We start from the raw sequence: 57,671 nt of genomic DNA, 5'->3' as shown, positions 1-57,671 counted from the left end.
CTTTCTGCTCATCCAGCCAGGCACGGAAGGCGCGCATAAAGCCCTGTTGCTGCCAGAGCTGGTGATAGCGCTCGGCCGCTTCGCGCTCAGCGTCCCAGGCGTGAGCATCTTCCGAGCAGGCGGCCAGATCGGCGGCGCTGCGACCCAGCAAGCGACTGGCCAGGGCATAACGCAACGCGCCTTCGCGCCCCGGCTCGGCGTAAGCGGCCAGCACCGCACTCAGCTCATCCGCTTCCTCGCTGTGCCAGACGTTCTCTTTACCGCGGCGCACACTGGGCACGCCGCGTGCTGCCAACTCTGCAGCGACTTCACTGGCTTGGCGGTGACTGGCGACCAGCACGGCAATATCGCCACCCTTGAGCGGCGTGCGCGTGCTGTCTTGGGCAAAGTACGCCTCGCCACGGCTGCTGGCCGCCAGCACAGAGGCAATCCGCCGTGCGGTATCGCGGGCGACTAAAGCGCCGGCTTCGCCTTTGCCGAGGTAATCGTTATCCAGCCAGACCAGCGCCAGCGGTGCGTCCTGCTCAGCCTCAACCGCCGGCAACACCAACTGTGGGCGCTCTTTATCGCTGGCGCCGACCTGTTGATAGGCCAGGCCCGGCTCGGCGAACGGCATGGGCCGGTTGAACAATTGATTGAGTGAGGCGATCAGCTCAGGGGTGGAGCGGTGGTTGGTGGTCAGGCTGTATTGGCGCGCGGCTTCGCTGCGGGCTTGCAGGTAGGTCGCTAGGTCGGCACCGCGAAACGCATAGATGGCCTGCTTCGGGTCGCCAACAAAACACAGATCACCCTCCTGGCTACTGCGCGCCGTGCTGACTGCGTCAGTTCCTCGCTCAGGGTCAGAGTAAATACGATGAAACACCCGGTACTGCACCGGGTCGGTGTCCTGAAATTCATCGATCAGCGCCACCGGGTATTGCGCGCGCAGGGTAGCCGCCAGGTGCTCGCCGCCCTCGCCCTGCAACGCCTGCTGCAGCTTGTTGAGCAAGTCATCGAAGGCCAGCAGTCGCTGGGCCGCCTTGCGCGCGGGCAGCTGCTCATTGAGCTGACCGATCAAGCGCACTTGCAGGTCGATCAGGCGTTGTTCGGCTTCTGGCTGCGCCGCATCGAGGGCATCACAGAGTTCCTGCAAGGCGGCGGCCAGTGGATTGGCCGGTGCTTCGCAACCTTTCTTGCTGGCCTTGTTCAACCCTTCGCGAGCCAGGCGGCGGTGCGCCTCAGTCTTGCTGAACAGCGCAGCGGCATCACTGAAATAGCCATCCAGCTCAGCCTGCCAGACGCTCAATTTGGCCGCGTTGCACATATTGCTCTTGAAACCGTCGAAGGCCTTGAGCTGTTCCAGCCAAGCGGCACTCTCGCCCAGCCAGAGGCGCTGCGCCTGTTGCCAGGCGGCACGCAGTGGCGCCATGTCGCTGTGTGTGCCCGGCTGTGGCTCGATACGCAGATAGGGCTTACCCAAGTGACTACGCAAACGCTTGCGCAGGCTTTGCGGGGTGATTTTCTGCTGCACCAGAAACGCTGCCCACTCCGGCTCTGCCGCCGCCAATTCATGTCGCCACAGGTCAGCCAGCAACGCGTCGATGATTTCACGATCATCGTGGGTCAGTTCGTTGTCGAAGTCACCGCCGGCCTCAAACGCGGCATCCTGCAAGGCGCGCTGGCAGAAGCCGTGAATGGTGAAAATCGCCGCCTCGTCAAAACCATGCACCGCCAGCAGCAACCGTCGATGGCTGGCGGCGTCCGGGTACTGCGCCTGCAGTTCATTGAGCAACTTATCCGCGCTCGGACCGTTGTCGTACACCGCCAGCAGTTCGGCCAAGCGCTTGCGAATACGCTCGCGCAGTTCGGCGGTGGCGGCGGTGGTAAAGGTCACCACCAGAATCTGGCTGACGCTGAGTTTTTTCTCCAGCAGCAGGCGGGCGTAGAGCGCGGTCAGGGTCCAGGTCTTGCCGGTACCAGCACTGGCCTCGATCAGCGAGCGGCCGCTGAAGCTGTCGTGCAATAGGTTTAACGCTGCGCCACTCATGCCTCGTCCTCGTCACTGCCTTGCAGGGCGTCCAGCGCCGGGCCGTAGAGCTGCTCGGCCAACGCCTCGAAACGCTCATCCAGCGCCTCGCGGTCGCGGAAGGCCAGGGCATTCCAGGAGTCTTGGCCTTCGCCCGTCATGTAGTCGTTGCCTTGCCACATCAGCCGCGCTTCGCTGCGGGCGGCATCAACTGGCTCCTTTTTGCCAGGCTTGCGCCATTTGCGGGCGAAGCCATAACTGCATTTGGCGAACAGCGGCAGCGGCTCGCACAAAGCACTTTTGTAGGCTTCCAGCCACGGCAACAGCAGGCCACGGGCATCAGCCAACGGCCCTAACCGCCATTCGCTTTTCGGCGACAGCAGGCGGCTCTCGCGGCTGATGCTCGGCGTCGCCGCGCAGTTGAGCAGCAGGTGGCGCAACCAGAACGGCGCCAGCTCCCATGCGCCAAGATCGCGCAGGCGATAGTCAAACAGCCCCTCACTCGTTACCCCATCCAGCCAGCCGTGAATGCGCACGCCGGCCAGTTCGATATCCACCAGCAGCGGTTGCGCGGCATCCTCGGGGCGCTCGTCGAACAGGGTCGGGGCGAAGGCGCGGATTGGCCCACGGATCTGCCCCCAGTGCGCCTGACCCAACTCGCCCACCGGCAACCAACCGGATGCCGCCGCCACGGCACGTTCTTCACGCTCACTCCAGCCGCGCTCAACAGCCTGCAAGGCTAACTGACGCAAGCCATGTTGGCTGGTCCACTCGACACTGAACGGCTCATCACCGGCCAAGGCTTCGTCACTCTGGGCCAGGCGCAGACCGAGGCGCTGCTCCAGCAGGTAGCGCGCCGGGTGTTTAAAGCAGTGGATCAGTTGGCTGGGTTCGATAGTGAGCGGAACGCCGCCCGGCAAATCTTCATCCGGCTTATCCAACGGACTGGCAAAGGGCGCTGGCGTTTCCACCGCCTGACTCAAACGCTGCGCCGCATGAAACCAGGGCGCGGCGAAGCCAGCATGCCGCGCACCGGCGAAGTTGCCGGGGGCAAAGGGCTGCAACGGATGGTGGTGAGTGATATGGGCGCTAGCCGGGCCGCTGCTGTCGACCGCAGTGAGATCGACCACATCCAGCAGCTCGCTGACCAGCACCGAGGGCGGCAGCTCGGCATTGCTGCGCGGGTCGCGACCGACATAGCTGAGGTACAGGCCGCCGCGCGCCGAAAGCAGGATTTCCAGCAACAGATAACGGTCATCCAGCCGCCGCGCCCGGTCGCCACGCCGGGGCTTCTGCCCGATCAGGTCGAAGCCGGCGGCCGGGGTGCGCCGTGGCAGTGCACCGTCATCCAAACCCAGCAAACAGACCAGGCGAAACGGCAGGCTACGCATCGGCACCATGGTGCAGAAGGTCACCGCCCCGGTGAGAAAGCCCGAGGCCGCACTGCCTTGCTCCAATGCCGCCGTGAGTTGCTGTCGGATCAACGCCAGCTCAATCGGGCGCTCGACGCCGGAGGCCGTGGCCTGCTCCTGCAAGGCGGCGCAGGCCTTGGACAACAGCAATAAGGTGTCACCGGCTTCCCGCTCGTCAAACAGCTGATCGATCAGCACTTGCAGCGATTGCGCCCACTCGGCCAAAGGCCGGGGCCGTTGCAGGCTCTGCGCCAGTGCAGCCAGGCCCTCGACAAAGCCGGACAGCCGCCCCAGCAGTTGCGCACGGCCACCCTCCAGCGCATCCAGCGGCCAACTGCTGCCGAGCAACGGCGCATTCAAACCCGCAAGCTGCGGCGGCGCGGCAAAGCCCAGTAGCAGGCGGTCCAGCCCTTGGCGCCAGGTGAACGCGGCATCCGCTGGTAAACCTAGCTGCTCGCGGTGCGCGTCATCCCGCCCCCAGCGCACACCCGCCTCACGCAGCCAGTCGCGCAGCAGGGTCAGGTCTTCGGCCTCGATCCCGGCACGACGGGCGAGCGCCGGTTGCTCCAACAGGGTGAGCACTTCTTCGGCGGTAAAGCGGCTGTCTGGCAGCGCCAGCAAACTGAGGAAGGCTTCGATCAGCGGGATTTCTGCACGCAGGCTGCGGTCGGCCAGGCTGTACGGGATATACGGCGTGCTACTGCGCCCCACACCTTCACGCGGGGCGCCCGTTTTGGCAGAGAAAATCGCTTCGATATAGGGCGCATACCGCTCGATATCCGGGGTCAGCACCACCACTTGATCAGGGGTCAATTCAGGGTCGGCAGCAAAGCGAGCGAGCAGTTGGTCATGCAGAATTTCCACTTCGCGCAGCGGCGAGTGAGCGATGTGCAGCTCCAGCGAACGGTCATCCTCACGCAGTTGCAGGCGCTCATCCGGCTGCCGGGTGTGCAGACGCAGGATGTCGTTCTGCAGCGCGTGCAGCAGGCTGTCGTCGTGCAGGGCGTCATCTTCGGAATACAGGCCGAGTTCTTGGCTGCCTTCACTGGACGCCAGGCTGAACAGGCTGTCGAAGAAGTCACGCCCCTGCTTGCCCAGACTCGCCAGCAGCGGGTGGCCAACGTCCAGATACCAATCCTCGGGGCTCGCCTCCGGCTGCCGCGCCAGCTCGCGAATGTCGCGAATTTCCCCCCAGGCCTCGCGGCACGGGTTGAGGGCGAAAATCACCACCTCGGTGTGCCGCGCCAGCCCTTCCAGCACGCGCATATGGTGCGGTGGCAGACTGCTGATGCCGAATACCAGCACCCGCTCAGGCAGGTCATTCAGAGGGGCGGGGTCATACAGGCGGGTCAGCAAGTCTTCAAGCAGGCGCGCGCGGTGCGGGTGGCCGTCCTTGGTCAGCTCGCGCCAGAGCAGCGCCTGCCAGGCTTCATCGGGGCCGAGGTCGAGCAGCTCGTTGCGCTCCCAAGCCGCCAGCCAGTCGTCGCGATACAGCAAGTACTGGTCGAAAACGTCGGCGATCTTCAGCGCCAGCGACAGCCTTCTGCGCTCGTCACCACCGTCCAGGTAATGCGCCAGACGCGGTGCCTCGGCCAAGTTGGCCTGCTCGCACAGCCAGTCATACAGACGCCAGCTCAGGCTGCTGGGGCTGAAGGCCGATTGCTCCGGTAGTTGGCCGAGCGCCAGGCGCGATAAGTCCCAGACAAACTTGGCCGGCAGCTGCACTTCCAGCTGCATGGCAATGCCCTGCTTGCGCGCCAGTTCCAGCGTCAGCCAGCGACCCATGCCCTGGCTCGGCACCACCACCAATGCCGGGGCAAACGGCTCGCGCATCGGCGTGGCCAGCAAGCGGGTGGCCAGCTCGCCAAGGGTTTCCAGATCTGCTGCGTGGTAGAGGGTGAGCATGGGCAGGGTCGCATTCGTTCAATCGGTTTAGGTTACCAGTTCGATCAGCCTGACGGCATGTCGCGACAGCGGGTGTCGCAGCAGCCCAACTGTGCCGGCTGCGACCAAAGCCCTAGTGTTCAGCCTTGCGCTTCCTGCCATCCTGCAACGTCATCAGCGCACCGAGGAAAACCCATGCCCGCCACTCTGGCCTTCGATGTGTACGGCACCCTGATCGACCCCAGCGATGTGGTGCGTCAGTTGCGCCAATGGCTGGGCCCCAAGGCCGAGGACTTCTACCGGCACTGGCGCGACAAGCAGCTGGAGTACAGCTTCCGCCGTGGCCTGATGGGTGCTTATGTAGACTTCTCCCAGTGCACCCGCGAGGCCCTGGCTTACACCTGCGCTGCCGAGCAAGCGCCGCTTGATGCGCAAGCTCAACAACAGCTACTCGACGCCTGGGCGCACTTGCCCGCATTTGCCGACAGTGCTGCAGCACTGACCTTGCTACGAGCGCAGGGCGCGCGGCTGTATGCCTTCTCCAATGGCAGTCGCAGTGCTGTGCGTGCGCTGTTGGCACAGGCTGGTTTGCTCGATGTGTTTCACGAGGTGATCAGCGTTGAGGATGTGCGCAGCTTCAAGCCGGCCCCAGCTGTGTACCAACACCTGCTCAGCTGCACCCAAAGTCCCCCTGCCGAGACCTGGCTGATCTCCAGCAACCCCTTCGACGTACTCGGCGCTGCGCATGCCGGCCTGCGTTGTGCCTGGATCAAACGCAGCGCGAACAGCGTGCTTGATCCCTGGGGTATTGAACCGGATTTACAGACCGCCAGCCTGCTGGAGTTGGCCGAACGGCTCGCACGCTAACACCTGCCAGAGCGCTAACGCAGCGCGTGCGGCTGGCGCCAATGGCATATCGCAGCTAAAAATAAAGTGAGCCTCGGTAAAAAATATCCAACCAGGCCATCCACTTACCCGCGACACCTACTCTACGGATTCACGGCCAAAGCCTAGGCGTCGCATCCTGTTGCTGCCCCTCGGGGCGGCCCGCGTCAGGGAGATGCGCGATGCTGACCCTGCTGAATCTACTGTCTGCCATTGCCCTGCTGATCTGGGGCACTCATATCGTCCGTACCGGCATTCTGCGGGTGTACGGCTCACACCTGCGCAAGGTGCTCAGCCACAACGTCAGCAAGCGGCCCATGGCATTTGCCGCCGGTATTGGCGTGACCGCACTGGTACAAAGCAGCAACGCCACCGCGCTGCTGGTCACCTCCTTCGTCGCCCAGGGGCTGATGGCACTGACGCCAGCGCTGGCAATCATGCTCGGTGCGGATGTCGGCACCGCGTTGATGGCCCGCGTGCTGACCTTCGACCTGAGTTGGCTGAGCCCGCTGCTGATCTTTCTCGGGGTGATCTTCTTTCTCTCACGCAAGCAAACCCGCGCCGGACAGCTCGGCCGTGTCGCCATTGGTCTGGGTTTGATGCTGCTGGCACTGGAGCTGATCGTGGCCGCCGCCACGCCGATCACCCAGGAGCAGGGCATTCGTGTGCTATTCGCCTCCTTGACCGGCGACTTGCTGTTGGATGCCTTGGTCGGCGCGCTGTTTGCGTTGATCTCCTATTCCAGCCTGGCCGCCGTACTGCTCACCGCCATGCTCACCGGCGCAGGGCTGATCAGCCTGCCGGTGGCTATCGGCCTGGTGATCGGTGCGAATATCGGCAGCGGCGTGCTGGCCTTTCTTACCAGCAGCCTGCAAACCCCCGCCGGGCGACGCGTAGCCTTGGGCAGCCTGCTGTACAAGTTGATTGGCCTGCTGCTGGTGATGCCCTTTCTCACCCCGCTGGCCAACTGGCTGGACAGCTTTAACTGGCGCCCCGAAGAACTGGTGATCGGCTTTCATGTGCTCTACAACAGCCTGCGCTGCCTGCTGATGCTGCCCAGCGTTGGGCTGATGGCGCGCTTCTGTAATTGGCTGCTGCCGGATCGCCCGGATGAAAACGGCGTGGCTCGCCCGCGTCATCTCGACCCCACCGCGCTGTCCACGCCGAGCCTGGCACTGGCCAATGCGGTGCGCGAAACCCTGCGTATCGGCGACCTGATCGAGACCATGCTCAGCCATCTACTAGAGGTGCTGCAGGGCGGGCAGACGGCACTGAGCAAGGAGCTGCGCCGCCTCGATGATGATGTCGATGCACTCTACAGCGCGGTAAAACTCTACTTGGCGCAAATCCAGCGCGAAGCCCTAAGCGACCACGACAACCGACGCTGGGCAGAGATCATCGAACTGGCGGTCAACCTGGAGCAGGCCGGCGACATCATCGAGCGCATGCTCGGCAAGGTGCAGGATCAGAAAACCGCGCAACGTCACTCCTTCTCCGACAGCGGCCTGGCAGAGCTGGCCAGCCTGCATCAGCAGCTCACCGCCAACCTGCGTTTGGGTCTATCGGTATTTCTTTCGGGCGACCAGGAGAGCGCCCGCCAGCTGCTGCGCGAAAAACGCCGCTTCCGCGCCCAGGAACGTCGTTTGGCACACTCGCATGTAGGCCGTTTGCATCACCAAGTGGTGCAGAGCATCGAAACCAGCGGCCTGCACATGGAGCTGATCGCCGATATGAAGCGCCTTAACTCGTTGTTCTGCTCAAGCGCCTATGCGGTGCTGGAAAGCAACGAAACCGGTGCCCTGCATAGCCAGGAAGCGGCCGATGAGTAGTCTGCGAGTGGTTGTAGACGGGGCTGCTAGAGGAGAGCCTGGCGGGGATAAAGCCTGAAACCGATGGGGCCGCTACTGCGGCCCCGTCGTCGATCACTTCTCGGCAGAGATGCGCTGGCGAATATGCGCGGCGCGTTCAGCCGAGCCTGGGTGGGAGTCGAACATGCTGCTTTCGCCGCCGCCCTGCTGGGCCAACTTGTCGAAGGCGCTGGCCAGACCTTGCAGCGGAACGTTGCGTTTCTTCAGCAGATCAAAGGAGAAGTCATCGGCAGCGCCTTCCTGAGACTGGGAGAACTGCGCGTTGATCAGCGCCTCACCCAAATCACCCAGTTGCGAGCTGGACAGTGCCATGGCAGCGCTGTTGCCGGAGGAGGCAATCGCGCCACGAGCGACCGAGGTGGCGTAGGCCGCCTGCATGGCCTTCTTGGTGTGGCCGAGGGCAACGTGGCCCATCTCGTGGCCCAACACGCCTTCCACTTCGTTGTCGGTCATCAGGTCCATCAGGCCGCTGTATACGCGCACGCAACCGTTGGCCATGGCCCAGGCGTTCACTTCATCGGTCAGGTAAACCTTGTAGGTGACTGGCGTGCCATTGACCTGGCTGCCTAGGTTGCTGGCGATCGTCGCCAGGCGCTTGCTGTAGGTGCTATCGGCCGGCGCGATGGGCGACTGGGCGTCCATCTGCACGCAGGCTTCATCGGCCATGGTCTTCACTTCAGCATCGCTGAGCGTGGCGGCCTGCATGGCTTGCAGCCCAGTATTGAGCATGGCGTCAGGGCTCATGTTCTGGCAGCCGGACAGCAAGGTAGCGAGCGCAAGGGCGCAAAGGGAGAACTGCAGTTTCATGGTCATCGTCCTTGAGGATTGAGGCAATGGGGTAGCCAGGAGGAGGCGGCGGCCTGGCCGGCGCGGCATTGTCGGTGATATGCGCCGCAGCAATACGAGACACCGCTCACACTCTGCAGCTTGGTTCAGGTCGCCAATGCCTCAGTATCCAGGCGGCTTTGCACCATAGAAACAGCGGCGCGGCACAAGGCGCGCAATGAAATTGGTCTATACCACCAAACCTTAGTTGGGTTGAGCCAACCCGGTGCATAGGCTTTAAGTTGGCGTGCGGCATTGCAACAGTTTTGCCATCAATGCCCGCTAATACTGCTCAACTCCAACAACAAAAGAGCGCCTTCCCTATGAAAACCCTCACCTCCCTGGTCGTTGGTCTAGGCCTGGCTTTTAGTGCCAGTCATGCCAGCGCCTGGTCGCAACCTACGCACAAGAACATCGTCAAAGACGCCCTGGCCTTCCTCAACTCGGCGCACGCCACGCCCGAGATGAAACGTGCCTACCAGTTCTACGTCGGTGCCGCCGGCAGCGAAGCCCGCGCTGGCGAAATACTCGGCCAAGCAGCCTATGACGTCGATGATTTCCAGGACACCCGCCTGGGTGGCTGGTGGGTCGGTTACGAGCATGCGCCGGTGTATGGCGCCGCCGCATCGTTGGTCAATTACACCTCCTACTGGCACTTCATCAACATGGCCCGCCAGGGCGACGCCCATGGCAATGACCACGGCGGTTACGACTACCGCTATCGCAAGGTGGATGGCAGCTGGAGCGGTGACGTCGACTGGTATGCCATGGTCTACCTGTACAACCGCGAGCTGAAGAAGAGTGACTTCGACACCACTGAGGCGCACTACCGCCAGGGCACCAGTTCCAACTGGCAGACGCACTACGGTGACTTTCAGACGGCGGCTTTCCAGCCCATCGATAACCTGGCCAAGTACTGGTTCGATCAGTTCAAGAACGCCCCATCCCTGCAAACCATCGGTTACTCGCTGCACACCACCGGTGATGTCGCGCAGCCGCACCACGCCTGGGTCACCTCGGGCAACGGTCACTCCGGCTGGGAAGGCTGGGTGGACGACCACTACTTCAGCGAAGGCCTGAACAATATCGCCGCCGTGGCCAACAGGGTTGGCAGCTATGACCCGCAGAAGCCGATCCGCGACCTGCTGACCCAGACCGCCCAGGTTGCCTACCAGCGCCCCGAACCGCTCTACGACACCAGCTACGCCACCCGCCTGCAGGTTGCCAAGGAGCTGATTCCCGAGTCCATCGCCCTCACCGTCAGCGTGCTGACCAAAGGTGCCAATACCTTCTACGGCCAGGGTGGCCTGTAAGGTGCGCGCGATCATCCAGCGCAGTTTGCTGATACTGGGGCTGACCGGCATTTGCCTGTCAGCCCTGGGCAGCCAGGACATACGCATCAACGGTGAACGCCTGCCCGGCAAAAGCATTGGCCTGCTGGAGCAGGCCATGACCCGGGTCAAATTCAATACCGACCTGCGCCTGCTACGCACGGGGCTGGCAGAAAACCACCTGCTGGCCCGCGAGGTGGAAGCCGAGCTGAGCAGCAAATACCGCAGCGATCTGGATGCGCTGGTCGAGCGCGAGGCGGCCAACCTGATCGAGCAAGTTTATGGTCGTCAATTCGACCACGATGTACGGCCCTTTCTGCGCCAGCCACAGGCTCTGAGCAGCGCGCGCCTGCGCCAGGTGCTGACTACCCAAACGCAGGGCGTAGTGCTCGATAGCCTGCAATTGAGCCCCCAACAGCAGGCAGACGCCGCGCAGGTACAGCTCATCAGCTGGCAGTTCCCCAGTCAGACCGAACAGCGTCTGAACCTGCTGGAGCTGTATCAGGGCGACAACGTACAAGGTCGAGTGGAGCTGCAACAGGGCAACCTGGTGTACCTGGCCGAACAGGTGCGCCAACAGGCCCTGCGTGACTACCTCTGGTATCAACTCGGAGAGAAAGGCTTTAGCGCGGACGAACAGGCCGGCATCCGCCAGCTGGTGCGCGACAAACTCATCCGCCACAAGTACCTGCACCAGCTTGGTCTGCACAACGACTTCCACCATGAAACCGCCAGCCTGCGCGAACGCGCCAGCCAGGTCAGTGATGCGGATGCCGAGGCCTACTACCAGCGCAACCTGCAGCTCTACCTCAACGTTGCCCAAGTGCAGGCCAGCCATATCCGCCTGGCCGATCAAGCCAGTGCCGACCGGGTGTATGCCGAACTGCAAAAGGGCCTTAGCTTCGATGAAGCCGTGCGCCGCTACTCACTGGCCGATACCAAGAGCCACACGCCGCCCGGCGACCTCGGCCTGATTCGTCCGCAGGATGCGCAACTGGATTTTCTGCGCAAGACCGCCCTGCTGCAGAAGGCGGACAGCATTTCCCAGCCGATGCTGATCGACGGCGCATTCGAGATCGTCCAGGTACGCAGCCGTGAGGATCGACAGCTGCCACTCAGCGATCCCAGCGTGCGCTATGAGGTCAACCAGGCCGTCGCCAAGGAACAGCTGACTCAAGCCTTCCAGGCCCGCGTCGACGCTCTGCTGGCCAACGCCAAGGTAGAAGGACTATGAAGGCCTGGCTCGGCATCGGCCTGCTCGGCGTGATCACCGCGGTGACCATCGTAGTTGTGCGCACGCCCCTGGCCGACACTTCGCCAACCGTTGCAGCACAGGCTGCAACGCCGGCCAACCCGGCCATCCACTTGCCCGAAATGCCCGCCGCGCTGCCAACACAGCAGCCAGCAGCAATCCCAACGCCTACAGGAAAACCTGTGGAAGCACCGCCCAGCGAACCGCAACTGAATGCCCAGGAAGCGCAAATGCTGATCCAGCTAATGGCCGACCAAGGCGACCCACGCAGCCCGGCCGTCGGCCAACTCAAACCCCGCCAGCCCGCATCCGCCGCACAGCTGGCCGATCCGGCGCAGTACAGCGCCTTCGAAGAACAACAAACCCGCGACCAACTTATGGCTTTTGCCGGCGGCGTGCAGCAGATCCCCGCCATCCGCGAACGTATCGAACAAGCCGCGCAGTCCGGCGAACGCAACGCCAACGAAATCGACGAAGCTCGCGCAGCGCTGGAGCAACTGGAAATGTTGCAGAGCAAACTGCAGAGGGAGAAGCCGGAGTTGTTGCAGGGAGGGGAAAGGCCTTAAACAGCCACGCTAGAAGTACAAAACCTGTAGCTCGCTGCGGCGATACTCAACCACCATGAGGGCGAGGCTAGACTCAGAACAGGACGGTATTGAGCAGAACCGGAACACTCCAGATTGCTTATCGCAAGTTTCTTCTTTGGAGCATTTAATCGCGGCGTGAAGAAGAGCGGCTGGCTTGAACTGGCCAGCCCTTACCCACTGTCATCTCCAATTATTCTTCCGCGCCATGCCCGGATCAGTCGGTATAACGCACATGCTGAGTCCTCAGATTCAGGCGGCCAGTGATGTCATAGGCATTGACCCGAGCCAGGTTTCCCATCACAAGAGCTTCCCAGGTGGCATCGTCCATATCACGCCAGTAACGCGCTTTACGCCCAGTGCGGCGGTCGTACTCGGCGGTCACCGGGTCCTGGGCGCGGTGCTGTTCGAACAGCGGGATATCCGGCAGCGGGCGGCTGGTGTCCATGTAGTTCTGCAAAAAGTCCCAGGCGGCGAACTGCGGCGCCATGCTGGAGTCCTTGGACACGATGGGGCTGAGGTCGATGGCCAGGTCGTGATAGCGATGCACCAGATGCAGTTGATGCCAGATCAACCCCTGGCGGTCTGGGCCGCTGCTGATATAGGCATCGAACTCATGGAAGGGACTGACACTCACCTTAGGTAAAGTCGAGAAACCGACGACGAGACGGCCTCTATTACCAGTCTGCCTTTCAAAATTTTTGAATTGAAATGCCAAGTAAAACTCAGATTACAGCTATTGCTGCTCTGGTTGGAGACACTGGGACTAAAGTGGAAAATCGCGCCGGGCCGAAACAAATAACCGGCGTCGCCAACATTAAATTTTTCTGTTTTACATGAAAAGCTCGTAATGCCGCGCAAGTGAATTTTTATCTTTGAGATGTCATATCCATCCTCTCGTATATGCATGGCCTCCATATATATATCATCACTTTCTCGTGAGAAATTTATTATTTTGACATGACGACTATGTTCTAACACAAAAAATAGCCTGCCAGGTAACGGCTTTAAATACTCTCGCACCACAGCATAAATTATGCGAACAGACACCCAGCTAAACAGCAGCCCAATTATTACCTGATAAAAAGCGTGCTCTGCTACCACCCCCTCGCCGCAAAGCGAGATACCCCTCATGTTCAGGCACGCGTGCGATGGTTTGATGAGCTTCGCTACCCCACTCCACACAATCGCAAAAGGGGCAAAACAAAACAGGCTGCCCACAATTAAGTTCAAGCAGCCAATTTCCAACCTATCCCATCGATCTCTGAACCTGAGTTCCGGCATTTTACGTTTCTCAATCCGCGTAGCGGGGAAATAGGGAAATAGGGGACAGACCACGGTTTCAGTCAACCTCAGCAACTTGTTTTGGTCGCCCCGGCTTCCCGCGGGTCACCCTCCGACCCAGCACTCGCTCCACCTCTGCCGTAAATCTTGGACTGCCAAGTGCATAGTTCCCGTTGGTAGCCGAACGGATCTAATCTACCAAGCCAGGATCAAGCTGATGCCGAAACAGCTCACGATAGGCCTCCGCACGCGCCCCATCCGCCTCGCCCAACGCTTGGTACAAAGAATGTCGCGTGATCAATGCCGATTGCTCCGCCTGGGCATTCGCCCGATAACTCGACCAACGATATTCCGCCGGATGCTCCACCATTCCAGCCCGCACCGGGTTCATCTCAATGTATCGATAGCAAGCCAGGACATAACTGTCCTCCTGCATCAAGCAGGAGCGGAAGCGACCTTCCCATAAAGTGCCGCTGCGACGATAAGTACGATTGATGTATTGCACATAGCGCTGTCCAAGCTCCTTCATCAGCATTCCGGCGCTTTCTGGCTTGGCCGGGGTCAACAGCAGATGAACATGATTGGTCATCAGACACCACGCATGGATCGCGCAGCCATGCTTTCTTGCCTGATCCGCAAGGTGCTCCAGATAGAACAGGTAATCTTCCTCCGCGAAGAAACAGGCCGAACGATTGTTCCCCCGCTGAATCAAGTGCAACGTGACTCCCGGCAACAGCACACGCGCTCGACGCGGCATATGGAAACTCCTTTTCCATAGAATGGCGCTAGAAGATTAGACCAGACTGGAATAATCGTGGTCTGTCCCCTATTTCCCTATTTCCCTATATCTTGTCCTTTGGATGCTCAGTTTGAGACCCCTATCGCACCTATCCACTGGCGCGGCATGGCCGGGCTCAGGGCTGAAAACGGCGCAGCTTGTCCAGGGAATAACCCAATGGCTCCAGGGACGTTTGGAGTGTCTGGCTGTACCGCTCCAGCTCCGCCCTCGATAGCTTCAACGCCAAGCGCCATTGTTTGCCTTCGTGGTCCTCGATCACCAGGCCGCAATCGCGACTGAATAACCAACCTTGCTGCTGATAAGGAGCCACCGATGCAATCTGCTTACGCGGCAGCTTTTCCTGCCAGATAGGCTGGTTATCGCACAGCATGCGCAGGTGCAGAGCATTGCGCTGGAATTCGATATACGGATCACCGCTGCGCAGAGGGTCTTTCGGAGCGCTCAACCAGTAAATCAGCCCCCCCACAAAAAAGCTGACGACCAATATCAACAGCAGATCCTGCCCTCCATTGAGTTTGAGCAACCCCGTAAAGGTCAAACCGAATGTCATCAGAGTCGAACTCCAGCGCATGGCACTGGAGTAACTGGAAAGACCGTGACGGTAAATACGCGCCAGCATTTGCTTGTCGAGACGTAGAGTCATACCTGTTCCTTGGTGTGTGTGTCATGTGAAAAAGCTGGTGTTGAGTGTTGGGCCGATATTGCTTACCGGAGCGGAAAGCGAGCCTATTTATTTTCGGCTGTCGTTCAACTCCCATAGCTCACATGCTGGGCCATCAGGTTGGGGCGGCTGAAGGTATCGATCTGTGGGATGCGTTCGGTCATTTCGCGCTCCTTGGCCTTGAAGGTCGCATCGTCCATGTCGCGCCAGTAGCGTGGCTCGCGGCCGATTTGGCGGTCGTGTTCGGCGGTGGTGGGGTCGAGGTGGCGGAAGGCTTCCAGCTCCGGGGTGTCCGGCAGGGGTTTGCTGATATCCATATAGTTCTGCAGGTAGTCCCAGAGCGCACAGGGCACGGAGGTGCTGCCGCTGGCACCAACGAAGTTAGCCATATTGATCCAGATATCCTGGTAGCGATGGACAATGCACAGCACATTGTTGGGCAGGCCCTGGCGATCCGGTGTAACGGTGATATAGGCATCGAACTCGTAGAACGGCGCGACCTTTTCGCCGATGCTGCCGCTCTTTTTGTATTCGCCGTTATTGTCGTAATCGAAGACGGTGACTAGCCCAGTACGGCGGTTAAATTCCCAGAGTGGGCCTTTGGAGGGTTTTATCCAGAGTTTGGGGAAGTGATAAATGACAAACGAGCCAATACCCCACATCATTAACAGTGGGAAGGAAGTATATAGTGAGGTTTCTAGAAACACATCAACTAATGAAGAAAAATAATTACCATCCATGATTGATGCAGTTGCTAGGCAGGAAAAAAACATTATGGGGGTTATTATTGCCCCCCCTTCCCAATTACCTGCATATATATCCAAAACTTTGAGCTTGCAGGTAGCTGGGCATGCCTGACCTTTTCGTTATCAAGCCGAGCATGCAGATCCAAATGTTCCAGCAGCTTGGGAACGTAGGTGCCTTGTTCTAGCTGCTCCGCTTTTTCTTTTTTAACTGACTCTACCAAGCGCAGTTCACTGGGTTTTGAATTGCTCAATATATCAATTGGAACCAGATCCTGAGTTTTACCCCAGGGTAAACGCATGCTACCAAAGCGGCGTAGCCAGGGCTGTTTCTCCGCTGGCGACTGGTCAGGAATCTGTTCCGGGCTGTAGGCGTTGGGGCTGTAAAAAGAGTCAGGATTCAGCATGGGTCTTCTCATCGGCCCAGAAGGGAACGTCGGTCTGGTTAAAGTTGGCGGCGGGTGCCTTGGCTGGGTCAACCTTGCCGCTTCTGATAGGCGCTGCAGGGAATAGCCAGAGGAGTTCACCGGGGCTGCCGCCCTCTTCGCCGGTATCCAGCGACAGGCGCAATTGTGCCCGTACCAGCCACTCGTGATACAGGCTGCGGTCGCGCAGATTACCCGTCCAGCGCCGTGAAGGTGGTGTGTTCATATACAGCTCGCGGCCATCAGGCAGCTTGCGCTGGGTCACTGGCCAAGAACGCATCGGCCGATGCTGGCTGCTTGGGAATGCGCGCCGGGTTATAGGCGGTGTTGGCGTAGTAGGGTTCGGCCATCAGTCGCTGTACGTAACATGCCGGGCCATCAGGTTGGGGCGGCTCAAGGTATCGATGGCGTTAATGCGTTTGGACATGTCATCGAGTTGTGCGGCAAAGGCCGCATCGTCCATGTCGATCCAATAACGCGGGTTACGCCCCGTTTGCTGGTCGTGGGCAGCGGTGACCGGGTCGAGCGCGCGGTACTTCTCGAAGCAGGGCAGCTCCGGCAACGGACGGCTGCTGTCCATATAGTTCTGCAAAAAATCCCACAACGCGCAGGGCAACTCGGGCGTGCGGTCGGGGGCGACCAGCGAACTGAAATTGAGGGTGATATCGCGGTAGCGATGAGCCAGATACAGGAAGTTCATCGGCAGGCCCTGACGATCCGGCGAGGTGCTGATATAGGCATCGAACTCATAGAAAGGCGCGGTGATTTCGCCGACGCTGCCGTTCTTCTTATATTCTCCGTTATTGTCATAGTCGAACACAGTGACCAGACCGGTGCGACGATTGAGCTCCCAGAGTGGGCCGCGAGAAGGCTTAAACCATAAGCGGGGAAATTTATTGATAACTAATGAACCGCCCCCCCAGCAAAGCAGTGGTATTCCTGCACACAATAAAAATAATGGAATAAACCGCTCCGTCGTCCGCTGCCACGATTCATATGATTGGGTAACAGCTACGACATAAGTAAAAGCAGATAAAACAAGAATGAGATAGAAAAGAAAGCGCCCGCCGCCACACATAAGCATCCAAAAGTGCGAGCGTTTGGATAAGAGGGCATGACGAAAGCGCTGATGATCGAGCACTCCGTGCGTATCCACTCCTTCAAAAGGCCTTGGCTTATAGGTGCCGAGGGCTTCTTCTTCTGCTTTCTTCTTATCGAACTCTTCCCAGAAACGCAGGCTTTTGGGCGCGGGGTCTTGCAGGATGCTATCCGGCGCGACTTCTTGGGTGCGGCCCCAGGGCAGGCGAGTCTTGGCGAATTTACCTAGCCAGGAACGCTCGACCGAGGCTGGCTGCTTGGGAATATGCACCGGGTTATAGGCGGTGTTGGCGTAGTAGAGCTCAGTCATCAGTCGGTATAGGCAACATACCGGGCCATCAGGTTGGGGCGGCTCAGGGTGTCTATGGCGTTAATACGTTTGAACATATCCTCGAGTTGTGCGGCGAAGGTCGCGTCGTCCATATCGATCCAATAACGGGGGTTGCGCTCCGTTTGCTGGTCGTAGACAGCGGTGACCGGATCGAGCGTGCGGTACTTCTCGAAGCAGGGCAGCTCCTGCAGTGGACGGCTGGTGTCCATATAGTTCTGCAAAAAATCCCATAGCGCGCAAGGCAGTTCTGGGGTGCGGTCGGGCGCAACCAACGAACTGAAATTGAGGGTGATGTCGCGGTAGCGGTGGGCCAGGTAGAGAAAGTTCATTGGCAAACCCTGACGATCCGGCGAGGTGCTGATATAGGCATCGAACTCATAGAAAGGCGCGGTGATTTCACCGATGCTGCCGCGCTTCTTGTATTCGCCGTTATTGTCGTAATCGAACACGGTGACCAGTCCGGAGCGACGATTGAGTTCCCAGATCGGGCCGCGAGAAGGTTTAAACCATAGGCGGGGGAATTTATTGATAACTAGTGAACCTAGCCCCCAGCAAATTAGAGGAACGCCCAGAAGGAAAGCAAAAAAAGGAACAGTGTCTATTGTTGTTTTCATCCATGGATCATATGACTGCGTAACTGCAACGGTATAAGTAAAAATAGACAAAAGAATATTTAGGTAGAAAAGAAAGCGCCCGCCGCCACACATGAGCATCCAGAAGTGCGAGCGCTTGGACAAGAGGGCATGACGAAAGCGCTGATGATCAAGCACCCCGTGCGTATCCACTCCCTCAAAAGGCCGCGGCTTATAGGTGCCGAGGGCTTTTTCTTCTGCTTTCTTCTTGTCGAACTCCTCCCAGAAACGCAGGCTCTTGGGCGTGGGATCTTGCAGGATGCTTTCCGGCGCGACTTCTTGGGTGTGACCCCAAGGCAAACGAGTTTTGGCGAACTTACCTAGCCAGGAACGCTCGGCCGAGGCTGGCTGCTTGGGAATGTGCGACGGGTTATAGGCGGTGTTGGCGTAGTAGGTGTTATCCATGGTCACTTTGTATTATCCGGTGCGCTATGGGTTTGCTCGCTGGCCCAGAAAGGTTGTTCGGCATTAGCGAAGTCAGGCGCTTTTTTAGCTTCGCTGACCGGTACGAGCGCTTTCGGCGCAGGGGCGGGAAAATACCAGCTTTTGCCCCCAGGCTCGGCCAACTGGAACTGCGCTTTGACCGCCCAACTGTAGGTGGTGCTGAGCAATGCGCCCATTTGGCTGGCACTGGTCGCCTCCGGGCTTTTGAAGAACAACTCCAAGCCATTGGACCAAGGCCGTTGGGCCACTGGTTTTTGCGTTGCACCCACGCTTGAGCGCGAGACTCTACCACCATGGGAGTAGGAGGATTGGGTGGTACGCAAGCGGCACTCTACCTTGATATTGACGCTGCCCAGCTGCGAAACCAGGCCGGGCAGGTTGCTCTCGATACGAACCCGGGTGTTGGCGCTGCTAACGGCAAATGGGATAGGGCTGCTGGCGTCGAGTTTGGCCTGGGGGTTGTAGTCCGGGTTCTTGCCGACACTGATGCGGATTCCGGCAAACAAACCGAGCAATCGGTAGAACGCCTCTTGTGGCTCGCGCAGGTAGGCGGTTGAACCTGAAGTGCTGTCGCTGAACGGGCCGCTGGCCATCCAGTCTTCTATGGGCGCGCTGCTCAGCCAGTAGGCCAGCCCGGCCCCGCCGACTATCAGGATCAAGGCGACCCAACCCAAAGGGCTAAAGAGAAACACAGGGGCCGCTGAGGATGCCCCGGCGACCAAACCGAGAGCACCGCCACCGGCCATCAGCAGATAACCCCACATGGCGTCGTCGCCCCACTGCCAGGCATACCAGGTGTCATAGAGATTAAGGCCGACAAAAATAAAGCCCGCAAACACTTGGCCGAGCAAACGAGTGGTGATTTGCGTGCCGAGTTTTTGCCCTAGTATTGTCCCCAATGCCCGCCCCATTGAATCGTCAGTGATTGTAAACAACACCTTTCTCGCCGACGCCAGAATGGACTGATTGCTAACGAACTTGACCGTCAGTGCCTCCATGGCAATAACACAGTCAATACCTGCCCCCACTACTCCGCCAAGAGCTCGAGTTTTGCTTTTTTCTATACTGTTGGCTTGGTAAGAGTTGATTTCCGAGCGCACATTCCACAGCTCCAACATTAAGACCCCTGCGGAAAACGGAGTGGCGTTGAGCACACGGAATGCCTTACCACCGCGGCGGGCCTGGAGATCATCCACAGCACTTTGCAATACCCCTTCGGCACGAGCCAAACGACCCTCGGCGGCTTGCGTGCGCACGGCGGCCTGGCTGACCTGATGGAACTGCTGGTTCAGTGCGCTGATCATTCTGGCGGTCGTGCTGTTGCGCGGAATGGCCACCAGCAGATGGTCGCTGGTTTGGTTGAGGCCCGCCCGGGCGGCCTGCCGACCGTTGGTCATGCCCAGGCGGTTGCCCTCGGCGTCGAGGTACTCACCATAAAAACGTGTGGTGCGGCCCGCAGTACTGGGTAGGTCCTCTAGGCCGAATATGTAGTAATCGCGGACGCTAACCCTGCCACTGCGTACCCAGATCGCATTACCAAATTGCCCAGGTAGGGTACTGCGCAACCGGCCCAGGCTCTGACCGTGCAGGGTCACATCGATGCGCCGGCCTTGTGCGCCCAGCGCCGTGCGCTGCTGCGCGTAGTCTGCACTTGCTTGGGCCTGGGCACGCGTGCGGGCCTGCACCTCGGCTTGCAAGGGTCGCAGCCTGTCACTGGCGCTATCCACGGCACGTTGTGCCGTCTGCACGGCGCCTTCCAGGCTCTCGTAAATATTGACCAGCGTGCTGGCACCCGCCTTGAGCTGCGCCGTGAAACTGCTGTTCAAGCTGCCCGCGGCCATCAAACCCGCCAGCATGGCCGCATCCAGCGTGCGCTGCTGAGCCTTGGGCGCACCTTGGGTCTCGAACTGGGCCAGATCGCCGGAGCGGAAATGACCATCACCCCGATTAGTGTCCTTGCTTGCTGGCGCTTGGTAAGGCGCATACAGCGTTTCATGATCGATATCCGGCCACAACATTAAGTGCAGCGGGTGCTTGATGTTGCTGGCAATTTCACTGAGCAACTTTTGCCCCGGTGTCGCCTTGGGCCGATACAGGCTGTATCCCTTGACGGCATCGGTGAGGTCGCAGTTGACCGCCAGCGGGTCGCTCTGGTCTGGGCCGGTGGCGATGGCGGCAAATACTTGGCTGGCAAAAAATGACGCGGCCAGGTAATCAAAACCATCGAGGCTCAAATGATCGGCAAGGGTCTGTTGGAATTCAGCCTTGCCCAGGTGCTCGCTGAGGGCATCCTGCACGCCGCCCAACTGTCGCCACAGCATGATTCGCTCTTGAGTGGCGGTGAAGCGATTGATATCGCGCTTGCCGCGCTCCGTGATTTTCTCCAGCGCCTGGTGCAGAGGGTTCTTCTGACCACCCAGGCTGCTCGGTACGACCAGCTGTTGCAGCAGCAAGGCACTGCCGTGGTTGGCATGCTGGCTGGCGCGTTGTGCGCAGAGCCCGAGCGCGTGCTGCTGGCTATTGATACGCGTCAGCAGGTGACGCATGCGATGCATATTGTCATCCAGCAACACCCCACAGATCTGCCGGGTGCGGGCGCTGCTCAACACATCATTCACTGCAGGTTGTGCATCCCAAAGCGCAGCTTCGTTCGTCTCTTGAGTGGGCTTGGCACTTGGCTGTTGCCCGGATGGTGGCTGATTCTTCTTGATCAATTCACCCAGGCAATAGCTCCAGGCTCCGAGCTCAAGCAAATGCGGGTTTTCCTGCACAGTGCCTTTTTCACAGCCATCGAGATGAGCCTGTGCGGCCTTCTTGCTATCGAGCGGGAACTGTCCACCTAGGTCGCAGATATAACGCCCAGGATGCTCCAGCTGCCATTCATAGCCAGGCTCACGTGGACGTTGCGGCGCCGCCATGCTGATCGGGAAGGCATTGATCTCCAGATTCAATCGGGCAACGCGCGCCTTACCCACTACGTTTTGGTTAGCGTAATCATGAACATCAAATGCGGCGAAGGCATCGAGCATCTCCTTGCCTTGGGGCTGGCCGGCAAAGTTGCGTTTGAAGTCGCGCCGCGACACGCGCAGGTCTGGGCTTTGACAGCGCTGGCGACGCAAGCCCTTGTCTTGCTCCAGGCGCTGCAAACGCGCGGCGCTGAGTTGTACTTCTGAAAAGCACAACTGTATGTCGGTCTTGTTCAGGTTGTTCCACTGCGAAGGCAGCCATATTTCTTCGAGCGCCTGCCCGATAGCTTGGCGCACTCCCGATTTGAAACCCTGCCCCTGACGGAAGCTCGCGACATGAATGTCGTGAAAGTTGGTTTTGCCATCCTGGCTGCGAACCTCAAGCTCACGCCACAACTTGCCCTGATAAAAAACGTAGATAAAACCCGGACGAGCCAGAACAGGCATACCCAGATCGTAAATGCTCTTACTGCCAGGTAACGCGCAGAAGGGGATCACCGGGACAATCTGATTCCATTGCTGATCATCCTGGCGCGGCGTAATGCGCACGTCGTCCAATAGCGGTATGCGGATAGGCGCTCCGCTGCTGGTGGCGATCTCCAGCCAGAGGTGGCGCTTGGGTTGAGCCTCCCAATCCCATATATGCAACACACTACTAAAGGTCTCGTCGGCCTTAACCTCAGGTTTATCCTGGTTTGTCAGCCACTCCTGCAACTCATGGTCGGCTTGATCGTATATAACGACTCGCTGCCCTGGCGGATGATTAATCCCCACTACCTGAACAATGAGTTTGCCTGGCTCGCAGGCAGCCCCTGCACTTAGGGCGGATACATTTGCGCTCATGCGTGGCTTTCCTTGTCAGTCGCACTGCGTTCTAGGCGGGTCCTGAGGTGGTCTAAACGGACTTCGTCACTGCCATGCGGCAGCGCTCCGGATGGCAATGCTCCACGACGGACGCTGCGAATATCCAAGTACGTGCTCAGTGAGTCCGCAGCAAAAAAGCCGTTCTGCATTCCCTCTTCCAAGTAAGCAAAGGCTTGGTCGAAGGAAAGCTGAGATTGCTGCTGCCACCAGTGGAACAGGAACTTCTCGGTTTGCTGGCGTTGCAACGCTTCGGTCTGACTTTTGCCCAAGTGAAAGTGACTCCGCTCATCGAGCGGTTGCCATTGATCTGCACTCATGTTCTCCCGGCTGTACCAATGCGCTTGCTGCGCTGCGCTTTCGCGCCAGGTAGCCGAGTGCCAACTGAGCCTGCGAATAGGACCAAGCCAGGTGGACAGCTCGTCCTCTTCGAGGGCCGGAAAGAAGTAGCTCGCGGTGCGCGGACTGGAATAGCGCAGCACGCCCTTTCGCTCACTATCAAAACCGACAAACAGGATATGCCGCAGATGCCGCAACACCGCGTGCAAAGGTTGAGAACTGTCGATCTGCAGCCCCGCCCAATCATCCGGCCGTGCAATAAAGTCATCGGCAATCGCGGAGTTTTCGGCCGCATTGACCAATAGCGGGCCGTGATCGGCATAGGACGTAAGCTCAGTATCATCGAATAGTCGATACGGATCGGGATTACTACCCGACCGGTAAAGCCTCTCTAGCAGATCATCCTTGTACTCCAGCAATAACCAGCGCTGAGAAACTGTCATGCTCCTGCGCCCCCGCTCAAAGCCGCTCTACAGGGGCAATCCGTCAGCGGACATTGCATGGGTGTACCGCCCTTGGGCTTTTGGCACAGCTCTACAATTGGAACATCCTCACGCAGACGCTGCTTAAGCAACGCTCCCGGCACATCCGCATCCGCCGGCTTAACCATTCCCGGCAGAATCGGCGATGCCCCCGAACCACTGCCCGGGCCGCCGCCGGAGTTGATTTTGATTACAGGGCCGACCATGGTGATGCCGCTGGCGTCGAGTTTTATAAAGCTGCCGGCGGCTTTGAAGGTGAGTTCGCTGCCGGCTTCAAGCACGACTTTCTGGCCGCTGGAAAGGTGGATTTCCTGCCCAGCGTTGATGAACTGGCCGGTGCCGATTTTGATGTGCTGGTTGTTGCCAACGGTGAGGTGGTCGTTGGCTTTGATTTCGCTCTTGCGGTCGGCGTGGATGGTGCGGTGTTCTTCGGCTTTGAATTCGCTGTAGCTGTTGGCTTCGACGGTGTCGTGACGCTCGTTGCCGATGCGGATTTTCTGGTCGTGCTCGATGTTCTCGTCCCAGTCGCGCTCGGCGTGCAGGTAGATTTGCTCGGCACCTTTTTTGTCTTCAATACGCAGTTCGTTGTAGCCGCCCCCGCCGGGGCTGCTGAGGGTTTTGAACAGGCTGCGGGTTTTGTTCGCCGGCAGTTCGTAGGGCACCACGTGTTCGGCGTGGTACAGGCAGCCGGTGACCAGCGGTTGATCGGGGTCGCCTTCGAGGAAAGTGATTAACACTTCCATGCCCACGCGCGGGATGGCGATGCCGCCGTAACGGTCGCCAGCCCAGCTTGAACTCACGCGCAGCCAGCAGCTGGTTTTGTCGTCGGCCTGGCCTTCGCGGTCCCAGAAGAATTGCACCTTGATGCGGCCGTATTCGTCGCAGTGGATTTCTTCACCCGGCGGGCCGGTGACCACGGCGCTTTGGCTGCCGAGGATGCGTGGTTTCGGGTGGTTGAGCGGTGGGCGATATAGCACTGTCCAGGGCGTGGCGGTAAAGCGGTTGCGGTAGCCCTGCTGGAAGCCATCGCTGGCCTCGGTGTGGCTGGTCACCGACTCTTCCAGCACCTGCGGCTGTTTGCCCTCGTGGTGGATTTCGGTAAGCAGCCAAAGGTCGTTCCAGCTGGCGCGCGGGTGCTCGGTCAGCGCCAGAAAGTGGCCGCTGACCAGCAGCGGCTGATCGCCGTCGCCTTGCGCCAGTTCGAAATCGTGACGATGGCGTTCGAGGATGCGCTGACTAAGGTGTTTGCCGCGCTCACGGTCGACAAAACGGCCGGGGTAGTCGTAATCCTCGAGGTCGGGTTTGAAGTCGCTCTTGGCGTCCGCTTCCATCAGCAGCTTAGGTTTTACAAAGTCGTAGTCGCGGCGGGTCACCCGGCTTGAACGGGTTTCCACACGCACACCGAAGCGCTTGATTACTGGCTTGTCGGCGACCAAGCCGCTGTCTTGCTGATAGGCCGTTGGTGCCAATTTTGGGAAGGCCGTTTGGTCGTCGCCAAACGTCAGTACGTGGCCTTGTTCGCTGTGCTGAAAGTGGTAGTGGATACCCTCTTCCTCGCACAGGCGCTGAACGAAGTGCAGGTCGGATTCGTCATACTGCACGCAGTACTCACGTTCGGGGTAAATCGAGCCGAGTTGGAATTGGTAGGCGTTGGCCTGAATGCCGTGCTCTTGCAGCACTTGGCTGATGATCTTCTCCACCGTCAGGTGCTGGAAGATGCGTTGATTGGTGCGGTGCGCCAGGTATGCCAGCTGTGGGCGCAAGGTGACGTGGTAGCGGGTCAGGCGTTTACCGGACTCGCCCTGGGCGACGCGGTAGATCTGCCCGTGAATGCCGTGGCCGGCCTGATCGAAGGCGAGAAAGGCAGCTTGATGCAGCAGGCTTTCCAGATCAAGGTCAGGACGTTCGCTAACCAGTTCCAGTTCGAACTCGAAGGGCTGACTGATCGCCTCGCGACCGTTGAATTCGAGCACCTGCAGATCGTGGCTGACACCTTCGATCATCAGGCTGAAGTGAGTCTGGTTGGCGGCGGCGAACATTCGTTGTTCCTCTTGTTTCGTCCATGAATCGAACCACTGCGCAGTTCTAACCCAGACCAGGCCTGGGTAGCCGTGCGCACTCGCGGTTTTTCGCGATGCCTATCAATGTTTGGCGAAGCAGGTCTCACTGGAAACGCAGCGGCCAGGACGATGCCTGGCCGCTACGGTGTCGTACGAGCTCAGCCAGTTTTTAGGCGGAGATCGGGGTACGCCAGTCGTCAGAGCCGGAAGTACCGGAGACTTCGTGGGTCCAGACGATTTTGCGGTAGGTGAAGTACACGTCTTCGAGGTGGGTGAAGTGGGCCATGCCTGGATCCTGGCAGTTCGGCATACGCGACTGCACGTCAACGATCACGGCATCTTCCAGCTCGATGGTGAAGTAGTGCTCCTGAGTACCGGTGGAGGAAGTGCGGTACCACTCCAGACGGCACTTGGACAGACGCTCACCGGAGGTCAGGGAGTTGAAGATCAGCGGCGAGGATTTGTCGAAGACTTTGGTGATCATCAGCGGCTTGTGGACGCGCTGGCCAGTCGGCTGACCGGACTGCGGATCACGCGGGATGATGACCTGGTGGTTGAAGGCTTGAACCAGGATCTGGTCTTCATGACCTTCCTGGAAGATGTTACCGACGGAATCTTCGGTGAAGGTGCCGGCAGTGATCAGGCCTTGTTTGGTGCCTTCGAGGGACAGATACGCGGGTGTTGGCATGAGTGCTTTCCTTGCCTTGGGTCATGGATCTGCAGTGATCCGGGAGCTTCCCTTGTAGCGACAAGCATGCCAATTAAATAAAATCGTTATAAATCATAGACTTAATAGAAAGCCAAATGCACACCCCAACCAGCTGTGAGCCAGTTCACTAAAAGCTGAGCAAGTTATTGCGCAAGACTGCGCAGGTTTCTGCGCAGCTCGCTCAAGGCCAATGGATACAGGCGCTTCAGCCTAATCCCCATAGACTTATCAACAGATCGCTGCGCAATAAACTGCGCAGCGAATGGGTGCGTAAGGCTCGACTCAAGATACGCCGCTCGCCCGGCGGCGACGCTGCAACCAGAACACCAGAGCGAACAGCAGGAAGCCAGGAATCCACATCAGCTCCTTGATCCAACGATCCGTCGGCGCGCGAACCTTGAGGATTTCCTGATCGAACGCCAGACCGGCTTCAGCCGCCGGGCTGCCGAAGGTGACGCTGTCGACGAGCACCTTGCCGCCCTCTTCATAGGTCAGCAATCCGAGTTTCTCCAGGCGCTCTTCGCCGCTGGCTCCTTCCGGCACGGGCAACAACAGGCTGAACTCGCGGGCATCGCCCACCGCATCTTCACCCTTGATGCGCAAGCGCAGCTGGCTGCCATCGGCCACATCACCCAGAGCCTGGGCCAGTTGTGCCGGCGGAATGTCGCGGTAAGGGTCGTGCACGATGTCCATCCAGAAGCCTGGGCGGAACAGGGTGAAGGCCACCAGCAACAGCAACACGTTCTCGTACCAGCGACTGCGCACCAGGAAATAACCCTGGCTGCCGGCTGCGAAGATCAGCATGGCGACGGTGGCGATGATAAAGATCAGCACGCCGTGCCAGAAATCCACGTCGATCAGCAGCAGGTCGGTGTTGAAGATAAACAGGAACGGCAAGATCGCCGTACGCAGGCTGTAGTAGAAGGCCTGAATCCCGGTCTTGATCGGATCGCCCTTTGACACTGCCGCAGCCGCAAATGAGGCCAGGCCCACCGGCGGCGTAACGTCGGCCATGATGCCGAAGTAGAAGACGAACAAGTGCACGGCTATCAGCGGCACGATCAGGCCGTTCTGCTGACCGAGGGTGACGATCACCGGCACCAGCAGGCTGGACACCACGATGTAGTTGGCAGTGGTCGGCAGGCCCATGCCCAGGACCAGGCTAAAAATCGCCGTGAGCACCAGCATCAGCAACAGGTTACCCATCGACAGCAGCTCGACCAGATCGGCCAGCACCAGGCCAACCCCGGTTTGCGATACCGCGCCGACAATGATCCCCGCCGCCGCCGTGGCAATGCCGATGCCGATCATATTGCGCGCACCGGCAATCAGGCCCTCACGCAGGTCGATCACGCCGTCCATAAACGAGCCATGGGCATGCGTGCCATCGGTGCGTAGCCAAGTCAGCAAAGGACGCTGGGTGAGCAGGATGATCACCAGCATCACACTGCCCCAGAAGGCCGACAGGCCGGGGGATAGACGCTCAATCATCAGGCACCAGACCAGCACCACCACCGGCAACAGAAAGTGCAGTCCGGAAAGCAGCACGGCACGGGTTTGCGGCAGTTTGTCGAGCGGCGCGTCAGGGTCTTCGGCAGGCAGCACCGGCACGCTGGCGGCGATTTTCAACAGACCCAGATAAACCAGCGCCAGCAACGCGCCGATACCCGGCAGGGCATATTCACCCAGCGCCGGTTTGAGCCAGCCAAGGCCGTAATACACCGCCAGCGACAGACCGCTGATCAGCGCCGCACCGAAGGCGAAGCCGGTCAGGCGGCGCAGCCAGGGCTTGGGTTGATGCCCAGGCACCGGCTGCAGGCCGAGCTTCAGCGATTCCAGATGGACGATATACAGCAGCGCAATATAGGAAATCGCCGCCGGCAGGAAGGCGTGTTTAATGATCTCGACATACGGCATACCGATGTACTCGACCATCAGAAAGGCCGCGGCGCCCATCACCGGCGGCATGATCTGACCATTCACCGACGAGGCTACTTCCACCGCGCCGGCCTTCTCGGCCGAGAAGCCAGTGCGCTTCATCATCGGAATGGTGAAGGTCCCGGTGGTCACCACGTTGGCAATCGACGAGCCGGAAATCAGCCCGGTCAAACCCGACGCCACCACCGCCGCCTTGGCCGGGCCACCGCGGAAGTGCCCGAGCATGCTGAACGCCAGCTGAATAAAGTAATGCCCAGCGCCAGCGCGTTCGAGCAAGGCACCGAACAGCACGAAGAGAAACACGAAGCTGGTGGATACGCCGAGGGCGATGCCGAACACCCCCTCGGTAGTAATCCATTGGTGGTTGACCATGGCATTGAAGCTGACCCCACGGTGCGCCAGCATCCCCGGCATATACGGCCCAGCCAGGCTGTAGACGAGGAACAGCAGGGCGATGATCGCCAGTGGCGGGCCAAGCACTCGGCGAGTGGCTTCCAGCAGCAACGGGATGCCGATGCACGCGGTTAGCATGTCCGCGGTGGTCAGGCTACCGGGGCGCAAGGCCAGCTGCTGGTAGAAAATAAACAGGTAGGCGGCGCTGGCGGCAGCGACCAAGCCTAGGGCGATATCCAGCAGGGGCACGCGATCACGCGGCGACTTGCGAAAGGCCGGGTAGGCGAGAAACGCCAGCAACAGGGCAAACGCCAGGTGGATAGAGCGGGTTTCGGTGTCATTGAACACACCAATGCCGAACACGAACGGCAGCGGCGAGGCGATCCACAGTTGAAACAGCGACCAAAGCAGGGCCAGGCCGGTGATCACCTGCGCCATGGCCCCCAGCGGGGTGCGCGCACCGACATCCTGGGCAATCAGTTCTTCGGTGGACAGTTGCTTGTCATGCATGGGTTGAACCTGCATTCGAGAGTACGGAAACGGCAAAACCCGCAGCCTTGCAGCTGCGGGTTTGCTTATCTAGAGACACTAGCCCGTTTGGGCGGGCAGCGTGGGCCGCTTACAACCAGCCGCGCTCTTTGTAATAACGCACTGCGCCTTCGTGCAGCTCTGCGCTGAGGCCGACTTTGATCATGTCTTCTTCTTTCAGGTCAGCAAATGCAGGGTGCAGACGCTTGAAGCGATCAATGTTGTCGAATACCGACTTAACCAGCTGGTAGACCACTTCCGGGCTGGCCTTGGCCGAGGTCGAAAGTACGGCTTTACCGCCGATAGACGGCGTTGGCTTGTCGTTGCCCTTGTACACGCCGCCGGGGATATCAGCCTTGGTGTAGTAGCTCTTCTCAGCCAGCAGCTTGTCGATTTCTGCACCGGTCACCGGCACCAGTACCGCGTCGGTAGTGGTGGTGGCTTCCTGGATCGCGCCATTCGGATGGCCGACAAAGTAGGTCATCGCGTCGATATTGTTGTCGCCCAGGGCAGAAGCCTGCTCAGCGGGCTTCAGCTCGGCAGCCAGGGAGAACGCAGAGCGGTCCCAGCCCTTGACCTGCATGATCTCTTCCAGGGTGTCGCGCTGACCGGAACCTGGGTTGCCGATGTTGACGCGCTTGCCTTTGAGGTCATCGAAGCTGGCGATGTTGGCGTCACGGCGGGCGAGGATGGTGAACACCTCACTCTGCAGCGAGAACACCGCGCGGATGTCCTCCATCGCGCCTTCTTTCTCGAACGGCGCAACGCCCTTCATGGCTTTGAACTGATGGTCCGACTGCATGATGCCGAAATTGAACTCGCCACTGCGGATGCCGTTGACGTTGGCCACGCCGCCGCCACTGGCTGGAGCGTTGCACTTGATGCCGTGCTCAGCCGCACCGCGATTGAGGAAACGGCAGATCGATTGGCCGGCAACGTAATAAACGCCAGTTTGGCCACCGGTGCCGATGGTGACGAATTGCTCTTCGGCCTGTACGGCGCTGCTCAGGGTAATACCTGCGAGTGCAGCCGACAGGGCCCATGCCAGGGATTTACCTTTCATGGGAGTTCTCCTTTTCTGTTTATTTTTGAACCGGTCGCACCTTATGAGTGCGTCCGGAGGACAAGAGTCTAACCGCTCAGCCACAGGTTGCACGGAGTAATACCGGCAGCCCTGGTAACCAAGTGTTAGAAGGGGCTGTTGCCGTTTCGTTCGCGGCGGTGCGAATGGAACAGAGTCTAGACGTCTTAACGCTACCTTCAGGCCACAGCTTTGGGCAGAATCGGGCCATGTCAAAGCACACTCACGACTCACTACACACCTCGGTCAGCGCCAGCATCACCCTCGCGGTGTTGCATGCCGCCAGCCGCCTGGGCGTTGATCGCACGCAACTGATGAGCGCCTGCGACCTCAGCGACAGCCAGCTCAGCGACCCCGATGCCCGCGTGCCATTCGCCACTCAGGAACAACTCTGGCAACAGCTTGGCCGTATCGAACATGCCGAACCCGGTCTGGCCCTGGGCTGCAACCTCGCCCCAGGGCCGTTCAGCGTGCTCGGCTACCTGTTGCAGAGTAGCCCGACCCTGGGCGACGCGCTGGCCGCCGGGCTGCGCTATCAACGCCTGGTGGGCGAGGGCGGCGAGTTGCAATTACGTGAACAGGGCGATGAGCTGCAGCTGCTCTATCGTCCGCTGCATCCCGAGCTGCCGGCCACTCGCACCCGCGTGCTGGCGCTGATGGCCTGTTGGGTGCAGATGCTGCACCCGCTGCTGGATAACTGGCAGCTGTTGCGCGCGCAGTTCGTTCACGAACAGCCACCGACGCTGGACAGTTACAGCGAAACCTTCGCCTGCCCGCTGCAGTTTGCCGCCAGCGATTACGGCATCGTCCTGCCGCGCAGCCTGGCCAGCGCGCCGCTGATCCAGGCCAACCCACCGCTGCAGAACCTGCTGCGCCAACATGCCGAAGCCCTGCTCGCGCGCCTGCCCAGTGAAGGGCTAAGCGCCCGCGTGGTGGCTCTGCTCGGCGAGCAACTGGCGCGCGGCGAGCCGGACCGCAGCGAATTGGCGCGTCATCTGCACTTGAGCGAACGCACCCTGCAGCGCCGCCTGGCCGACGAAGGCTGCAACTACCAGCAACTGCTTAACGACACCCGCCAGCAGCTGGCCGAACAACACCTGAGCACTGGCAATTTACCCGCCGCAGAAATCGCCCTGCTGCTGGGCTACTCGGAACCCAGCGTATTCTTTCGCGCGTTTCGCCAATGGACTGGGTTAACACCGGGTGAATATCGGGCGCGGCAGAAAGCTCAATGACCGCAGGCTAAATCCCCTGTGCCCGTAAAAACGCCAGAAATGCCTCACGCGAGCTATAGCGTGGGCTAAAGCCAAAGTCCTGTTTCAGCCGGCGATTGCTCAGCACCGGGCGATAGCGCAGAAAATCTACCTGCTCCGGGCCGTAGGGGCTCAAGCCGAGTGGCTTGAGCACGCGCAACGCGGTGCGAATCAGCCAGGCCGGCAGGGCGCGGTAGGGCTTGCCGAGCAGTTCGGCGATTTCCTTGAGTGACAGCGCGCCATCGCCGGCCAGGTTGAAGATGCCTGCGCTCTGCAGGCGCAGGCCGCGGCCAATGATGTCGACCACATCCTGATCCCAGATAAACACGAAGCGGCTGTCGCTGCCGCGGATGCCCAGCACCACCGGTTTCTTGAATAGCTCGGTGATCTGGTTATTTACCTGTTTGCCGAGAATGGTGCCGGGGCGCAGCACCAGTTGCTTGAGTTGCGGATGCTGCGCGCGGGCCTCGGCCAGCAGCAGTTCCACTTCACGTTTATGCTTGGCGTAGGCGAACTGCGCATGGCCGCGCAGCGGCTGGTCTTCATCCAGCCATTCGGCATTCTGCGGGTCATAGCCATACGCGGCGCCCGAGCTGGTGACGATCAGCTGTTCGACGCTATGGGCCGCAGCCGCCTGGATCAGCGCCTGGGTGCCGCCGACATCGATGGCATGCAACTGCGCCTCGCTCATACCCGGCGGCGGGGTGACCACCGAGGCCAGGTGGACAATCGCCTGCGGCTGCCAAGTGGCCACGCAGTCTTCCACAGCCGCCGGCTGGCTGATATCGAGCAGCACCGGTTCAATATTCAGCTTCATCCCCGCGCGGTTTTGCGGACGGATATCGGCGGCAATCAGCATCCACTGCGGGTGCTGCACGGCCAGCTGGTTAAGCAACTGCTGGCCGATATAACCGGCTGCACCTGTGATCAAGACGCGCATGTAGCTCTCCATAACGCCGCACAGCCCATGGCGCGGAGCGCTGCGTTTTTGCCGACTGTGTTTACCCATTGCAGGCTATCGCTCGGGTTGCCGGGTAGCAGTGGCAAGGCCGGCCAAAGCGCATGGCCAAAGGCGACAGATGCCCTGTGTGCCGGCCGGCTGAGCGCGCTATGCTCTGCGCCCGTCATTCGCCCAGGTATGCCCGCCATGAGCCAAGCCGAACAGAATCTGCGTATCGATTACATCGAGTTCGCCGCCGTCGACCTGCCGGTGCTCAAGCAGTTCTATGAACAGGTCTTTGGCTGGCGCTTTACCGACTATGGCCCGCACTACAGCAGCTTTACCGACGGGCGCATGACGGGTGGCTTTACCACCGACAGCGCAGTGGGTGCCGGGCCGCTGGTGGTGATTTACGCCACGGACCTGCAAGGCGTGTGCGCCCAGGTGGCGGCTGCTGGCGGGCAGATCACTCAGGAAATTTTCAGCTTCCCCGGTGGGCGACGTTTCGAGTTTCGCGATCCAAGTGGGAACCGCTTGGCCGTGTGGTCAGAATAATCGAGCTCAATTTATGCCTGCGTGGAAACAACTGATCTTCAAACTGATTGCGCTGATTCAGCGCAATCCCGGGATGGTCGCGGTCTTTGGTTTTGCCTCTGGGCTGGCGAGCTTTCTGCTGGTCGAGCGCCAGGCCGAGCTGGCGCAGGTGCTGGCGCTGGTGATGCTGGTCAGCTGGCTGTGGCTGATTCTGGAAAACATCCTGCGCGCGCGCATTGCCCAATGGTTCGGCTTCGAACTACCGCCGCCCCTGCTGCGTTATGCCACGCAGATGATCCACCAGGAGAGTCTGTTCTTCGTTCTGCCGTTCTTCTTTATCACCACCACCTGGAACAGCAGCCAGCTGCTGTTCAGCAGCCTGCTGGCCAGCGCCGCGCTGATTTCGATCATCGACCCGCTGTACTACCGTTGGCTCGCGCCCAGACGCTGGCTGTTTCTCGCCTATCACACCCTGACGCTATTTGCGGTGCTGCTCACGGCGCTGCCGATCATCTTCAAGCTGACGACCCCGCAGAGTTATCAGCTGGCGCTGGCGGCGGCAGTAGTGCTGTCGTTCCCCTCGCTGTTCACGATCATCACCGTACAACGCTGGTGGCGTGGCCTGTTACTGATCGGCCTGACCCTGGCCATTGGCGCAGGCGGCTGGCTGGCACGTATTTGGGTTCCGCCGGCGACGCTGTGGCTGACCGAGGTGGCGGTGACCAGCAAATTTGATAACCACAACCGCGCGCCGGGCGAGAGCATCAAGGAACTGAGCGTGGCGCAACTGCGTAGCCAGGGCCTGTTCGCCTACACCGCAATCAGTGCGCCGCGCGGGCTGAACGAGCGGATTTATCACGTCTGGCGCCGCGATGGCGGCGAAGTCGAACGCATCGCCCTGGATATCCACGGCGGGCGCAAGGAAGGCTATCGCGCCTGGACCCACAAACAGAACTTCCCCGCCGACGCCGTAGGCCGCTGGCAGGTGCAGGTGCTGACCGAAGCCGGGCAGATGATCGGGGTGCTGCGTTTTAAGGTGGTGGAGTAACCACCGACAACCCTATTTGAGATCTCGCGAGCTAGAGTCCTGCAAGGCAAAAACTGGCGAGGAAGCGGAGTGTACTTTTGTACATGAGCATTCCGAGCCTGTTTTTAACGCAGCAGGGCCGACGCGCAGCAGATCGTTGCCGAACACCTACCCGAAGAACCAGTAGCAGACGAAAATAGCCGCCACCACCCCGGCAAACTCGGCCAGCAGTGCGCAGCCCACGGCATGGCGCACGCGCTGGATACCGACCGCGCCGAAGTACACCGCCAGCACATAGAAGGTGGTTTCCGTGCTGCCCTGGATGGTCGCCGCCACCAATGCGGCAAAGCTGTCGACGCCCTGGGTTTGCATGGTTTCGATCAGCATGGCGCGCGCCGCGCTACCGGAGAACGGCTTGACCAGCGCGGTGGGCAGCGCCTCGACAAAACGCGTATCCCAACCCACTGCTTCGACCAGCCAGCGAATGCCATCGAGGCCGAACTCCAGCGCACCGGATGCGCGAAGCACGCCAATCGCACAAAGCATCGCCACCAGGTAAGGCAACAGGCTCTTGGCCACATCGAAGCCTTCCTTCGCGCCTTCGACAAACTCCTCGTACACCGCGACCTTCTTCAGCGCGCCGAGCAGCAGAAACAGCATGATGATGCCGAACAGCGTGAGGTTGCCGGCCAGCGACGACAGGGCCGCCAGCGCCGTGGCCGACATAGTCGCCAGCACGGCCATAAAGCTGCCGAGTAGCAGCGCACCGGGGATCAGATACGCCAGCACCACCGGGTCCCACAGACGCAGGCGCTGCATCAGCGCCACCGACAACAAGCCGACCAGGGTCGAGGCGCTGGTGGCCAGCAGGATCGGCAGAAATACCAGGGTCGGATCAGGCGCCCCCTGCTGCGCGCGGTACATAAAGATGGTTACGGGCAGCAGGGTCAGCGACGAGGCGTTAAGCACCAGAAAGAGGATCTGTGCGTTGGTAGCCGTGGTACTGCTGGGGTTGAGCGTCTGCAGGGCGCGCATGGCTTTCAGGCCAATCGGGGTGGCGGCGTTGTCCAGGCCCAGGCCATTGGCGGCGAAGTTCATGGTGATCAGACCGAGGGCCGGATGGCCGCGAGGGACCTCCGGCATCAGCCGCGCAAACAGCGGACCGAGCATACGCGCGAGGGCATCGACCAGGCCGGCTTTCTCGGCGATACGCAGCAGGCCGAGCCAGAGGGTCAGGGTGCCGAACAGCAGCACCATGACCTCGACCGACAGCTTGGCCATGGCAAACAGGCTTTCGACCATGGCGGCGAATACCGCCGGATCGTCACCGAGCAACCAGCGCGACAGGCCGGCAATGGCCGCCACCACGAAAAACCCCAGCCACAGCCAATTGAGCATGCCGTTTCTCCCCCCGATCAGTGGGCGCGATGATAGCGCGGCTTAGCAGGCTGTTGAAAAACTACCTGCGTTGCCATCGCGACGTTAAAAACAGGCTCGGCAAGCCGCTTGCGGCTAACGCGCTTTAGCGCGACCCGAAGGGCGAGTGGAACGAGTAATGCTCATTTACAACTCGTAAACACCGCTTTTTCGCCTGTTTTTGCCTTGCGCTGGCTGCCTCGCCAACGTTTTCAACGGCCTGTTAAGAGAGGCTGGGGTGGGGTTAACCGCTATGGCGCGCTTGAGCCGCGAGCCATACAACCACTAGCAATCGCCGGGCGGAGAGGGCGAAACCTTGTCCGCCGCAGCGGGCGCTTTCACAACTGCTCAGCCGTACTCACGGCGCGCCATGGCCCCACCGAATCCCCACTGAGCGCCGACCAGTACCAAGCCGAGTTATCGCTAAAAATCTGCCCAGCGGCGTCCTCGATGTACTCGCATACACGCAGATCGACGCCATGACCACTGGCGACAAAACAGCGCTGCAAGCCGGCGCCATCACTGCGCTGCTCCAGATGGATGGCCTGAATTCGATAACCCAGACCGCGGTAGCAATCCGCGGCCGGATGCAACTTACGCGTGGGACGAGTCACATGACGCAGCGTGACCGCCCGCGCACCCGTACTAAAACGGGCGATAGCGCCGGGAAACTGCGCGGCGAAACGCTGCTCCACCGCCGACAAGGCCAACGGTTGCAATGGCTCGCCAGCGTATTGCGCTGGCCACTCGACAAAGCTGCCGTACCTTGGCTCAACAGCCGCAGGCGCTGCCAACAGCGGCCACAGCGCCACAGCCACGAACGCCGTGAGCAACATCACTTGCAACGCCGGCTGCAGCGACGGCCGGTGTCCCGGCAGCTCAGTCGCCAGTGGCGCAAGCGTGACTTCGTGGGCCATGCCATTCGCCATCATATAGCGCAGCACCAGCGCACAAACGCCGATGAACACCAGCAAGCCGGTGCCCTCGTGCATCCAGCCGGGCCAATCCAGGTGCCCGGTTTCCTGCAGGATCAGCAGGCTATTGCGCAGAATATTGCCGGCCAGTATCAGCACCCCGAGCAGCGGCAAACGACGCAGTAACTGGCGATCGCCCATGCGTAGCCAGGCGGCGGTGGCGAACGCAGTGAAGTAGGCGACCCAGGCCATCTGAATGCCCGAACAGGGTGCATCGACCATGATGAGTTGCCCGGACACTTCCAGCGTGCTGCCTTGGCGTAGCACCTCCAGCCCGCCGGCGCGCAGCAACCAGGCGCTGACCTCAGCGGTCAGCACCCGCAGCGGATAGCCGATGAAGAACTGCAGGGACGACATGATCGGCAGCGCCAACAAGCCCAACCCCAGCCAGGCCAGCAGCGCCTGGCCCGGCGCGCGCAGCGCCAGCACCCCGGCGAACAGCGTCAGCACCGCCACTACCGCGCGCAATAACGGCGGCAAGCCTGGCACCAACCCGGCCGCCGCGCAGAGCAGCACTGTCAGCAGTAACCAGGGCAGCCGCGGCGCGGCCGATAACTGGCGGCGCTCACGCCAGAGCATCAGCACCAACGCAAGCAGTGCGACTATGCCGAACGGGTCGTCGGAGCCATCGCTCATGCGCCGCGCGCTCCACTGCCACACCGGCCACAGCGCCAATGCCGGCAGCAGCAACCACAGCCATGCCGGCGGGTTGACCCCAGCGCGCGGCCAAGCCATTGGGAGCGCCGGCATCACTTAAGTTGCTCCTGACGAGTATGCTGGCGCGCCAGCCAACCCATACCCAGAGCCGCGACCAGCAACATCAGCCAGGTACTCGGCTCCGGGGTGCTCGACACCAGCGCGCCGATCGCCTGATTGCTCACGCCCTGGGGCAACGGCAACGCTTGCTTGACGCTGACGGCAGCGGCCGGGGCGGGGTTGCGTACCTGTTCGTCCACGGCGATAAACGAGGTGTAAGGCGTCAGCAGGCTGTATTTCAGGCCCAAGTCGAGAATCGCCTGGCTATGGGCGTAGTCACCCTCGAGGGTTTCCTGATCGGTAAGGCTGGCGACCTTATGCCGCGCCCATAAATAGCCCAGCGCCCGATTGTTCTCGCTGGCCATCTCGGGCTTGATCGGCACCTCGACTCGGTACGGCCCGGCCGCGCCGCGCCCCTCCACTTGCAGGCTGCCGCGCGCCTCGCCGCGCCATTTGCCGAACACCACCAGCGGCCGCTGAGCGAACAGATCCGGCAAGGCCACGGGCTCGACATCGTAGACCTCCAGCCCATCGAAACGCACCTGCGGGTCGGCCAGCACCGGCGCATCGATCATCTGCCGAAAACGCTCGGCCTGCTCGTCCGCCGCCGCCTCGTTGAGGACTACGAAGGGCTCGCCTTGCCCGGCCCGCGCCAGACCCTCGATCAGCTGACGATTGACCGAGCTGCCAATACCGAAGGCAAACATATTGGCCTTGTCCAGATTGTTGCGCACCAGCTCGAAGGCCTCGCGTTCAACCGACACGAAGCCATCGGTGACCACTACAAAGCTACGCGCCCGCTCGGGATCGCTCGGCACAGCCAGAGCCTTACGCAACGCCGGCAGCAGCTCGGTGCCGCCCGAACCCATCGTGGTGTCGAGCATATCCAGCGCAGTCTCGATATTTGCTGGGGTAGCCGCCTGCGACTCATCGGCGAGCATGCTGCTACTGCCAGAGAACAACAGCACATTGAAGCTGTCGACCGGGCGCAAGCGCCCGAGCAGATTCTTCAGCAGGCGCTTGGCGGTATCCAGCGGGAAGCCATGCATGGAACCGGAGATATCCACCACGAAGATATATTCGCGCGGCACCAGCATCTGGCTTTTCACCTTCGCCGGCGGCGCGACCAAGGCCAGGAAGAAGTTTTCCTCGGCGCCTTTGGACAGCAGCACGCCGCTCTCGAAAGTGGCGCCACTCAAACGATAGTCGAGGATGAAATCGCGGTTATTGCTCTGCACCGTATCGCTGCCCAGGCTGACCCGCGCCTGACTCGGCGTGCTCTGTTGCAGTTCGATCTTGTGGCTTGGCGAGCGGATATCGGCCAACGGCACCGGCGACTGCAACTCCACCGCGAGCGAGAAAGCATCGCGCGTCGCTTCGCCCTCGGGCAAATATGGCGTGCTGACCCAAGGGCCAGCCTTGTGGCTCTCACTGCCGGCACTGCCGTTGTAGCGCGGCCCGACCACGGTAGGGAAGACGAAGCTGTAGACGCCATCGGTAGGCAGCAGCAACTCGGTATAGCGCAGCTCCACGTCAACCACATCGCCGGGCAGGATATTGGCGACATTCATCTGGAATACATTTTCGCGCTGTTGTTCGAGCAGGGCCGCGGTCTTGCCAGCGCTCTTGGCCTCTTGGTACTCCTTCTGCGCCTTCTGCTTCTCGCGGATCTGCGCGCGTAGTTCACGCTCGCCCAAGCGTACGGTCATGCCGTACACCGCCGCGCGGGTCGAGCCGGGAAACACATAACGCGCCTCCAGCGCCCGCGTGCCCTCGTTGCGGTATTGCTGAACGACCCGCACATCGGCGATCACCCCCAATATCCGCACCTCGACTTTGGTGGCCTTAAGCGGTAAGCGATCCACTGCGGGATCGTCGCTCTGTACCGCGAAATAAGGACTTTCGCTGTGCTCGGCGGCGGATTGCTCGCTGGCCAGAGCGGGCTGCGCCAGAACCAAGGCGATCAGCAGCACAAGCCGGCGACCGACGCTGATCTTAGAAATGGATAAACAATCAAACATGGCGAAGCTCCCCGTAAGTTATGCAAACACGGGAGCCATGCTGAGGTCGCTTTGTGGTGGGAGTTTGCAGCCACTATGGTGATTGTGTGGATTCTTGCACCCACAAATCGCCATAGCGGAGCTGCGCCGCTTGGCAGGCCGTTGAGAAACGTAGACGAGACAGCCGAAGCCGAGATAAGGCAAAAACAGGCGAGAAACGCAGCGCAGCGAAGTAACAGCCGAAAGCTGACCCGAAGGGTGAGCGCAGCGAATCAAGCGCAGTTCACGTGTTGTAAATGAGCATTACTCGCTCCACTCGCCCTTCGGGCCGCGCCAACACGCGTTAGCCGCAAGCGGCTTGCCGAGCCTGTTTTTAACGCAGCAGAGCCGACGTGCAGCAGATCGGAAAGAGACTCTTAGTACCAGTTCGGATCGCTTTTCAGCTGCTCTTGCAGCAACTGTTGAGTGGCTTCGTCCGGGTCACCAAGCCAGCGTAGGGTGGCGTGCTGACTGGGTGCCTTGTCCGTCGGCAGACCGTCGGGCAGTTGCACATAGAGGGCGTAGGCGTCGTCCTTATCCCAGCTGAAGGCCACATACAGGCGCTGATTGAAGCAGTTGGTTTCCTCACACAGCTGGCCTACCAAGTACTTGTCGCCGTCATCTTCCAGGCCCTGCATGGGGCTGGCGATACCGCTTAGGTTCATTACCCAGTCCGGCAGACGGCTCTCATCTTCCACCAGCTCTTGCCAACTTTCTTGATAAGCCGGGTCACTGGCGAGCAATTCATTGAGGCGGAATTGGCCATCGGTATCGGCAGCCAAAGCCGCCGCACTGCCGCCTAGCAAAAGGGCGGCAAGCAGCGTCTTAAGGGGATGCATGACGACTCCTAAAGTTTCGGGCGGCGACCCATGATGAACGACACAATGAACAGCACCAGAAAGACCACGAACAGAATCTTCGCGATCCCGGTTGCGGTGCCAGCGATACCACCGAAGCCCAGCACTGCAGCGATGATGGCGATGATCAGAAAGGTAATGGCCCAACTCAACATGGTGATTCTCCTTATGTAGAACAAACCCCAGCAGATGCGCTGCGGCAGATCGAAGGGGTCACAGACGCCCTTACGCTTTTTTGCCTGGCTGCCGGAGCAACCGCACTAGAGCTGTTGCAGGGCTCATGCCAGCCTTTGGAAAAAATAATCTCTTGTATTTCAACAGCTTACATACACAACCTAATAACTCGACTTGCAAGCTGCATGATTGCCACATTTCCATCATGCAACTTGCATGAGTCCTAACCGAATCTTGAGCGCACGAATACAGGCATCGCGTAGATCTCAGCGGCTCAATAACCGCAGACCCACGCAGTTGCCGCGGGTGCTTATCACTAATAAAGAAGCTCAGACAGAACCGTTGCTGATACAGCCCAGCAACCGGAGAGAGGAGGAAGTGAGATAAGCGCGGCTAGCGTGGGCAGCTGCACAGCGTCAGCACTTAGCCGGTGAACGCTTCCCGCAGATACGCTGGATACACCTCAGGCCGGCGCAAAACGCTCCCACTACTGGTTGGCGGTAAAGGCATGGAGAATCGGGGCCGCTAAAACTTAGAAACTCAACCGTTGCGGCATATGTACATCAGGCGATGCTTGCCATTGCACACTGGCAGGTCGAAGTTGCGGCGAAGCGTAAGACTGCTGCGTAGTTTGTTGATAGGTCCCGGACGCGGTAAGTCGCGCCAGTCCAGCCGACTGAACACAACGCTGCTCAGAACAAATACCTACCTGCGAGTGCCCTTCATGTAGCGCCAGCACAGTGCCGGTAAGGTTACGCATCCACTGCGGCCAAGCACCATCAACTTCACGAATAGCGGACCAGCTTTGCGCATAAAGCGGTGCATGCACACTCAGTGATTCAACGGTTACAGACTGTGAGTTGTCGGCGGCCAAAGCCACCGCACTGCCGCCCAGCATCAGGGCGACAAGCAGCGTCTTGAAGGGTTGCATGCTCTGCACTCCTACAAACGTGGGCGGCGGCCCATGATGAACGAGACAATGAACAGCACCAGAAAGACCACGAAGAGAATTTTCGCGATACCCGTGGCGGTGCCTGCGATACCACCGAAGCCCAGTACGGCAGCGATGATGGCAATGATCAGAAAGGTAATGGCCCAACTCAGCATGGTAATTCTCCTTGTCAGATGCGCGCCGCAGCGCGATAGGTCCCGGTGTGGCGTACACCACACCGGTCCGGACTTACTGCATGGACTGTTTCAACGTGCGCATGCGGTTATGGTTGGCGCGCACTTTAGGCATTTCAGCGGTCAGCAGCGCCTGCACATCCGGCTCAGCGCTTTCTAGGGCATCCTCAAAGGCATGCAGAATGCGGTCTTCGGCCTCTTCCAGCTGCGCCACATAGGTGGCTTCGGTGTCGCTGACCAAACTGGCTTTGGTGTCCGCATAGACCTGACGCAGCTTGCCGACAAAGGTGCCACCGCTGGCTGGCGTTTCTTGGTTGGCGGCCACTTTTACCGATAGCGCGCGGATCAGCTCGCTTTTGCTCTGCGACATATCACGGAACAGCACTTGTAGGCGCACGTCCTTCACTTCGTCGTGGGCATGCTGGTAGAAGCGCTGGCCGTCACGGGTGATTTCGATCAGTTCGTTGAGTTGCTCGATGGTGTTAGTCATGGTGATTCTCCGGTGAGTTGCGGAGGCTGCCGCAGCAGCCACCAACAACAGGCCGCGACCTCAAGGACGCAGCCCAGATTAATTAGCTGGCGTCTTTCAGGGCATCAGCGTTCACGCCGCGCACACCACGAATGTTGCTCGCAGTTTCGATGGCCAATTCCTTCTCAGCCTTGGTCATCACGGTGCCGCTGAGGTTGACCATGCCATCCTTGGTGTCGACTGAAATATCCAGGCCATCAATGTTGCGGCTGTAGAGGAAGCTGGTTTTCACCTTACTGGTGATCCAGGCATCGCTGATCGCAGCGCCAGTATCGTCGGCCGCATTTTGCGCCTTGGCTGCCGCGCTGCCGTCGCCATTGACGGTCAGTTTGTTGCTCACCTTACGTACGCCATCGGTATTGGCAGCAAGGCGTTCGGCCAACTCCTTGGCCTCGTTACTCTGGGCGTTACCGGTGAGGGTCACCATGCCATTGGCCGAGTCGACGTTAATGTCCAGGCCTTCGGTGTGGCGGTTCCACAGCAGCTTGGATTTCACGGTCGCAGTCAACGTGGCATCGTCAAAGCGTTGCGACAGGGTGGGTTCGGTACGCCCTGCTTCTTTATTCTTCCCGTCATAGTCGGGGTCAATGGTGAGCTGGTTATCGACCTTGCTAACCCCTTCGATGCCCATCGCAATCTGCTCGGCTAGATCGCGGTCAACATCAGATTCCACCTTACCGGTCAGCTTGGCACTGCCGTTCTCTACATCGACGTCAATAGTGAAGGGGTTGAGGTGGCGGTTAAGAGCAATGGCGGTCCAGATCGAACCTTCCTGGCGAGCCTCGCTCAGCGCTCGGCTGGTATCGCCCTCGGCAGCGTAAGCCGAGAATGGAGCTAGGCCGATCAAACCGGCAGTCGCAGTGGCCAGAGCCAGAGTTTTTAGCTGATGCATGGCAGTTCTCCAATAGTTATGTATCAATCTGCAGCTGTTTTCCGCTGCCGTTATTGATAGATCGCAAGGGCCATGCCAGCCTATAAAAATACAATAATTATTTATATATCAATAACTTAAAAAATATTAGATAGCTGACGCACATGCAGCTTGCATGATCGCCAATGAACAGCCGTGCAACTTGCACGACACTTTGCGGACTAAGCTCGTGATCACTTCGCGTTCTATCGTTCAAGGAGAAAGACATGCACGCAAGCACCAAGGAACCCGACCTGGGACGCATCTTGCTGGTCGATGACGAACCCGCGATCCTGCGCACCTTCCGCTATTGCATGGAAGACGAGGGCTACCAGGTCAGCACGGCCAACAGTGCAGCACAGGTCGATGCGCTATTGCTGCGCCAGGTATTTGATGTGTGTTTCCTCGACCTGCGTCTCGGTAACGACGACGGCATGGAAGTGCTCGCGCACATGCGCGTGCAGGCGCCGTGGATGCGTGTGGTGATGATTACGGCTCACTCAGCGATAGACAGCGCGGTGAACGCGATCCAAGCGGGCGCGGCGGATTATCTGGTCAAACCCTGTAGCCCCGACCAACTGCGCTTGGCCGCCCGCAAGCAGCTGGAAGCCCGCCGCGTGGCCGAACGCCTAGAGCAGCTAGAAGGCAGCGTGCGCAAGCCGGGTGAAGGCCTAGACTCACACAACCCGGCAATGATGATGGTGCTGCAAACTGCCAAACAAGTTGCCGACACCGACGCCAACATCCTTATTCTCGGAGAGTCGGGCACCGGTAAAGGCGAACTGGCACAGGCCATTCATGGCTGGAGCAAGCGGGCCAAGAAATCCATTGCGACGATCAACTGCCCGTCGCTGAGCGCCGAGCTGATGGAGAGCGAACTGTTCGGGCATAACCGCGGCTCGTTTACCGGGGCAACTGAAAGCACCCAAGGCAGAGTCAGCCAGGCCGATGGCGGCACTCTGTTCCTTGATGAAATCGGTGATTTCCCCCTGCCCCTGCAGCCGAAGCTGCTGCGTTTTATTCAGGATAAAGTCTACGAACGTATTGGCGACCCGCAAACCCGCGAGGCCGATGTGCGCATCCTCGCCGCCACCAACCTCAACCTCGACGAAATGGCCAAGAACGGACAGTTTCGCGAAGACCTGCTGTATCGCCTAAACGTCATCACCCTGACCCTGCCCCCACTGCGTGAGCGTCGCGAAGATATTCTGATACTGGCCGAGCGCTTTCTCGCGCGCTTTGTCAGCGATTATGCTCGCCCGGCCCATTCCTTTAGCGACGAAGCCCGCGAGGCCCTGCTCAACTACCCTTGGCCGGGCAACATTCGCGAACTGCGTAACGTTATCGAGCGTGCCAGCATTCTTTGCCCGGAGCAGCAGGTACAGATCAGCCACCTGGGGCTTAACCCGAATGAAGAGCTGAACAACCCGCACGTCGGTGCAGAAATGAGCCTCGAGGCGTTGGAAAAAGCCCACATCAGCGCGGTGTTGGCCAACAGTAGCACCCTCGATCGGGCAGCCAAGACACTGGGCATCGATGCCTCGACCTTGTACCGCAAACGCAAGCAGCTCGACCTATGAGGCTGCGTAATCAGTTATTCATCAGCGGCGGCGCGCTGGTCACCACCGCCATGATCGGCCTGATTCTGGGGATGGTCAGTATTTGGCAACTGAGCAAAACCCAGAACCAGAGCATGGTCCGTAATATGGACATCCTCGACTCATCTCTGGGCATGCGTCAGGAGATGGGCACCCAAGTCATCCTGATCATTGCCGACAAGCTCGACCGGCAAGCACTAAGCGACTCGGACACCCGCTTTAAGAAATGGCTGAAGCGCGCCGCCGGTGACACCTTAGATACGGCCGACCGCCAGGCCGTAAGCGAGATCGAGCAGGCCTACAGCCACTACCAGCAGTTTCTCGATGCCCCGGCTACGGTGCGTAGCCATCTGCTTAAAGATGATGAGTTCACCCGGGCTCTGAGCGCACTACGTGACAGTATCATCAGCATGCAGATGCAGTACCTCGACCAGGTGCAGCAGGGCCAACAGGACATGCGTGATCGCACCGTGATGATCACCGGGCTGCTCGGCGTTATTGCTTTAGCGGTACTGCTTATTAGTGTTGTTACCACACACAGTATTGCCCGGCGACTGGGCCGACCGATTGAAGAGCTGGCGATTGCCGTCGACCAGATTGGCCGTGGCGACTTTCAAGTCGACCTGCCCACCAGCCCGGTCAGGGAGATTTCTTCATTAAGCCGGCGTTTCGGCTTGATGGCCGATGCCTTGCGCGCCTTCAGAAGTAGCGATATCCAGGCCCTGCGAACCGAGCAACAACGATTGAACGCAGTACTCGACAGTATTGACGACGGCTTGCTGATTTTTGACCGCCAAGGCTGCGTAGAGCACTTCAATCCAGTGGCGCAACTCCAGCTGGGCTGGGATGAAAGCCACGTCGGCCAACCCCCCTCAGTGACCCTGAAGCATTCGGATCTTCCCAGCCAGCTGCACCGCGTGCTGCATGGCGAAGCGCTGGAAGACGCGCTGGAAGATCTACAAGTTGAGATCGACGGCGAGCAACGTTTGCTGGCCTATAGCCTGGCTGCGGTCAGCCACGAAGGCGAACGGCCGACAGGCGCCGTGATGGTGCTGCGCGATGTCACCGAACAACGCACCTTCGAACGGGTGCGCAGCGAGTTCGTCCTGCGCGCTTCGCACGAACTGCGTACACCGGTCACCGGCATGTTGATGGCGTTCTCCCTGCTGCAGGAGCGAATGAAATTCCCCGAAGAAACCCGTGAGGCCGATCTACTCAACACCGTTAATGAAGAAATGCAGCGCTTATTGCGCCTTATCAACGACCTGCTGAACTTCTCGCGCTACCAGAACGGCCTGCAAACGCTTGAGCGGGTCGAGTGCAGCATCGAGCCACTGCTGCGCCTGGCGCAGCAGCGCTTTAGTGCCCATGCGGCTGAGCTCGAGATAGAGCTGCATTATGAGGTCGAGGATGGACTGCCGCTGTTGCAGATCGATCCGGGACAAATCGAACGGGTACTCGACAACCTGATTGGCAACGCGCTGCGTCACAGCCACCCTGGTGGTGCGGTGTATTTGCGCGCCCAGCAGCGGGGTGAGCAAGTCGAATTAAGCGTGACCGACAATGGCGAAGGTATTGCTTTTCGCCAACAGGCGCGGATTTTCGAGCCATTCGTGCAGGTCAGCCGCAAGAAAGGCGGCGCCGGCTTGGGTCTGGCGCTGTGCAAGGAAATCGTGCAATTGCACGGTGGCCACATCGGGATGAAATCACGGTTAGGCCAGGGCACGCAGTTCTATGTGCGCCTGCCAACCTAAGTCCGAATTAAGCTCCATCAGCGGTGCTGATACAGATTGCCTAGGCAGCAGAGATTGCTGAAGCTGACTCTTCCATTTTGCGGAGATCGGCCATGCCCAGCATCAACCCCAGCCCCGCCCAACTCGCTGCATTCAATACCAATGTCACGGACGACACACCGCTGCTGATGCTCAACCTGTTGCGTTACCAGGCCCAGGCCCGCTATCCCGCCGGCAGCAGCCATACGCCTTGCAGCGGGCGCGAGGCCTATGCGCGCTATAGCCAGACAGCCCTGCGCAAGGTTCGTGGAGTCGGCGGTGAGGTGCAGGTCATGGCCATCGCGCAAGCCGCCCTGATTGCTCCTGCCGATGAACACTGGGATGAACTACTGCTGGTGCGCTACCCATCCAAGGCAGCCTTTCTCAGCATGCTCGCCGACCCGGAGTACCAGGCGGCAACCGAACACCGCACGGCCGCCCTGGCCGACTCGCGCCTGATCGCCACCACACCGCGCTAGCGATCTGCCTACAGCTTGCGGTTAAGCACCAAGAGCAGCGCGGCCGTCTCGGCATCCGGCTCACCGTCATAGCGCGCCGGGCGGTATTTCATCTGCAGGGCGGCGATCACGTTGCGCGTGGCCTGATCCAGCTCGCCATGGCTGGGCACCGCATAACCCTGACGCGCCAGTTGCTCCTGAAACCACTGCACGCTTGGTAGGCTGACGCTGAACAGCGCCTGTTCACGCGCCACCTCGGCGGCATCCGGCCAGGCCATCAGGCCGGCATCGGCCAAGCGTTTCCAGGGGAAGAGCGGGCCGGGGTCAACCTTGCGCTGCGGGGCAATATCGCTGTGCGCAATGATGCTGCCGGGGGGCAGATCGTGGCGCTGCATGATGTCCTTGAGTAGCACGATCAGCGCATCGATCTGCGCTGGCGCAAAGGGCTGCCAGTAGCGGCCGTTAGGGCGGTCGTAGAAACCCTGATTGACCAGCTCGATGCCAATCGAGGTGCCATTGAGCCAGGTGCGCCCTTGCCACTGGCTGTCGCCGGCATGCCAGGCGCGGCGATCTTCATCAACCAGGCGGTAGATGGTCGCTGGCGCTTCGCCGATCAGGTAATGACTGCTGACGTCGGTCTCGGTCAGCAATTGCAGCGAGCGCGCCAGGTCGGTGGAGGTGTAGTGCAGCACGATGTACTGCACGCGGCTGTTCTGGCCAATAGCGGTGTAGCTGTTATCAATCCGCGGGCCACTGCTGCAACCAGCCAGTAACAAAACAAGAAAACTTAAACACAGAACTTTCATGGGCTGATATGCAACACGCTTTGCAGGTTATCCAGCAGCATGTCGACGCTGAGCATGATCAATAACATGCCCATCAGCCGCTCCACTGCGGTCAACCCGCGAGGTCCGAGAAAACGCTGCAGCAACGAGGCTTGCAACAGAATAAATGCGGTCGCCGCCCAGGCCAGCAGCACGGCGGCGTAGAGTTCCCAAAGCGGCCCGTCGTGGGTATTGCGCAGGGTCATCAACACCGCCAGGGCTGAGGGCCCGGCCACCGCCGGGGTGGCCAACGGCACCAGCATCGGCTCGCCATCCGGCACATCACCCAACACCCCTTGCGGGCCGGGGAAGATCAAGCGCATGGCGATCACGAACAGGATGATACCGCCGGCAATCGCAGTTGCCTCCCGTGACAAGCCCAGGGCGCTGAGCACTTTGTCACCAAAGGTAAGAAACAGCAGCAACAGTGCCAGGGCGAACATCAGCTCGCGCGCGGCGACCCACAGGCGGCGCTTGGCCGGCACGTTTTTCAGCGCGGCGATAAAGATGGCGATATTGCCGAAAGGGTCAGTGACCAGAAAGATCAACGCGGCGATGCCGAAAATATCCATAGCGACTCCTCAACAGATCGGCAGAGTTTAGTGTCTATCAGCATAGAAATGCCTTTGATCCGGCAGAAGCCCCACGCCGGTCTGCTGCCGGAGCAAGCTGCGCTGAGCGCTGCTAAAGTAAAATCCTTACAGATAAGGATTTTTGTATAGCTTTTGTATCAATTAGGAGGCCCATACCATGCGCGCACTGCTGTGGTTCAAACAGGACCTACGCCTTGATGACCATCCTGCGCTACAAGCGGGCCTGACAGCTGAATGCCTGCTGCCGGTGTATGTGCTGGACCCGACACTCCTCCAGCTAAACGAGTTTGGTCTACGCCGCATGGGCGTGCACCGCGCACGTTTTCTGCTGGAAAGTCTGGTGGCGCTGGAAGGTGAATTGCAGCAGCGCGGCTCGCACCTGCTAGTAGTGATCGGTTCGGCAGAACAGGCCATCCCCCAACTGGTCGCCCAGTTCAGCCTGGACCAGGTGCTGACCCTGGAAGAAATCGCCCCCGACGAACGCGCCCAGGTGGACCGTGTAGCCCAGCGCCTAGGTGACATTCCCCTGCAACAGGCACCCGCCAACAACCTGCTGCGCCCGGAGGAACTGCCCTTCAGCATCGAGCAACTGCCACCGGTATTCAGCCGCTTTCGCAGCGTGGTAGAAGAACGCCTGCAGGTGTTCCAACCGCGCCATGCACCGGATCGTTTGCCCGGGCTGCCGGATGGTGCGCTGGCACTGATGCAACCATTACCGACACTGTTCCAATTGGGCTTGGGTGAGCCACTGAGCGTACCGGCCAGTGCCTTCCCGTTTTCCGGCGGCGAACCTGCAGCGCTGAGCAGGCTGCGTGACTATCTATGGAAAACCCAGGGCGTGCGGCAGTACAAGGACACCCGCAACGGCATGATCGGCAGCGAATACTCGTCGAAGTTTTCGCCCTGGCTGGCCAACGGAAGCCTGTCCGCACGTCGCGTGGTGGCCGAGCTGCGGCGGCATGAGGCGCAGTTCAAACGCAATGACTCGACCCACTGCCTGTGGGTGGAAATGCTCTGGCGGGATTTCTTCCGCTGGACCCTGACTCGCCACGGCAGTGCGCTGTTCAAGGCCGGCGGCCTGAAGGCCACCGAACGTGCACCGCAGCAACTGGATCAACGCTTTCAGGACTGGTGCCGCGGGCGCACCGGCATGCCGCTGGTGGATGCCAATATGCGCGAACTGGCCGCCACTGGTTTTATGTCCAATCGCGGCCGGCAAGTGGTCGCCAGCTACTTGATCAATGACCTGCAACAGGATTGGCGCCACGGCGCGGCCTGGTTTGAAGAACACTTGATTGACTACGACCCGGCCAGCAATTGGGGCAACTGGGCCTACCTCGCCGGCGTGGGCAACGACCCGCGGCATAACCGGGTGTTCAATGCCCTGCGCCAGGCCCGTGAATATGACCCTGATGCGCACTACGTCAGCCTCTGGCTACCGGAGCTGCGTGATGTGCCGCAGGCGCTGCGGCACACGCCCTTCCTGCTCGCCGGCGGACATCTGCGCAGCCTCGGCTACCCGCAGCTCGACAGCATTCCGGAGAGCTGGAAACCCTATCTGCACGCAGTGGCCTGAGTCGAGCTAGCTCAGCTCGAGCCGATTGCGCCCGCCGCTTTTGGCGCGATACAGCGCCTGATCGGCACGCTCGAACACCGTGTCGCTGCCTTCTTCACCGGCAAAGGCAGTCAGGCCAGCCGACAGGGTAATAGTCACGCGCTCGCCGCGAAAGTGGAACGGACACTGCTCGACGCCATCGAGCAAGGTTTGCAGCAGTTGCTGCCCACCCTCCATAGGAGTGGAAGGAATCAGCAGAACAAATTCCTCGCCGCCAAAGCGGGCAATAAAATCAGTCTTGCGCAGACGCTTGGCCAGCTCGCCAGCAATGATCTTCAACACCTTGTCGCCGGCCAGATGGCCGTAGCTATCATTGATCCGCTTGAAGTGGTCGATGTCCAGCACCGCCAGTAGCAGGTCGCCGCCATAACGCTTCCAGCGTGCCATTTCCAGCTCCAGGCGCTCACTCCAACCTGCACGATTGGGCAGGCCGGTCAGCGGATCGATGAGGGCTTTCTGGCGCTGCTCTTCGAGGTGATCGCGGAAGCTCTGCGCTTCCTGCTCCATATCCGCAACTTTCTGGGTCAGGCTTTGCAGACGTTGCGCAACCTCTTCTTCATGGCCGTCGCGGTGTTTCTGGTGCTCGCTGACCGTACTGAGCAAGCCATCCAGACGCGCTTCCAAGGATAGCTTGAGGGTCGGCAGGTCAATCGCATCCTGCACGCTGGCCTGCAAACCGCTGACTTGTTCGCGCAGCTCCTGATTAAAGCTGCGCGCGCTTTCCACCGACTCACTGTAGCCCTCATGTGCCTCGTTGAGGGTTGTGAGAAACGACGCCAGGCGCTCGTTGAGCTGCTTGAGGTAGCTGGCAAACTCGCGCTGGCCACTGTCAGTCACGGCCAGCACCAGCACCGCCAGATCGTCCAGCACCGACACCAGCTCGTACCAGTTCAGACCACCCTGCACGCGCTGACGCAAGGCATCGCCCTGGGGTTGGTGACGCTCTGGCAACTCCAGCTCATCGAGCAGGCCCATCAAACTGTCGCCGATATGCGGGGCGACTGCACTGTAACCCGGCTCAGGAATCTCCGGTAAGGCGTAGGCGGGGTCACCGAAACCCTGAACGAGCGCTGGCGTTTCAGCCGTCGGCGCGGGGCGGGGCATTACAGCAGGCGCATACTGCGGCTCTGCCACAGAGCCTGTCGTGGCAACCGCCACAGCTACAAGCGCTTCGTTGCTCGTGCGTTGCGGGGCATCAGAGGCCTGTAATGGAGTTTCAGGCGGTGCAACAACTGTCGGGGCGGACGCTGCTGATTGGGTCATCTCGACCGGTGCCGGTGGATTATCAACAGGGCCAGCGGGCATGACCTCTTTACCGCCAAACAGACGCTGCAAAAATCCCGGGCGAGCCTGACTGGCCTCACCATCAAACACCGCCAGTGCCTGTTGCTGCAAACGACTTAACTCACTGAGCAATGCGGGCAATTCGCGCGGTTGGCTGGCACGCTCCTCAATGCGTTTGGCAAACTGCTTGAGCGCTTTGCGCACCTCACGAGGCGGCTCTAAGGCGAGCAGTTGGTCGGTCAGGCTGGTAACCCCGGAGATATTCTGCTCGACCCGGTCCTGGCGCTGTTTTTCCGAGTCCAGCACGGCCTTTTCCAGCCGTGGAATCAGTGCCGACAGGCCGGCGTCGATATCATTGCGACGCAAAATATCACGCAACTCATGCATGCACTGGTCGACTGATTTGTCACTGCCCTCGGCAGCCAGGGAGCTGCGCACCAGCCCACGCCTCAACAGGTCGAGCCGGGCATCCCAGCTTCGTTCGAGCTTTTCTTGCTGTTCCAGGCTTTCCAGGTACTTGCTTTTCCAGCGCTGGGCATCATCGGTCATGGTTGCAGTCCAAACGTAGAAGCTGTTTCACGATCTCGCGAGCTAGAGGCCTGCAAGGCGCTTGGTCTAAACGGCGAGGAAGTGGACTGGGCTCGCACGCGAGTTTACTGGTGTAAATGAACATGACTCGTTGCACTCGCCTTCGGGTCGCGCTAATGCGCATTAACTACAAGCGGCTTTCCGAGCCTGGTTTTAACGCCGCAGGGCCGACGCACAACCAATCATAAACAGATTCTCAGGGCACAATCAGCATAGGCGTTGCCGGCTCATACAGTGAAGTGGGCAGACGAATTTGTACCGCCACCGGCAGGTGGTCGGAGATCGGCTGCGGCAATACCTCACAGCGCTCCAGCGGCAAGCCGGGACTGAGCAGAATGTGGTCAAGGCAGCGCTGCGGCCGCCAGCTGGGAAAGGTCGCTTCGATCTGCGGCGCCAGCAGGCCAAGATCGCGCAGTGGCGAGTGCTGCAGCAAGTCATTGGCATGGGTATTCATATCACCCATCAACACCATATGCCGATAGTCACTCAATAGTTCGCGGATATAGGCCAACTGGCGGGTGCGGGTACGCGCCCCAAGGGACAGGTGCATCATCACCACAGCAACCGCATCCGGCCCTTCGCCCAGACGCAGCAACATCGCACCACGTCCGGGTGGACCGGGCAACGGGTGGTTTTCCAGCAGACTGGGACGCAAGCGGCTGAGCACCCCGTTGCTGTGCTGTGCCAAACGGCCGAGGTTGCGGTTGAGCTGCTGATACCAGTAAGGGAAGGCGCCAAGATGAGCGAGGTGCTCGACCTGATTGACGTAACCCGAACGCAGGCTGCCGCCATCGACTTCCTGCAGCGCGACCAGGTCGAAATCCCCGAGCAAATCGCCAATCCGTTGCAGATTGCCGCTGCGCCCGGCATGCGGCAACAGATGTTGCCAGCTGCGAGTCAGATAATGATGGTAACGCTGGGTGCTGATGCCCACTTGGATATTGAAACTGAGCAGACGCAAACTGCCATTCTGTGGCCAGTCATCGGCCGGCGCGCAGCTTGGATTGACCTGCGGATCGCACAGGTCAATCACCCGTCTGGTTGGCCAGCGCCTGAGCACTTCGCGTTATCCTGGCACGCCGCTTACTGCGCGGCGCGCTCTTTGGCGATCAAGTGATCAGCCACTTGCAGCGCCTGCTGCGGGCCGCCCGAGCTGCCAATGTCAAAACGGTATTTGCCATTAACGATCATCACAGGCACGCCAGTGATCTGGTAGGCCATGGCGAGTTTCTTGGCTTTTTCCAGCTGGCTCTTCACGCCGAAGGAGTTGTAGGTCTTGAGGAAGGCGTCTTTGTCGATGCCTTCGGCAGCCAGGAAGTCGGCCATTTCTTCTGGGGTCGCGAGCTTCTTGCCCTGCACATGGATGGCATCGAACACGGCGGCATGCACCTTATGCTCGGCTTTCATCGCTTCAAGGGTGATAAACAGCTGGCCGTGGACGTTCCACATGCCGCCGAACATGGCTGGGATGCGCACGAAATTGACATCTTCCGGCAGGGTGTCGATCCACGGGTTGATGGTCTCTTCAAACTTGTAGCAATGGCCACAGCCGTACCAGAACAGCTCCACCACTTCTATTTTGCCCGGCTTGGCAACCGCTACCGGGTTGTTCAACTCGACATACTGCTTGCCTGCTTCGATCGGCTCGGCATGAGCGCTCAGGCCAAACAGGCTGGCGGTGACGAGAGTGGCACTGAGAATCAGGTTACGCATGCGTTACTCCTTGGCTATAAACGGTGCGTGATGACGAACCGAAGTTCGACCCGCGAGGAAAACTGGGGTTCCCTGCATTGTAGCGATGCCCACAACGAAAAAGGGTGGCCTGGGCCACCCTATTTCATTACTGCATGTCGCAGTGTTAGCGGATCAATGCAGACCCTGAATAAAACTGGATAGCGCTTCGATATCCTTGTTGCTCAGCTTGGCGGCGATCGAACGCATGATCATGCTGTCGCCGTCATTGGTGCGGTTGCCTTCGCGGAAGTCAGTCAGCTGCTTGGCAATGTAGGTTGCGTGTTGGCCACCCAATTGTGGGTAACCGGCGGCATCCAGACCAGCGCCATTTGGTGTATGGCAGCCGGTGCAAGAAGGCATGCCTTCAGCCAGCTTGCCGCCACGGAACAGCTCACCGCCGCGCTCGACCAGTTTCGGGTCAGCTGCGCCCACGCTCATCTGCTGGCTGGCGAAATAGGCGGAGATATCTTCCAGGTCCTGGTCGCTCAGACCATCAAGCATCCCGGTCATTTCCACCACAGGGCGCGCGCCGGACTTGATGTCCTTCAACTGCTTGAGCAAGTAACGCTCGCCTTGACCAGCCAGTTTCGGGAAGTTTGGCGCAGCGCTATTACCATCGGCAGCATGGCAAGCACCACACACAACAACCTTACCCTGACCGGCTTCAGCATTGCCTGCGGCATGTGCCAGGCCGGTGATGCCCAGGGTCAACAGCAGACTCACGAGTACTTTGTTCATCAGCTAATCCAATTTACGGCTAAGAGAAAGAGTTTATAAGCCGGGCTTACTCGGTCATCAACTTGATGACGGCTTGGTAATCCTCGGCCGAGCAGTCCATGCACAACCCACGTGGCGGCATGGCACCCAAACCATTGGTGACGCTCTGTACCAGTGCATCGGTGCCTTTCGCCAGGCGCGGCTCCCAGGCAGCCTTGTCGCCTTTCAGCGGCGCGGTGGGGATCGCCCCGTTATGGCACACCCCACAAGAGCGCGCGTAAACGGCTTCTGGGTCCTGTGCAGCCTGAGCACTCAACGACAGCATCAATACACTGGCTGCAATCAGCAAGTTTTTCATCAGATCAACCTCATCAGGGAGGGGAACGTACTGCTTTCTAGGGGCAGATGATCTAAATCGTTCCCGTGAACACTTATCCAACAGCGGGAGAAAGCGCACACAAAATCTGCGCCATTATATACTGGCGTCATTGAAACGGAAACGACGCAGCTTGCCGCGCTATGCGGCAACAGGCAGGCTGCGCGCAAATGTCGCAAGGGCATCGCGCCTGTAACGCCACCCTACGCTCGCCCTCACGGATACCCAGATGCAAGCCAAGAACCCCATTATCGGCCTGTGCCAACAGGCTACTTTCCTTATCAGCGCGGCGAAAGTTGACCAGTGCCCTGAAGATTTCGGCCATGAAGTGGCCTTTGCCGGGCGCTCCAACGCCGGTAAATCCAGCGCCCTGAATACTCTTACCCACGCCAGCCTGGCACGCACCTCGAAGACGCCAGGGCGCACCCAACTGCTCAACTTCTTCAAGCTCGACGAAGAGCGTCGCCTGGTCGACCTGCCGGGTTATGGCTACGCCAAGGTGCCGATCCCGCTCAAGCTGCACTGGCAAAAGCACCTGGAAGCCTATCTGGGCAGCCGCGAATGCCTGCGCGGTCTGATGTTGATGATGGATATCCGCAAGCCGCTAACCGAGTTCGACATCCTCATGCTGGACTGGTCAGTTGCCAGCGAAATGCCCATGCACATCCTGCTGACCAAGGCCGACAAGCTGGCTTTTGGTGCAGCGAAGAACACCTTGCTCAAGGTCCGCCAGGATATTCAAAAGGGCTGGGGTGATCGCGTCAGTATCCAACTGTTCTCTGCACCCAAACGTATTGGCATTGAAGACGCCCAAGCAGTGTTGGCCGAATGGCTGCAGCTGGGTGAGTTTGCCCTGCCGGATGACGAAGAAGCCGAAGCCTGATTCAAACTGCGCGAGGATCTAATAGGTAACGTCCATGGATGGCAGACATAAAAAAACCCCGAAACTTCTTATGGGGGAGGGAAGTTTCGGGGTTCAACATCTGAACCGCTAGGGCGGGGTCCAGAATCTGCCAACACTTAACACAACAAAGGAGCATTGAATGGTTGTCTAGGCCATTCATAAGCTCTGAGTGGCCAAGCCATAGCAAAGTTCAGACGCAGCTAAAAATTAATTAGTTATAAGCAAGTCGGCATTGATACTCATGTTCATTTAGCACCTGCCATACGAGCGCTACCGCCACGCTGCCGGGGAACGCCTTAATGGGCCTCATCCCAGTTGTCGCCCACGCCGACCTCCACCAGCAGCGGTACATCCAGCACGGCGGCATTGCCCATGAGTGGCCGGATCTGCTCGCTGACGTGTGCGACCAGATCCTCGCGAACCTCCAGCACCAGCTCATCGTGTACCTGCAGGATGACCTTGGCATCCAGGCCGGATTCGCTTAGCCAACTGTCCACCGTGACCATGGCGCGCTTGATGATGTCCGCCGCCGTGCCTTGCATCGGCGCGTTGATTGCCGTGCGTTCGGCGCCTTTGCGCAGCGCCTGGTTCTTCGCGTGGATATCCGGCAGGTACAGACGGCGGCCGAACAGCGTCTCGACAAAGCCCTGCTCGGACGCCTGCTCGCGGGTGCGCTCCATATAGGCCAGCACCCCGGGATAACGGGCGAAATACACATCGATATAGGCCTGCGCCTGTTTACGGTCGCAGCCGATCTGCTTGGCCAGGCCAAAAGCGCTCATGCCGTAGATCAAACCGAAGTTGATCGCCTTGGCGCTGCGGCGTTGATCACTGGTGACCTCTTCCAACGGCACGCCGAACACCTCGGCAGCGGTGGCCTTGTGTACATCGCGACCGTGGCGGAAGGCATCCAACAGGCTTTCATCCTTGGCCAGGTGAGCCATGATGCGCAGCTCGATCTGCGAATAGTCCGCCGCCAGCAGTTTGTAGCCCTTGGGCGCGACAAAGGCTTGGCGAATGCGTCGGCCTTCGGCAGTACGGATCGGAATGTTCTGCAGGTTCGGGTCGGTGGACGACAAACGCCCGGTGGCCGCCACCGCCTGGTGATAGCTGGTGTGAATACGTCCGGTGCGCGGGTTGACCTGCTCTGGCAAGCGGTCAGTGTAGGTGCTTTTCAGTTTGCTCAAGCTACGGTACTGCATCAGCACCTTGGGCAGTTCGAAGTCCTGCTCGGCCAGTTCGGCCAGCACCGCTTCGGCAGTCGACGCCTGGCCCTTGGCGGTTTTGCTGATCACCGGTAGACCGAGCTTCTCGTAGAGAATGACTCCCAACTGTTTGGGTGAAGCCAGGTTGAACTCCTCACCGGCAATCTCGAAAGCCTGACGCTCCAGCGCCACCAGCTTCTCGCCCAACTCGTTGCTTTGCAGGCCGAGCAGCTTGGCATCCACCAGCGCACCTTGGCGTTCGATGCGCGCCAGCACCGGCACCAGCGGCATTTCGATTTCCTGCAGCACCTTGGCCAGGCTCGGCTCAGCCGACAGCTTGGCCCACAGGTGCTGGTGCAGACGCAGGGTCACGTCGGCATCCTCAGCGGCGTAAGGCGCGGCCTGGGCCAGATCGATCTGGTCAAAGGTCAGCTGTTTGGCGCCTTTGCCGGCGATATCCTCGAAGCGGATGTTGCTGTGATCGAGGTATTTGAGCGCCAGGCTGTCCATGTCGTGACGGGTGGCCGTGGAGTCCAGCACGTAGGATTCGAGCATGGTGTCAAAAGCCACGCCTTGCACCGCAATCGGCGTCGAGGCATTGGCGAGGATATTGATGTCGTACTTGGCGTGCTGACCGACTTTGGCTTTTTTCGGGTCTTCGAGAATCGGTTTCAGCGCCTTGAGCACCGCATCGCGATCCAGCTGAGTTGGCACGCCCATATAAGAATGCGCGACCGGGATATACGCCGCTTCGCCGGACTTGACCGCGAAGGACAGGCCGACCAACTGGGCCTTCTGTGCATCCAGGCCGGTGGTTTCGGTGTCGAAAGCGATCAGCTCGGCATTGCGCAGCTTCTCCAGCCATTCGTCGAACTGCACCTGCTCCAGGATGCACTGGTAATCACCCAAGGCTGCCGGTGCGGACAGCTCGGTAACCGCCGCGTCGGCAGTCGGGGCATCAGAGGTTGCTGGAGCTGGCGCGACTACAGCGGCAGCACTGGCGCTAGGGGCCAGAGCAAACAGATCGTCGGCAGGCGCGGCTACCGGAGTCTTGGCAGCCGGAGCCGGATTGCTGCGCAACAACTCATCGCGCCAGGTTTTAAATTCCAGCTCGGCGTACAGCTCAAGCAGAGCAGGCAGATCGCTTGCACCCGGATGCAGCGAATCGATGGCGATATTCAACGGCACATCCAGTTTGATGGTCGCCAGCGCATAGGACAGGTAGGCCATGTCCTTGTGCTCGGTAAGTTTGGCCGGCAGGGTCTTGGCGCCGCGGATCGGCAACTCAGGCACTTTATCGAGGTTGGCGTAGAGCACATCCAGGCCGCCGCCGACACCGACCAACAGGCCCAGCGCGGTCTTTTCACCGACGCCCGGTACGCCGGGAATGTTGTCGACCTTGTCACCCATCAGCGCCAGGTAATCGATGATCAGTTCAGGACCGACCCCGAATTTCGCTTTCACGCCATCGATGTCGTAGACGCTACCGGTCATGGTGTTGACCAGCGTAACGTGCGGGCAAACCAACTGGGCCATGTCCTTGTCGCCGGTGGAGATCACCACATCGCGGCCCTCGGCGGCGCATTGGCGGGCCAGGGTGCCAATCACGTCATCGGCCTCGACGCCCTCGACGCACAACAGCGGGTAGC

48 protein-coding genes (2 of these 48 only partly in view) are annotated in these 57,671 nt (G+C 59.9%); 13 read left to right on the top strand and 35 right to left on the bottom strand.

What is annotated here, in order from left to right; genetic code table 11:
* On the bottom strand, positions 1-2,026 hold the 5' portion of the coding sequence (gene recB, locus AACX99_RS03595) for an exodeoxyribonuclease V subunit beta (protein ID WP_339409555.1). Its footprint begins 1,565 nt before the window's first position; 2,026 of the gene's 3,591 nt are visible here — the first part of the coding sequence; its start codon is at positions 2,024-2,026; the stop codon falls past the left edge of the window.
* Positions 2,023-5,322, bottom strand: coding sequence for an exodeoxyribonuclease V subunit gamma (gene recC, locus AACX99_RS03590; protein WP_339409553.1), 3,300 nt, complete (start codon positions 5,320-5,322; stop codon positions 2,023-2,025). Before recC ends, recB begins: the two co-directional genes overlap by 4 nt.
* Before the next feature lie 174 nt (positions 5,323-5,496).
* On the opposite strand from recC, the gene AACX99_RS03585 reads away from it, so the two are divergent.
* Both AACX99_RS03585 and AACX99_RS03580 read left to right on the top strand, forming a co-directional pair.
* Positions 5,497-6,168: a haloacid dehalogenase type II gene (locus AACX99_RS03585; RefSeq protein WP_339409551.1), complete on the top strand. Its 672-nt coding sequence runs from the start codon at positions 5,497-5,499 to the stop codon at positions 6,166-6,168.
* A 200-nt stretch (positions 6,169-6,368) separates the two neighbouring features.
* On the top strand, positions 6,369-8,015 hold the full coding sequence (locus tag AACX99_RS03580; RefSeq protein WP_339409550.1) for a Na/Pi cotransporter family protein: 1,647 nt from the start codon (positions 6,369-6,371) through the stop codon (positions 8,013-8,015).
* 93 nt (positions 8,016-8,108) lie between these two features.
* On the opposite strand, the gene AACX99_RS03575 is transcribed toward AACX99_RS03580, so the two are convergent.
* The gene (locus tag AACX99_RS03575; protein ID WP_339409548.1) at positions 8,109-8,861 is read right to left on the bottom strand and encodes a M48 family metallopeptidase; all 753 of its coding nucleotides are present in this window, start codon (positions 8,859-8,861) and stop codon (positions 8,109-8,111) included.
* Positions 8,862-9,202: 341 nt separating this feature from the next.
* Between AACX99_RS03575 and AACX99_RS03570 the strand changes: the two genes are divergently transcribed.
* Genes AACX99_RS03570 through AACX99_RS03560 form a run of 3 tightly spaced genes read left to right on the top strand, consistent with a single transcriptional unit; the run spans position 9,203 to position 12,028 of the window.
* Complete coding sequence (locus AACX99_RS03570) at positions 9,203-10,192, top strand: hypothetical protein (RefSeq protein WP_339409546.1); 990 nt, start codon at positions 9,203-9,205, stop codon at positions 10,190-10,192.
* 1 nt (position 10,193) lies between these two features.
* Positions 10,194-11,444 carry a peptidylprolyl isomerase gene (locus tag AACX99_RS03565; protein ID WP_339409545.1) on the top strand — a complete coding sequence of 417 codons (1,251 nt, stop codon included), beginning with the start codon at positions 10,194-10,196 and terminating at the stop codon, positions 11,442-11,444.
* Positions 11,441-12,028, top strand: coding sequence for a hypothetical protein (locus AACX99_RS03560; protein WP_339409543.1), 588 nt, complete (start codon positions 11,441-11,443; stop codon positions 12,026-12,028). The genes AACX99_RS03565 and AACX99_RS03560 overlap by 4 nt, the downstream gene beginning before the upstream one ends.
* A gap of 235 nt (positions 12,029-12,263) precedes the next feature.
* Here the strand turns inward: AACX99_RS03560 and AACX99_RS03555 are convergent, their stop codons facing one another.
* The 14 genes from AACX99_RS03555 to AACX99_RS03490 all read right to left on the bottom strand — a co-directional run bounded on the left by AACX99_RS03555 (position 12,264) and on the right by AACX99_RS03490 (position 29,802).
* On the bottom strand, positions 12,264-12,683 hold the full coding sequence (locus AACX99_RS03555) for a hypothetical protein (protein WP_339409541.1): 420 nt from the start codon (positions 12,681-12,683) through the stop codon (positions 12,264-12,266).
* An 837-nt stretch (positions 12,684-13,520) separates the two neighbouring features.
* Entirely contained in the window at positions 13,521-14,087 is a 567-nt protein-coding gene (locus AACX99_RS03550; protein WP_339409539.1) for a transposase, read from the bottom strand.
* A gap of 157 nt (positions 14,088-14,244) precedes the next feature.
* The gene (locus AACX99_RS03545; RefSeq protein ID WP_339409538.1) at positions 14,245-14,772 is read right to left on the bottom strand and encodes a hypothetical protein; all 528 of its coding nucleotides are present in this window, start codon (positions 14,770-14,772) and stop codon (positions 14,245-14,247) included.
* Positions 14,773-14,876: 104 nt separating this feature from the next.
* On the bottom strand, positions 14,877-15,455 hold the full coding sequence (locus tag AACX99_RS03540) for a hypothetical protein (RefSeq protein WP_339409537.1): 579 nt from the start codon (positions 15,453-15,455) through the stop codon (positions 14,877-14,879).
* Between the two features lie 119 nt (positions 15,456-15,574).
* Positions 15,575-15,940, bottom strand: a complete 366-nt coding sequence (locus AACX99_RS03535) for a hypothetical protein (RefSeq protein WP_339409536.1) — start codon at positions 15,938-15,940, stop codon at positions 15,575-15,577.
* Entirely contained in the window at positions 15,927-16,238 is a 312-nt protein-coding gene (locus tag AACX99_RS03530; RefSeq protein WP_339409535.1) for a hypothetical protein, read from the bottom strand. The genes AACX99_RS03535 and AACX99_RS03530 overlap by 14 nt, the downstream gene beginning before the upstream one ends.
* Before the next feature lie 69 nt (positions 16,239-16,307).
* Entirely contained in the window at positions 16,308-17,366 is a 1,059-nt protein-coding gene (locus AACX99_RS03525) for a hypothetical protein (RefSeq protein WP_339409534.1), read from the bottom strand.
* The gene (locus AACX99_RS03520) at positions 17,366-18,424 is read right to left on the bottom strand and encodes a hypothetical protein (protein WP_339409665.1); all 1,059 of its coding nucleotides are present in this window, start codon (positions 18,422-18,424) and stop codon (positions 17,366-17,368) included. The genes AACX99_RS03525 and AACX99_RS03520 overlap by 1 nt, the downstream gene beginning before the upstream one ends.
* A gap of 2 nt (positions 18,425-18,426) precedes the next feature.
* On the bottom strand, positions 18,427-22,272 hold the full coding sequence (locus AACX99_RS03515; RefSeq protein WP_339409532.1) for a toxin VasX: 3,846 nt from the start codon (positions 22,270-22,272) through the stop codon (positions 18,427-18,429).
* Positions 22,269-23,072, bottom strand: a complete 804-nt coding sequence (locus AACX99_RS03510) for a DUF4123 domain-containing protein (RefSeq protein ID WP_339409531.1) — start codon at positions 23,070-23,072, stop codon at positions 22,269-22,271. Before AACX99_RS03510 ends, AACX99_RS03515 begins: the two co-directional genes overlap by 4 nt.
* Positions 23,069-25,150, bottom strand: coding sequence for a type VI secretion system Vgr family protein (gene tssI / locus AACX99_RS03505; protein ID WP_339409529.1), 2,082 nt, complete (start codon positions 25,148-25,150; stop codon positions 23,069-23,071). Before tssI ends, AACX99_RS03510 begins: the two co-directional genes overlap by 4 nt.
* A gap of 190 nt (positions 25,151-25,340) precedes the next feature.
* Positions 25,341-25,859, bottom strand: coding sequence for an Hcp family type VI secretion system effector (locus tag AACX99_RS03500; protein WP_090443843.1), 519 nt, complete (start codon positions 25,857-25,859; stop codon positions 25,341-25,343).
* A 303-nt stretch (positions 25,860-26,162) separates the two neighbouring features.
* Positions 26,163-28,721: a TRAP transporter permease gene (locus tag AACX99_RS03495; RefSeq protein ID WP_339409522.1), complete on the bottom strand. Its 2,559-nt coding sequence runs from the start codon at positions 28,719-28,721 to the stop codon at positions 26,163-26,165.
* Positions 28,722-28,830: 109 nt separating this feature from the next.
* The gene (locus tag AACX99_RS03490) at positions 28,831-29,802 is read right to left on the bottom strand and encodes a TAXI family TRAP transporter solute-binding subunit (RefSeq protein ID WP_339409521.1); all 972 of its coding nucleotides are present in this window, start codon (positions 29,800-29,802) and stop codon (positions 28,831-28,833) included.
* Between the two features lie 227 nt (positions 29,803-30,029).
* On the opposite strand from AACX99_RS03490, the gene AACX99_RS03485 reads away from it, so the two are divergent.
* Positions 30,030-31,055 carry an AraC family transcriptional regulator gene (locus tag AACX99_RS03485; RefSeq protein ID WP_339409520.1) on the top strand — a complete coding sequence of 342 codons (1,026 nt, stop codon included), beginning with the start codon at positions 30,030-30,032 and terminating at the stop codon, positions 31,053-31,055.
* Positions 31,056-31,062: 7 nt separating this feature from the next.
* Here AACX99_RS03485 and AACX99_RS03480 read toward each other — a convergent pair whose 3' ends face one another.
* Positions 31,063-32,013, bottom strand: a complete 951-nt coding sequence (locus AACX99_RS03480; RefSeq protein ID WP_339409518.1) for an SDR family oxidoreductase — start codon at positions 32,011-32,013, stop codon at positions 31,063-31,065.
* A 207-nt stretch (positions 32,014-32,220) separates the two neighbouring features.
* Between AACX99_RS03480 and AACX99_RS03475 the strand changes: the two genes are divergently transcribed.
* Both AACX99_RS03475 and AACX99_RS03470 read left to right on the top strand, forming a co-directional pair.
* Positions 32,221-32,568, top strand: a complete 348-nt coding sequence (locus tag AACX99_RS03475; RefSeq protein WP_339409517.1) for a VOC family protein — start codon at positions 32,221-32,223, stop codon at positions 32,566-32,568.
* A gap of 13 nt (positions 32,569-32,581) precedes the next feature.
* On the top strand, positions 32,582-33,595 hold the full coding sequence (locus tag AACX99_RS03470) for a DUF5924 family protein (RefSeq protein ID WP_339409516.1): 1,014 nt from the start codon (positions 32,582-32,584) through the stop codon (positions 33,593-33,595).
* Between the two features lie 147 nt (positions 33,596-33,742).
* Here AACX99_RS03470 and AACX99_RS03465 read toward each other — a convergent pair whose 3' ends face one another.
* The 9 genes from AACX99_RS03465 to AACX99_RS03425 all read right to left on the bottom strand — a co-directional run bounded on the left by AACX99_RS03465 (position 33,743) and on the right by AACX99_RS03425 (position 42,336).
* Positions 33,743-34,972 (bottom strand): nucleoside recognition domain-containing protein, encoded by a 1,230-nt coding sequence (locus tag AACX99_RS03465; RefSeq protein WP_339409515.1) that lies wholly within the window; start codon positions 34,970-34,972, stop codon positions 33,743-33,745.
* Positions 34,973-35,328: 356 nt separating this feature from the next.
* Positions 35,329-36,699, bottom strand: coding sequence for an exosortase Q (gene xrtQ / locus AACX99_RS03460; RefSeq protein WP_339409514.1), 1,371 nt, complete (start codon positions 36,697-36,699; stop codon positions 35,329-35,331).
* Between the two features lie 14 nt (positions 36,700-36,713).
* Entirely contained in the window at positions 36,714-38,741 is a 2,028-nt protein-coding gene (locus AACX99_RS03455) for a VIT and vWA domain-containing protein (RefSeq protein ID WP_339409513.1), read from the bottom strand.
* A gap of 395 nt (positions 38,742-39,136) precedes the next feature.
* Entirely contained in the window at positions 39,137-39,598 is a 462-nt protein-coding gene (locus tag AACX99_RS03450; protein WP_339409511.1) for an inhibitor of vertebrate lysozyme family protein, read from the bottom strand.
* 8 nt (positions 39,599-39,606) lie between these two features.
* Positions 39,607-39,771, bottom strand: coding sequence for a DUF1328 domain-containing protein (locus AACX99_RS03445; RefSeq protein ID WP_044499384.1), 165 nt, complete (start codon positions 39,769-39,771; stop codon positions 39,607-39,609).
* A 551-nt stretch (positions 39,772-40,322) separates the two neighbouring features.
* Positions 40,323-40,721 carry a hypothetical protein gene (locus tag AACX99_RS03440; RefSeq protein WP_339409509.1) on the bottom strand — a complete coding sequence of 133 codons (399 nt, stop codon included), beginning with the start codon at positions 40,719-40,721 and terminating at the stop codon, positions 40,323-40,325.
* Positions 40,722-40,732: 11 nt separating this feature from the next.
* The gene (locus tag AACX99_RS03435) at positions 40,733-40,897 is read right to left on the bottom strand and encodes a DUF1328 domain-containing protein (protein WP_090539539.1); all 165 of its coding nucleotides are present in this window, start codon (positions 40,895-40,897) and stop codon (positions 40,733-40,735) included.
* Between the two features lie 73 nt (positions 40,898-40,970).
* Positions 40,971-41,405, bottom strand: a complete 435-nt coding sequence (locus tag AACX99_RS03430; protein ID WP_339409503.1) for a ferritin-like domain-containing protein — start codon at positions 41,403-41,405, stop codon at positions 40,971-40,973.
* Between the two features lie 82 nt (positions 41,406-41,487).
* The gene (locus tag AACX99_RS03425; protein WP_339409502.1) at positions 41,488-42,336 is read right to left on the bottom strand and encodes a BON domain-containing protein; all 849 of its coding nucleotides are present in this window, start codon (positions 42,334-42,336) and stop codon (positions 41,488-41,490) included.
* A 245-nt stretch (positions 42,337-42,581) separates the two neighbouring features.
* On the opposite strand from AACX99_RS03425, the gene algB reads away from it, so the two are divergent.
* From algB to AACX99_RS03410, 3 genes are all read left to right on the top strand, one after another.
* On the top strand, positions 42,582-43,934 hold the full coding sequence (algB, locus tag AACX99_RS03420) for a sigma-54-dependent response regulator transcription factor AlgB (RefSeq protein ID WP_339409501.1): 1,353 nt from the start codon (positions 42,582-42,584) through the stop codon (positions 43,932-43,934).
* On the top strand, positions 43,931-45,706 hold the full coding sequence (locus tag AACX99_RS03415) for an ATP-binding protein (protein ID WP_339409500.1): 1,776 nt from the start codon (positions 43,931-43,933) through the stop codon (positions 45,704-45,706). Before algB ends, AACX99_RS03415 begins: the two co-directional genes overlap by 4 nt.
* 92 nt (positions 45,707-45,798) lie before the next feature.
* Positions 45,799-46,203, top strand: coding sequence for a DUF1330 domain-containing protein (locus AACX99_RS03410; RefSeq protein WP_339409499.1), 405 nt, complete (start codon positions 45,799-45,801; stop codon positions 46,201-46,203).
* Between the two features lie 8 nt (positions 46,204-46,211).
* Here the strand turns inward: AACX99_RS03410 and AACX99_RS03405 are convergent, their stop codons facing one another.
* Entirely contained in the window at positions 46,212-46,988 is a 777-nt protein-coding gene (locus AACX99_RS03405; protein ID WP_339409498.1) for an N-acetylmuramoyl-L-alanine amidase, read from the bottom strand.
* Positions 46,985-47,578 (bottom strand): MarC family protein, encoded by a 594-nt coding sequence (locus tag AACX99_RS03400; protein WP_339409497.1) that lies wholly within the window; start codon positions 47,576-47,578, stop codon positions 46,985-46,987. Before AACX99_RS03400 ends, AACX99_RS03405 begins: the two co-directional genes overlap by 4 nt.
* Positions 47,579-47,756: 178 nt before the next feature.
* On the opposite strand from AACX99_RS03400, the gene AACX99_RS03395 reads away from it, so the two are divergent.
* On the top strand, positions 47,757-49,175 hold the full coding sequence (locus tag AACX99_RS03395; RefSeq protein WP_339409495.1) for a DASH family cryptochrome: 1,419 nt from the start codon (positions 47,757-47,759) through the stop codon (positions 49,173-49,175).
* A 6-nt stretch (positions 49,176-49,181) separates the two neighbouring features.
* Here AACX99_RS03395 and AACX99_RS03390 read toward each other — a convergent pair whose 3' ends face one another.
* From AACX99_RS03390 to AACX99_RS03370, 5 genes are all read right to left on the bottom strand, one after another.
* Positions 49,182-51,047: a GGDEF domain-containing protein gene (locus AACX99_RS03390; protein WP_339409494.1), complete on the bottom strand. Its 1,866-nt coding sequence runs from the start codon at positions 51,045-51,047 to the stop codon at positions 49,182-49,184.
* Positions 51,048-51,282: 235 nt separating this feature from the next.
* Positions 51,283-52,146 carry an endonuclease/exonuclease/phosphatase family protein gene (locus AACX99_RS03385; protein WP_339409492.1) on the bottom strand — a complete coding sequence of 288 codons (864 nt, stop codon included), beginning with the start codon at positions 52,144-52,146 and terminating at the stop codon, positions 51,283-51,285.
* 23 nt (positions 52,147-52,169) lie between these two features.
* Positions 52,170-52,799 (bottom strand): thiol:disulfide interchange protein DsbA/DsbL, encoded by a 630-nt coding sequence (locus AACX99_RS03380; RefSeq protein WP_339409490.1) that lies wholly within the window; start codon positions 52,797-52,799, stop codon positions 52,170-52,172.
* Between the two features lie 153 nt (positions 52,800-52,952).
* Positions 52,953-53,558 carry a c-type cytochrome gene (locus AACX99_RS03375; protein ID WP_339409488.1) on the bottom strand — a complete coding sequence of 202 codons (606 nt, stop codon included), beginning with the start codon at positions 53,556-53,558 and terminating at the stop codon, positions 52,953-52,955.
* A 46-nt stretch (positions 53,559-53,604) separates the two neighbouring features.
* Positions 53,605-53,895, bottom strand: coding sequence for a c-type cytochrome (locus AACX99_RS03370; RefSeq protein WP_275959915.1), 291 nt, complete (start codon positions 53,893-53,895; stop codon positions 53,605-53,607).
* 247 nt (positions 53,896-54,142) lie between these two features.
* Here AACX99_RS03370 and yihA point away from each other — a divergent pair, with 247 nt between their 5' ends.
* Positions 54,143-54,796, top strand: a complete 654-nt coding sequence (yihA, locus tag AACX99_RS03365) for a ribosome biogenesis GTP-binding protein YihA/YsxC (RefSeq protein ID WP_339409485.1) — start codon at positions 54,143-54,145, stop codon at positions 54,794-54,796.
* A 317-nt stretch (positions 54,797-55,113) separates the two neighbouring features.
* Here the strand turns inward: yihA and polA are convergent, their stop codons facing one another.
* On the bottom strand, positions 55,114-57,671 hold the 3' portion of the coding sequence (gene polA / locus AACX99_RS03360; protein WP_339409483.1) for a DNA polymerase I. 298 nt of this gene lie beyond the right edge of the window; the window shows 2,558 of its 2,856 coding nt (coding positions 299-2,856); the start codon falls outside the window, past its right edge; its stop codon occupies positions 55,114-55,116.

The organism is Pseudomonas sp. EA_35y_Pfl2_R5, from assembly GCF_963970805.1.
Classification (GTDB): Bacteria; Pseudomonadota; Gammaproteobacteria; order Pseudomonadales; family Pseudomonadaceae; genus Aquipseudomonas.
Note: the sequence above shows the minus strand (reverse complement) of the source record. Positions and strands in the feature narration are given on the sequence as shown.

Excerpts from the sequence above, each read along its gene's own strand:
- recC (WP_339409553.1), bottom strand. The coding sequence starts at position 5,322 with ATGCTCACCCTCTACCACGCAGCAGATCTGGAAACCCTTGGCGAGCTG.
- AACX99_RS03585 (WP_339409551.1), top strand. The coding sequence starts at position 5,497 with ATGCCCGCCACTCTGGCCTTCGATGTGTACGGCACCCTGATCGACCCC.
- AACX99_RS03580 (WP_339409550.1), top strand. The coding sequence starts at position 6,369 with ATGCTGACCCTGCTGAATCTACTGTCTGCCATTGCCCTGCTGATCTGG.
- AACX99_RS03575 (WP_339409548.1), bottom strand. The coding sequence starts at position 8,861 with ATGAAACTGCAGTTCTCCCTTTGCGCCCTTGCGCTCGCTACCTTGCTG.
- AACX99_RS03570 (WP_339409546.1), top strand. The coding sequence starts at position 9,203 with ATGAAAACCCTCACCTCCCTGGTCGTTGGTCTAGGCCTGGCTTTTAGT.
- AACX99_RS03560 (WP_339409543.1), top strand. The coding sequence starts at position 11,441 with ATGAAGGCCTGGCTCGGCATCGGCCTGCTCGGCGTGATCACCGCGGTG.
- AACX99_RS03550 (WP_339409539.1), bottom strand. The coding sequence starts at position 14,087 with ATGCCGCGTCGAGCGCGTGTGCTGTTGCCGGGAGTCACGTTGCACTTG.
- AACX99_RS03545 (WP_339409538.1), bottom strand. The coding sequence starts at position 14,772 with ATGACTCTACGTCTCGACAAGCAAATGCTGGCGCGTATTTACCGTCAC.
- AACX99_RS03540 (WP_339409537.1), bottom strand. The coding sequence starts at position 15,455 with ATGATGTGGGGTATTGGCTCGTTTGTCATTTATCACTTCCCCAAACTC.
- AACX99_RS03535 (WP_339409536.1), bottom strand. The coding sequence starts at position 15,940 with ATGCTGAATCCTGACTCTTTTTACAGCCCCAACGCCTACAGCCCGGAA.
- AACX99_RS03530 (WP_339409535.1), bottom strand. The coding sequence starts at position 16,238 with ATGCGTTCTTGGCCAGTGACCCAGCGCAAGCTGCCTGATGGCCGCGAG.
- AACX99_RS03525 (WP_339409534.1), bottom strand. The coding sequence starts at position 17,366 with ATGACTGAGCTCTACTACGCCAACACCGCCTATAACCCGGTGCATATT.
- AACX99_RS03520 (WP_339409665.1), bottom strand. The coding sequence starts at position 18,424 with ATGGATAACACCTACTACGCCAACACCGCCTATAACCCGTCGCACATT.
- AACX99_RS03515 (WP_339409532.1), bottom strand. The coding sequence starts at position 22,272 with ATGAGCGCAAATGTATCCGCCCTAAGTGCAGGGGCTGCCTGCGAGCCA.
- AACX99_RS03510 (WP_339409531.1), bottom strand. The coding sequence starts at position 23,072 with ATGACAGTTTCTCAGCGCTGGTTATTGCTGGAGTACAAGGATGATCTG.
- tssI (WP_339409529.1), bottom strand. The coding sequence starts at position 25,150 with ATGTTCGCCGCCGCCAACCAGACTCACTTCAGCCTGATGATCGAAGGT.
- AACX99_RS03500 (WP_090443843.1), bottom strand. The coding sequence starts at position 25,859 with ATGCCAACACCCGCGTATCTGTCCCTCGAAGGCACCAAACAAGGCCTG.
- AACX99_RS03495 (WP_339409522.1), bottom strand. The coding sequence starts at position 28,721 with ATGCATGACAAGCAACTGTCCACCGAAGAACTGATTGCCCAGGATGTC.
- AACX99_RS03490 (WP_339409521.1), bottom strand. The coding sequence starts at position 29,802 with ATGAAAGGTAAATCCCTGGCATGGGCCCTGTCGGCTGCACTCGCAGGT.
- AACX99_RS03485 (WP_339409520.1), top strand. The coding sequence starts at position 30,030 with ATGTCAAAGCACACTCACGACTCACTACACACCTCGGTCAGCGCCAGC.
- AACX99_RS03480 (WP_339409518.1), bottom strand. The coding sequence starts at position 32,013 with ATGCGCGTCTTGATCACAGGTGCAGCCGGTTATATCGGCCAGCAGTTG.
- AACX99_RS03475 (WP_339409517.1), top strand. The coding sequence starts at position 32,221 with ATGAGCCAAGCCGAACAGAATCTGCGTATCGATTACATCGAGTTCGCC.
- AACX99_RS03470 (WP_339409516.1), top strand. The coding sequence starts at position 32,582 with ATGCCTGCGTGGAAACAACTGATCTTCAAACTGATTGCGCTGATTCAG.
- AACX99_RS03465 (WP_339409515.1), bottom strand. The coding sequence starts at position 34,972 with ATGCTCAATTGGCTGTGGCTGGGGTTTTTCGTGGTGGCGGCCATTGCC.
- xrtQ (WP_339409514.1), bottom strand. The coding sequence starts at position 36,699 with ATGGCTTGGCCGCGCGCTGGGGTCAACCCGCCGGCATGGCTGTGGTTG.
- AACX99_RS03455 (WP_339409513.1), bottom strand. The coding sequence starts at position 38,741 with ATGTTTGATTGTTTATCCATTTCTAAGATCAGCGTCGGTCGCCGGCTT.
- AACX99_RS03450 (WP_339409511.1), bottom strand. The coding sequence starts at position 39,598 with ATGCATCCCCTTAAGACGCTGCTTGCCGCCCTTTTGCTAGGCGGCAGT.
- AACX99_RS03445 (WP_044499384.1), bottom strand. The coding sequence starts at position 39,771 with ATGTTGAGTTGGGCCATTACCTTTCTGATCATCGCCATCATCGCTGCA.
- AACX99_RS03440 (WP_339409509.1), bottom strand. The coding sequence starts at position 40,721 with ATGCAACCCTTCAAGACGCTGCTTGTCGCCCTGATGCTGGGCGGCAGT.
- AACX99_RS03435 (WP_090539539.1), bottom strand. The coding sequence starts at position 40,897 with ATGCTGAGTTGGGCCATTACCTTTCTGATCATTGCCATCATCGCTGCC.
- AACX99_RS03430 (WP_339409503.1), bottom strand. The coding sequence starts at position 41,405 with ATGACTAACACCATCGAGCAACTCAACGAACTGATCGAAATCACCCGT.
- AACX99_RS03425 (WP_339409502.1), bottom strand. The coding sequence starts at position 42,336 with ATGCATCAGCTAAAAACTCTGGCTCTGGCCACTGCGACTGCCGGTTTG.
- algB (WP_339409501.1), top strand. The coding sequence starts at position 42,582 with ATGCACGCAAGCACCAAGGAACCCGACCTGGGACGCATCTTGCTGGTC.
- AACX99_RS03415 (WP_339409500.1), top strand. The coding sequence starts at position 43,931 with ATGAGGCTGCGTAATCAGTTATTCATCAGCGGCGGCGCGCTGGTCACC.
- AACX99_RS03410 (WP_339409499.1), top strand. The coding sequence starts at position 45,799 with ATGCCCAGCATCAACCCCAGCCCCGCCCAACTCGCTGCATTCAATACC.
- AACX99_RS03405 (WP_339409498.1), bottom strand. The coding sequence starts at position 46,988 with ATGAAAGTTCTGTGTTTAAGTTTTCTTGTTTTGTTACTGGCTGGTTGC.
- AACX99_RS03400 (WP_339409497.1), bottom strand. The coding sequence starts at position 47,578 with ATGGATATTTTCGGCATCGCCGCGTTGATCTTTCTGGTCACTGACCCT.
- AACX99_RS03395 (WP_339409495.1), top strand. The coding sequence starts at position 47,757 with ATGCGCGCACTGCTGTGGTTCAAACAGGACCTACGCCTTGATGACCAT.
- AACX99_RS03390 (WP_339409494.1), bottom strand. The coding sequence starts at position 51,047 with ATGACCGATGATGCCCAGCGCTGGAAAAGCAAGTACCTGGAAAGCCTG.
- AACX99_RS03380 (WP_339409490.1), bottom strand. The coding sequence starts at position 52,799 with ATGCGTAACCTGATTCTCAGTGCCACTCTCGTCACCGCCAGCCTGTTT.
- AACX99_RS03375 (WP_339409488.1), bottom strand. The coding sequence starts at position 53,558 with ATGAACAAAGTACTCGTGAGTCTGCTGTTGACCCTGGGCATCACCGGC.
- AACX99_RS03370 (WP_275959915.1), bottom strand. The coding sequence starts at position 53,895 with ATGAAAAACTTGCTGATTGCAGCCAGTGTATTGATGCTGTCGTTGAGT.
- yihA (WP_339409485.1), top strand. The coding sequence starts at position 54,143 with ATGCAAGCCAAGAACCCCATTATCGGCCTGTGCCAACAGGCTACTTTC.